The following is a 56,819-nucleotide window of genomic DNA, read 5'->3' as shown; positions in this document are numbered from 1 at the left end:
GTATGGTCGAGCTTCACCGCCTCGTCATGGTCGCCGATGGCGAGCGTGACCGGCACCGCGATCTTTCCAAGATCCGCTGCCGTCCAGGCCGGCTGGGTCTCCCACATGTGGGAAATCTGTTTGACGAAGGCGTCGTACTCGTTCGGCGTCGGCGACAGTTTCCGGTAATAGTCGCCGGCGACGTTGATGTAGTCGTTGAAGGTCTTGTTGTTCATCACGTCGGCCTTGACGCCGTCGGTCGTGACGTTGGCGGCCTGGGCAATGACGCGCGTCAGCTTCTCCGGATTTTTCATCGCCATGTCGATGCCGATGATGCCGCCGTCCGACCATCCCACAAGTGTCACCTTGTCGATCTTCAGATAGTCGAGAAGGGCGACGTAGTCAGACGTCATCAGATCGTAACCGAAGGGCTGCTGGCTGCGCGTCGAGCGCCCATGTCCGCGGCTGTCGGCAACGATGACCCGATGATCCCTCGCAAAATCGGCGACCTGGTGACCCCAGACCTCGGCATTTCCAAGACCGCCATGAATGAACAGGATGGGGTCGCCTTCGCCATATTCGGCGTAATACATCCTGATGTCGTTCACATCGGCCATGCCGCTCGTTTTTGCCGCCGGCATCGAAGGAAAGGCCGGAAGCTCGGCCCAGCGCTCGGCGGATCGAGCGCCGGCGGCGGCGAGAAACATCGAAAAGAACGTCAGGATTCCGATAGCAGTTCCGCGCATGATCTTTCCCTCTGTCAGGCCCCCATGGCCCAACAGGGAAGATATCGCATCGCGACCGGCTGACAATCGCTGTCGTTGTCAGAAACCCAGATAGGCTCAGGCGAAAACCCGCTTCGGGCGGAACTCGCCCTGGCCGATCTCGCCGATCGCGATCAGCTTGCCGCGGGCCGTCGCATAAGCTTCGCTTTCGGCAACCGGCGCATCGCGGCCACGCACCAGGATCGGGTTGCCCATCTTCAACCGGTGCGCCTGGTCATCGTTGATGACGAGACGGGGCAGGGAGGACAGCGCTTCGCAGGTGTTGATCAGCAGCGCGTCGAGGGCCGCCAGCCGCTCGTCCATATCCTCGATCGCTTCCAGTGCCACGAGATCCGCGAGCGGCACCATGGCCTCTTCCGCGAAAGGCGCGACGAAGGTGCGCCGCAGCCCGGACACATGGCCGTAGCAGCCGAGCTCGCGGCCGAAATCACGCGCCAGCGCCCTGACATAGGTGCCCTTGCCGCATTCCACTTCGAAATGCGCGCTATCGGCGTCCGGGCAGGCGAGCAAGGTCAGCCGGAAGATATCGACCTCACGCGAGGGGATTTCGACGGTTTCGCCTTCGCGCGCCAGATCATAGGCGCGTTCACCTGCGATCTTGATCGCGGAAAACTGCGGCGGCACCTGGCTGATCGTGCCGATATATCCAGACAGGATATCGCGGATCTGCTGTTCGCTCGGGCGTTTGTCCGAACTCTTGGTCACCGCGCCCTCAAGATCGTCGGTCGCGCGCTCCTCGCCCCAGCTCACCGTGAATTCATAGATCTTGCGGCCATCCATCACGTAGGGGACGGTCTTCGTCGCGTCACCGAGCGCGATCGGCAGCATGCCGGAGGCGAGCGGATCGAGCGTGCCGGCATGGCCGGCCTTCTCGGCCTTGTAGAGCCACTTGATCTTGGAGACGGCTTCCGTCGAGCCGAAATCCACCGGCTTGTCGAGGATCAGCCAGCCGGAAATCGGCCGGCCTTTGGGTTTGCGTGGTTTGGACATGCGTCTCTTCTGTTTATTGTTCGTCATTATCGCCGTCGAGGTCGCGGCTCACCTCGGGCGAACGCAGCAGCTCGTCGATCTTCTTGTAGTTGTCGAAGCTGGTATCGTCGCGGAAGCGCACCTCCGGCATGTATTTCATCTGCCGAAGCTGCGGCCCGAGCCGGCCACGGATGAACCTTGCATGACGGTTCAACGCCTCGATGACAATGCTGTGGTCGGAAACGCCGAGCGGCGTCACATAGGCGGTGGCGATCTTGAGGTCCGGCGACATGCGCACTTCCGAGATCGAGATCACGGTCGCTTCGATGACGTCGTCACGCACTTCGCCGCGCTGCAGCACCTGGGTGATCGCGGCGCGAACCTGTTCGCCAATGCGCAGCATGCGCTGCGAAGGCGCGGAAGAAGTTGGTCTGGTCATTGTTATCTCTATTTGCCGATGCGGCTGGGAATCGAACCCGTCAAAGGAGAGCGTCCATGACTCTTTTGGTCGAAAAGGTCAAGTCGCCAGATGCCCGAAAGCCATCCGCCGGCTGGCGGATGGCTTTCGGAAAAGTTCAGGCGCAGCAGCTTAGAGCGTGCGCGTGATATGCTCGACGCGGAAGCACTCGATGACGTCGCCGGCGCGCATGTCCTCGTAGTTTTCGAAGGCCATGCCGCATTCCTGACCCATCGGCACTTCGGACACTTCGTCCTTGAAGCGCTTGAGTGTCTTGAGTTTGCCTTCGTGAACGACGACGTCGTTGCGGATGAGGCGGACGCCGGCACCACGTTCGACCTTGCCTTCGACGACACGGCAACCCGCGACCTTGCCGACCTTGGTGATGTTGAACACCTCGAGGATTTCGGCATTGCCGATGAAGGTTTCGCGCCGCTCCGGAGACAAGAGGCCCGACATCGCTGCCTTCACGTCATCCACGAGATCGTAGATGATGTTGTAGTAGCGGATTTCGATGCCTTCGCGTTCGGCGAACTGGCGTGCCTGCGTATTCGCACGAACGTTGAAGCCGATGATGGCCGCGTTCGAGGCTTCGGCGAGCGAGATATCCGACTCGGTGATGCCGCCGGCGCCCGAATGGACGATGCGGGCGCGAACTTCGTCGGTGCCGAGCTTCTCCAGTGCGCCGGCAATCGCTTCGATCGAGCCCTGCACGTCACCCTTGATAACCAGCGGGAACTCCTTGATGCCGACGCTTTGGCGCTGCATCATCATCTGTTCCAGCGAACCGCGCTGTCCCGACTGGCGGGCAGCCGCCTTGTCGCGGGCCAGACGCTGACGATATTCCGAGATTTCGCGGGCGCGGCTTTCGCTTTCGACGACGGCGAACTTGTCGCCGGCCTGCGGCGTGCCGGAAAGACCGAGAACCTCGACCGGCGTTGCCGGACCTGCTTCTTTCACATGGTCGCCCTTGTCGGTGACGAGAGCGCGCACGCGGCCCCAGACATCGCCGGCGACGATGATCTGGCCTGGACGCAGCGTACCTTTCTGGACGAGCACGGTCGCGACGGAACCACGGCCACGATCGAGCTGGGCTTCGATGACAGTGCCTTCGGCGGTCCGGTTCGCATTCGCCTTGAGATCGAGAATTTCCGCCTGTAGCAGGATCGCCTCGAGCAGCTTGTCGAGGTTTTTGCCGGTCTTGGCCGAAACCTCGACGTCAAGCACTTCACCGCCCATGGATTCCACGAAGACTTCGTGCTGCAGCAGCTGGTTGCGGACCTTCTGCGGATCAGCCTCGTGCTTGTCGACCTTGTTGATCGCCACGATGATCGGAACACCGGCCGCCTTGGCGTGGTTGATCGATTCGATCGTCTGCGGCATCACGCTGTCGTCGGCTGCGACGACCAGGATCGCGATATCGGTCGCCTGCGCACCGCGGGCACGCATTGCCGTGAAGGCGGCGTGGCCGGGCGTATCGATGAAGGTGATCTTCTGACCGTTCTGCTCCACCTGATAGGCGCCGATATGCTGGGTGATGCCACCGGCTTCGCCGGAGACCACGTTGGCATGGCGGATGGCGTCGAGCAGCGAGGTCTTGCCGTGGTCGACATGGCCCATGATGGTAACGACGGGCGGACGGGAAACCAGTTCGCCATCGTCGTCGGACACGTTGAAGATCCCGAGTTCGACGTCGGATTCCGACACGCGCCTGACCGTATGGCCGAATTCGCCGGCGATGATTTCGGCGAGGTCGGCGTCGATTACGTCGCCCGGCTTCATCATCTGACCTTCCTTCATCAGGTACTTGATGACGTCGACGGCGCGTTCGGACATGCGCTGCGACAGTTCCTGAATGGTGATGGTCTCGGGCAGAACCACTTCGCGGGAGATCTTCTCGCGGGTTTCCTGCATCTGACCGCGGCGGAACTTCTCCTGCCGGCGACGCATCGCCGAGAGAGAACGACCGCGGGCATTGTCCTCGCCGTCGACGTTGGCAGTGGTGATCGTCAACTTGCCGCGACGGCGCTCTTCATCCGTCTTCGGACGAGTCGTGACCGGCTTTGCGGGTTCCGGGCGAACGACGCGGCCACGGACGGGACCGCCGCGCGCTGCGCCACGATCGTCTTCTTCCTTTTCGTCACGACGGCCGCGAACGGCGCCGGGGACGGCAGCGCCGGGTGCCGGACGGGCAGCAGGTGCTCCAGCCGCATCGGGACGGCGTGCGGCCGGTGCCGACGATGCAGGCTGCTGCGGCCGTGCCGCATCGGTGCGTGCTTCGGCCGGAGCCGGTTCTGCGGCTGCGGATTCAGCAACAGCGGGTGCCTCAGCCTGCCGGATAGCCTCTTCAGCGGCCCTGCGGGCAGCGTCTTCCGCTTCGGCTGCCTTGCGGACAACCTCTTCGGCGGCACGGCGCTTTTCTTCCTCGGCGCGGCGGATCGCATCCTGGGCGTCACGCGCCTGGGAGTCGGCAAGCGCGCGGCGGCGGGCATCCATCTCTTCCGGCGACAGATGGTTCAGCACCACCGGGCGCGGACGATCGTTCTGGCGCGGCGGCTGGTGAGACTGCTGCGGCGGACGCTGGTTCGTCTGGTTGTTGTTGCCCTGCTGGACCCGCGGAGCCGGCGTCGGCTGTTGCGGACGCGCCTGCACGGGTGCGGGCGCCGGTTCGGCTGCGCGCACGGGGGCCGCCGGAGCGACGGCCGTGATCGGCTTTTCGTCTTCCGGGCGCATCGGACGCCGCTTACGGGTCTCGACGACGACCGCCTTGGTGCGACCTCGACCCATATCCTGGCGAACGGTGCCCTGGCTCATCCCCGATGGTTTCAGGGTGAGTGTCTTTTTGCCCGCTACGCTGATTGTCTTGTCGTCGTTACTATCAGTCATTCGTTCCCGTTCCTTCGGACAGGGAGCGATAACTAGATCAGACCCTGTCGTTCAATACTGTCGATCAATGAGTATGGGACCGGCCGATGCCGGTGACCGCCTCATTGTTTTTGCCGGCCAGCGCCGCCCGCTGCCCGGGACTGACCGCCATTACGGTACTGTTCGAGCATCTTTGCGCGCTTCACTACACCTTCACCCGCCTGCCCTGCAAGCACTGCGGCATGGATAAAAGCATTCTGGCCCATCAGGCCTTCCATTTCGCTCTCCGAGAAGAGACGGAAGGAAGGTATCTCCTCCTCGGTCTCCATTCCGAGGTGCCAGGCCTTGCGGGCCTGGTCGATTTTCCGGACGCCGTCGTCCGCTGCGCCAGTCGAGTGGAACACCGCAAGGGCTGCTCCGCTTCTGACCGCGGCATCCACTTTCGAGGACCCGCTGACAAACTGGCCGGCTTTCCGCGCCATGTTCATCATCTGCATCAATTGCGCCGCGAGCAGCCGATCGACACTCGCGCCGAGATCGTCCGCCGCCTTCACATCCGTCTTCAGCGCGCGGGCGAAGAGCTTCTTCGCCACCGCCCTGTCGACCAGCGACCGGTCGATCTTCACCCAGCATCCGCGTCCCGGAAGCTCGCGCTTCAGATCGGCGACAACTGTTCCATCGGGAGCGGCGACGAAGCGGATCAGCTCTTCCGGCGATCCGCTTTCGCGCGTCACGATGCACATGCGTCCGTTCACGTCATAACCTGCAAGATCGTCGTCCTCGAGAGGAGCGTCCGGTTCATGCGCGGTCATCATGCTTCTTGTTCGGCTTCGGTGACCTCTTCTTCGGTCCCCTTCGCCAGGTCCTCTTGCGTGATCCAGCCGGCCGAAAGGCGGGCCTGGACGATCATCTGTTCTGCTTCGACGCGCGAGACGTCGAACTTCGAGAACAGGCCCTCGAACTTCTTCGTTTCGCCGTTCTTGCGTTCCGACCAGCCGACGAGATCGTCGGCGGCGCAGCCGGCAAAGTCCTCGATCGTCTTGATGCCGTCTTCGCCGAGCGCCACCATCATCTGGGCGGTCATGCCGTTGATTTCACGCAGTTCGTCCTGAACACCGAGCGCCTTGCGCTTCTCGTCCATCTCGGCTTCGAGACGCTCGAGGAATTCGCGGGCGCGCTGCTGGATTTCCTGCGCCGTCTCCTCGTCGAAACCGTCGATCGACGAGATTTCGTCGAGATCGACATAAGCCAGTTCTTCAACCGCGGCAAAACCTTCCGAAGCCAGAACCTGGCCGACCATCTCGTCGACATCAAGCGAATCCATGAACAGGTTGGTGCGCTCGTTGAATTCCTTCTGGCGGCGTTCCGATTCCTCGGCCTCCGTCATGATGTCGATATCCCAGCCGGTGAGCTGCGAAGCGAGGCGGACGTTCTGGCCGCGGCGGCCGATCGCAAGCGACAGCTGCTCGTCGGGAACAACGACTTCGATACGCTCGGCATCCTCGTCGAGAACGACCTTGGCGACCTCGGCCGGCTGCAGGGCGTTGACGACGAAGGTCGCAGGATCCTGCGACCACGGAATGATGTCGATCTTTTCGCCCTGAAGCTCGCCGACGACGGCCTGAACGCGTGAGCCGCGCATACCGACGCAGGCGCCGACCGGATCGATCGAACTGTCGTTCGAGATCACCGCGATCTTGGCGCGAGAACCCGGGTCGCGGGCGACCGACTTCACCTGGATGATGCCGTCGTAGATCTCCGGCACTTCCATGGTGAAGAGCTTCACCATGAATTGCGGATGCGTGCGCGACAGGAAGATCTGCGGGCCGCGCTGCTCGCGACGGACATCATAGACATAGGCACGGACGCGATCGCCATAGCGGACGTTTTCGCGCGGGATCATTTCGTCGCGGCGGATAATGCCTTCGCCACGGCCGAGATCGACGATGACGTTGCCGTATTCGACGCGCTTGACGGTACCGTTGACGATTTCGCCGACGCGATCCTTGAATTCGTCGAACTGGCGGTCGCGCTCGGCTTCACGCACCTTCTGCACGATCACCTGCTTGGCCGACTGTGCGGCGATGCGGCCGAAATCCATCGGCGGCAGCGGATCGGCGATGAAATCGCCGAGTGCGGCGTCCGGGTTGCGGTCGCGGGCCAGCTCCAGCGGGATCTGCGTCGAATAATCCTCGGCCTTCTCGACGACTTCGAGCAGGCGCTGCAGGCGGATTTCGCCGGTCTTCGGATTGATGTCGGCCCGGATGTTGGACTCGGTGCCGTAACGGGAGCGTGCCGCCTTCTGGATGGCATCGGCCATTGCGGCCAGCACGATCTCGCGGTCGATGACTTTTTCGCGCGCCACTGCATCTGCGATCTGCAGAAGTTCGAGCCGGTTCGCACTGACTGCCATTGTCTTGTTTCTCCGTCTTTACTCCAGGGTTCCCGTCCCTGGAGCGGTCTGTTGATCGGTTATTCTTCGTCGTCGGCTTCGTTCTGGTTGGCGGCCTGGGCTTTCGCCAGCTTGTCGGCGCGCAACGCGTCGCGGATCAGGTCGTCGGTCAGAATGAGCTTCGCATCGCTAAGCGCCGTGAAGGGTATAGTGACCTTCTGCTCTTCCCCATAGGCGACCTGGTCACGCTCGAGCGTGAAACCATCTGTGCCTGCTTCGACGATCTTGCCGCGGAAGCGCTTGCGATTGTCGATCAAGATCGACGTCTCGCATTTCACAAGGTGGCCCTGCCAGCGGACGAAATCGGATTTCCGTACCATCGGACGGTCGATGCCGGGCGAAGACACTTCCAGATGATACTCTTTATCGACCGGATCTTCCACATCGAGGACGGGAGAAATCGCCATCGAGACTTCTTCGCAATCCTGAACCGTCATCGTGCCGTCGTTGCGCTCGGCCATGACCTGCATCGTCGCACCGTTCTGGTTCATTATGCGGACGCGGATAAGGCGGAAGCCCAGATCGACGAGAACGGGTTCGATGATATCGGCAAGACGCTGGTCGAGCCCGGTTTCGGTAATCAGCCGCGGCTCACGTTCATTGTCTGCGTTTGTCAGATCCGACAAGCGGTGCGCTCCTCGCAATTTCATGCTTTTTCGGCGATCGCGCTAATAAAAAAGAGCGGGTCCTTGCGGCCCACTCTTCATCAAGCGATCAAGAATTTGAGAGGCATATAGTCGGGTTTTTCCGAAATTGCAAGGTCCCCGACCGATTCGGCCAATTCGCTTGCCGCGCGTGATGAGGCCTATGGCCGGCGCCGGTGTTGCGCATATATTGCCGTTGGCGCGCAATAACAAAAGCGGGAGAAATCGTGGCCTACACTTCGTCGACATTGGCGCCTTTGCGGCACGATACCTACCGCACCATCTGGTTCGCGAGCCTTTCTTCGAATTTCGGCGGCCTGATCCAGGCAGTCGGCGCCGCCTGGATGATGACGACGATCACCGCCTCGGAGGACATGGTGGCGCTGGTGCAGACCTCGACGGCGCTGCCGATCATGCTGTTTTCGCTGATATCGGGTGCGCTGGCCGACAATTATGACCGCCGCCGGGTCATGCTGACGGCGCAGTGCATGATGCTCACCGTCTCGGCGCTGCTGACGGCCTCAGCCCTGCTCGGCTGGATCACGCCTTGGCTGCTGCTCTTCTTCACCTTCCTAATCGGCTGCGGCACCGCGCTCAACAATCCCTCCTGGCAGGCCTCGGTCGGCGATATGGTGCCACGTGCCGATCTGCCGGCAGCGGTCACGCTGAACAGCATGGGTTTCAACATCACCCGCAGCGTCGGCCCGGCGATCGGCGGCGTCATCGTCGCGGCTGCCGGCGCGGCCGCGGCCTTCGCGGTGAACACGCTGAGTTACTTCGCCCTGATTTATGCCCTGCTGCGCTGGCGGCCAGCCGCGCCTGTCTCGACCCTGCCGCGAGAGGCACTCGGCAGCGCCATCTTTGCCGGCCTGCGTTATGTCTCGATGTCGCCCAATCTCGAAAAGGTCCTCGTCAGGGGGCTGCTCTTCGGCATCGGCGCCAGCTCGATCCTGGCGCTGCTGCCGGTCGTCGCCCTCGATCTCGTCGCCGGCGGCCCGCTGACCTATGGTTTCATGCTCGGCGCCTTCGGCATCGGCGCGATTGGCGGTGCGGTGCTGAATGCGAGGCTTCGCCAGGTGCTTTCCAGCGAGGTGATCATCCGCCTGTCCTTTGCCGGCTTCGCATTGAGCGCGGTTATTGCAGCCGTGAGCCCGAACGCCGTCTTGACCTCCGCCGGGCTGCTCGTTTCCGGCGCCTGCTGGGTCTCCGCACTTTCGCTGTTCAACACCATCGTCCAGCTTTCGACGCCGCGCTGGGTGGTCGGCCGGGCGCTGTCGCTTTATCAGACCGTCACCTTCGGCGGCATTGCCGGCGGCAGTTGGCTGTGGGGCGTTGCTGCGGATCGCTACGGCGTCGCCGATGCGCTGCTGATGTCATCCGTCGTCATGCTGCTCGGCATCGCGATCGGCCTGCGTTTTTCGATGCCGGCCTTCGCCTCGCTCAACCTCGATCCGCTGAACCGCTTCACCGAACCGGCCCTCAGTCTCGACATCACGCCGCGCAGCGGCCCGATCGTCATCCAGGTCGATTACGAGATTGCCGATGAGGACCTTGCGGAATTCATGGCGCTGATGGGCGAGCGCCGCCGCATTCGCATCCGCGACGGCGCCCGCAATTGGGCGCTGATGCGCGATCTTGAAAATCCGGGGCTGTGGACGGAGACCTATCATACGCCGACATGGGTCGAATATATAAGACACAACCAGCGGCGTACGCAGGCCGATGCCGAAAATATCGACAGGCTGCGCGCGCTCCATCGCGGCGAAGGTCCGCCTCATGTTCACCGCATGATCGAGCGCCAGGCCATTGCGCCAGGTGACGATGTCTTCCACAAAGCGCCGATCGACCTGCATCATTGAGAACAGTCAATGCATAATTTCAGGCTCGCCCGCCTATCCGATCTTGCCGCCATCGTCCAGCTTCTTGGCGATGACGATCTCGGCGGCGCCAGAGAAATCGTCTCCGATCCCGTCGATGCACGTTATCTCTCGGCCTTCGCCGCGATCGAGGCGGATGCCAACCAGTTGTTGGCTGTCGCGACCGATGCGGCCGACCAGGTCGTGGGCAGTCTGCAACTGAGCTTTCTTCCCGGCCTCTCGAGGACGGGCATGTGGCGCGGCCAGATCGAAAGCGTGCGTGTGGCAAGGGATCTTCGCGGCTCGGGCCTCGGCGCGCAATTCATCGAATGGGCGATTGCTCAGTGCGCCGAGCGCGGCTGCGGCTTGGTGCAGCTGACATCGGACAAGGCGCGACAGGATGCGATTCGCTTCTATGAGAGGCTCGGTTTCGTTGCAAGCCATGAAGGGCTGAAACGCACTCTCTAGAGCAATTCCAGGAAAGGTGCGAAGCGGTTTTCCGTCCGGAATTGCGTCAAAACAAAAGGTTAGAGCGGTTCGGCGTGTCCATGAAAAGCTGAACCGCTCTAAAGCCGATTACTTCAGCTTGCCCTTCATCGTCGCCTCGGGAAAACATGTCGGCTTCATGCCGTTCTTTGCCTGCCACTGGCCGATCGAGCGCCGGGTCTTGTAGCCCGGCAGACCGTCGGAACCGCCGACATCATAGCCCTGCCGTTCCAACGCCTTCTGCATGGCGGCGACGTCCGAGCGCAGCATCTTGCCGACATCGCCCCACCGGCCCTCAAAGGCGCCGCCATTATAGGCGATCCGGTCGGCAAGATTGCCGATATAGAGCGCGTAGAGATCGGAATTATTGTATTCCTTGATGATGTAGAAATTCGGCGTGACGATGAATTCCGGACCGTCTCGGCCGGCCGGAACCAGCATCATGCCCTCAGCCTTCATTTCGCCGGAGGGAAAGCCCTTGCCGGAGATGCGGTCGATGCCGAGCGAGGCCCAGTGCCACAGCGGCTTTGCCAGATCGGGTCCCTCCTGCGCGCAGGAGACCGCCTCCGGTATCGACACCTCGAAGCCCCAGTCGCGGTTGCGCTGCCAGCCTTTCTTGAGCAGGTAATTGGCGATCGAGGCGAGCGTATCGGGCACCGAGGTCCAGATATTGCGGTGACCGTCACCATCGAAATCCACCGCATATTTCAGATAGCTCGTCGGCATGAACTGCGGCTGGCCGAGCGCGCCCGCCCACGAACCCTTGAACTCGGCAGGTGTGACGTCGCCGCCGTCGAGAATATGGAGTGCGGCCACCAGCTCGGTGCGGAACATCTCCTTGCGCGTCGACATGAAGGCCTTGGTCGCCAGCACCTCGATCGCGGAATTCGGGATCTTCGCCGCACCGAAGCCGGTCTCACGGCCCCAAATGGCCAGCACGATCGAGCCCGGCACGCCATAGGTCTTTTCGATCCGCTTCAGCGTCGAGCCATATTGGGCGGCAAAGCCGCGTCCCGTTGCGGCAAGCTTCTTCAGCTGGTCCTCGTTGAAATAGGGAGCGGGCGAGGAAAATTCGGCCTGCGTCTGCTTCTGCTCCTTCGGTGGCGGGAAACCGGGCGGGGCGAGATCGGGCAGGTTCCAGTTCAGCGTGATGCCGGAGAAAGCGGCTTGAAAGACCTTCTCCGAAATGCCGTTCGCCTTCGCCTCCGGCCAGAGGTCGGCCTGCACCCATTTTTCGAACAGCACCTCGACATCGGCTTTCGAAGGGGCCGCGTAACAGGAGAGGGGCAGGAGAGCTGCCGTTAAAGCGAATGCGAATATCCGCAGCCGCCGTGGAACACCCCCCTCTGCCCTGCCGGGCATCTCCCCCACCGGTGGGGAGATTGGCTGGGCGCAGAAGTTTCCGCCGACAATCGACGTTTCTGCGCGGCAAACTGACAATGAAGCGGGAAACCAAAGCCGCTTGTGATCTCCCCCCTTGTGGGAGAGATGCCCGGCAGGGCAGAGGGGGGTGTGATGCAACATACGCAAGCCTCCCTATATCACCGTCCGCGCCCGAAGTGCCGCCGCAAGCGTGCCCTCGTCGAGATAGTCGAGCTCGCCGCCGACAGGCACGCCATGCGCCAGCCGCGTGATCTTCACGTCGAGCCCCTGCAATTGGTCGGTGATATAATGCGCCGTCGTCTGTCCCTCGACCGTGGCATTGACCGCGATGATCAGTTCCCGGATGCCGCCTTCGCCGACCCGGTCGATCAGGCCGCGAATGTTGAGATCGTCAGGACCGACCCCGTCGAGCGGCGACAGCGTGCCGCCGAGCACGTGATAGGCGGCGTTCATCGCGCCTGCCCGCTCCAGCGCCCAGAGATCCGATACGTCCTCGACGACAATGATGACGGATTGATCGCGTTGGACGTCGGTGCAGACAATGCAGGGGTCGACCGTATCGACATTGCCGCAGCGCGAGCAGATCTTCACCTTGTCATAGGCCTCGCCCATCGCATTCGACAGCGGGCCGAGCAGCTGGTCCTTCTTCTTGATCAGATGCAGTGCCGCCCGGCGCGCCGAGCGCGGCCCGAGGCCCGGCACCTTCGCCAGAAGCTGGATGAGTTTTTCGATTTCGGGTCCGGTGACTCGTTTTGCCATGCGCCGTTCTTAACTGATATGGAACGAAAACGGAATCGCGGAAGGATCGGCCATCCCATGAAAATCCTGGCCCTGTGCACCGGCAATCCGGAAAGACTACCGGGCAAGAGCTACAAGACCGGCATCTTCAAACACGCCGTCAATGGCCCGGTGATGATCGACGCCGAAGGTCTGGTCGGCGATGCGATCTGCAACCGCAAGCACCATGGCGGCGTCGACCAGGCGGTCTATGTGGAGGGATCGCTGACGCTCGACTGGTGGAGCAGCGAGCTCGGCAGGCCTTATGAGGCCGGTACTTTCGGCGAGAACATGGTTATATCAGATCTGGACAATCGCGACGTCGCCGTCGGCGATCGCTTCGCCGCTGGCGATCTCATTCTAGAGGTCACGGCATGCCGTATGCCCTGCGCCACCTTCGCCGCCAGGATGGCCGATCCGAAATTCGTCAAGCGTTACACCGCCGCCGCCCGTCCCGGCATCTATTGCCGCGTCATCCGGGGCGGCGTGGTCGAGCCCGGGATGCCGATGGAATACGCGTCTTTTTCGGGAGACAAGATTACGATGCCCGAGCTAATGGAGACCTTCGGCCGAAGGCTTAAGGGCGCAGATCGGGCGCGATATCTCGCGGCCCCAATTCACTACAAGCTTCGGGCCACGCTGGAATCCCAAGCCGACGAAGCGCGCTAGATCACACACCTTGATATGTGGGCCGCCTCAGAACGGCAGCTTGAAGCCTGGCGGGATCGGCAGGCCTGCCGTCAGCGCCTTGGTCTTTTCGGCGGCCAGCGCCTCGGCCTTGTCCTTTGCGTCCTTGTGGGCGGCGACGATCAGGTCCTCGAGGATCTCGACATCGTCTTCCTTGAACAGCGACGGATCGATCTTCAGGCTCTTCAGCTCGCCTTTGCCCGTGATGACCACGGCGACGAGACCGCCGCCCGCTTTGCCTTCGGCCGTGAGCTCGGCGATTTCCGCCTGCATCTGCTCCATCTTGGCCTGCATTTCCTTGACTTTGCCCATCATGCCCATGATGTCGCGCATCGTCTCGCTCCTTGTTGAAACCTCAGAATTCTATGTCGTCGCCCGGCAGGATATCACCTTCCTCGGATTCGGCGGCGGCCGGCGGTGTCGCCTCGCCTTCCTCCTCCGGTTCGGGCGCCCGTACGCGCACGTCGATGATCTTGGCACCGGGAAAATGTGCAAGGATTGCCGCCACGTCAGGGTCCTGGCGCGCGTCGATCACATGCTGTTCCCGGGTCCTGGCCTCCGCTTCGACAAGCGTCGGCTGGCCCTCGTCGCGGCTGAGGCTGACGATCCAATGGATGCCGGTCCATTCCTTCAGCTTGACGGCAAGCTCGTTGAGCAGCGTCGTCGGCGCACCGGGAGCCAGGCTGACGTCGAGCCGGCCGGCTTCGATACGGACCGGGCGCAGGAAGGTACGCACCATCGCCTTCAGCTTCGGATCGCGTTTCTCGGTGGCGAGGTTGACGATATCGTTGACCGAATTGACCGAGACGAGCGGCTTTAATGCTTCCGCCGGTTTTGGCTCGATCCGCCCGACAGGCATGGTCTCCGGCTGGCTGCTCGGCACGGCCCGCAGCATCGCCACCGGCGCCGAAGGCTGTGGCTGGCTCGGTGCGGTTTCCGCCGCGCGCGCCGTGACACTGTTCTGATAGGAAACCCGTGTCCCGTTGCCGCCGCTATTGCCGGACGGCGGAACCGCGGGTCGCGGGCCGGCATTGTCGCCGGAAAATTCGGCAAGCCGCCGCGCCGCGTCCTCGGGCGCCGGCAGATGCGCGGCATGCGCAAGCCGGATCAGCACCATCTCGGCGGCCCCTGCCGTCCGCGACGAGCCTTCCGTTTCCGGGATACCTTTGAGCAGCATCTGCCAGATGCGCGACAGCGTCGTCACTGCAACGCTCTTCCCAAATTCCGCCGCCTTGGTGCGCTCGACCTCGCTCAGCGAAGGGTCGTTTGCCGCATCCGGCACATATTTCAGCCGCGTCACCAGATGGGTAAAATCGGCAAGATCGGTCAGCACCACGACAGGATTGGCGCCGGCTTCGTACTGGTTCTGGAACTCGCCGAGGGCGGCGGCCACATCGCCTTTGACGATATGCTGGAAGAGATCGACGATCCGGGCACGATCGGCAAGGCCGAGCATGCCGCGCACGGCTTCCGCCTGCACGACGCCCGCGCCATGAGCGATCGCCTGGTCGAGCAGCGACAGGCCGTCGCGCGCCGAGCCTTCGGCCGCACGCGCGATCATCGCCAGCGCGTCGGCTTCAGCCTCGATGCCTTCCTTGGCCGCGATCGTCGTGAACAGCCCGACGAGATCGGAGGCGCTGATGCGGCGCAGGTCGAAGCGCTGGCAGCGCGACAGCACGGTGATCGGCACCTTGCGGATCTCGGTGGTGGCGAAGATGAACTTCACATGCTCCGGCGGCTCTTCCAATGTCTTCAACAGGCCGTTGAAAGCCTGTGTCGACAGCATGTGCACTTCGTCGATGATATAGACCTTGTAGCGCGCCGAAACCGGCCGGTAGCGCACCTGCTCGATAATCTCGCGGATATCGTCGATACCGGTATGGGAGGCGGCATCCATCTCGATCACGTCGACATGCCGGCCTTCCATGATCGCCTGGCAGTGCTCGCCCGGCGTGCGAAGGTCGATCGTCGGCTTGTCAATTTCCGATGTTTTGTAGTTCAGCGCCCGCGCCAGGATGCGCGCCGTCGTCGTCTTGCCGACGCCGCGCACGCCGGTCAGCATGTAGGCTTGCGCGATGCGGCCGGTCTCGAAGGCGTTGGTGAGGGTACGGACCATCGGCTCCTGGCCGACCATCAGGTCCGTGAAATCCTTGGGGCGGTATTTGCGAGCCAGCACTCGGTATCCGGTGCCCGTCGAGGCGGCATCTTTTGATTGTCGCTCGGTGTCGCTCATCGCCCTGCTTGTCGCCCGGATCGTCGGGCACTTCGTGGAGAGAAGGTGGGAGGCTGGCACGATGACCCGTGCCGGGCTCGTTAGGGCTGCTTCCTTCCGGACCTGACCCGGTTGGCGAGTGGCTCGTCCACCACCAACCTCCCGGATGCACATATCGGCAATATCGTCATCAAAAGCAAGCCAACATGCGAAAAAACTGCTAGTCGTAGGAAAAGACAGGAGGAATGCCCTTTGAACGGTTTCGTGCTCGACCCCAGGCTGGAAAATGACAGCGTCAGCATCATGGTCACCGGCCTCTGCGATCTGAGATTGTCGAAGGACGCCCGCTGGCCCTGGCTTATTCTCGTGCCGCGCCGGGCTGATATCACCGAAATCTTTGAGCTGACGCCGCTCGACCAGGTGCTGCTTGCCTTCGAGACGGAACTGGTCGCCAAGGCGCTGAAGAAGATCACCGGCGCGACAAAAATCAATATCGGGGCTCTTGGCAATATCGTCCGCCAGCTTCATGTTCATGTCATTGCCCGCTTCGAAGGCGATGCCAACTGGCCGGGTCCCGTCTGGGGCTTCGGGCGCGCGGAGCCCTACGAGGACGGAAAGAGAGACGAATTTACAGCGAAGCTGCGGGAAGCCCTGTCATCATGAGTCATTCGCTTTTCGATTCGAATGTGCCGCATCCGGAACCCAGCAATCTCACGGCCTTTGCCGCCAACGACCTCAACCGCGATTCCGAGCATCGCGACGAACAATCCGTCGAAAAGGCGCTGGCCAAGGAAGGCACCCATATCTTCGCCTTCACCAGGGATAAGCTGGTGCTGAAGCATGACGGCCAGGTGCTCGACCCGCTCTTTGCCCGCTACGAGCTGCAGGAATTGCAGCCGGATTGGGACGAGACCGTGCTTCTCGGTTACCGCAAGACCGGCGAGCCGCGCCTTGCCGTTCCCGTCGGCATCGACGTCGACGACCTCACCAGCCACTACAAGCCTGCCGACGGCCGCACGCTGTTTCGCGAAATGCTGATCGACGAGGTGTTGCTCGGCGAATTCGCCCAGGCCGCAAGCCTCATCCGCTGGAATGGCGACAATCGCTTCTGCGGCCGCTGCGGCTCGGCGATGGAGATCCACATCGGCGGCTACAAGCGTGTCTGCGCCGCCTGCGAACACGTGATCTTCCCCCGCACCGACCCCGTCGTCATCATGCTGACGGTCGACGAGCAGCGCGACCTCTGCCTGCTCGGCCGCAGCCCGCATTTCGCGCCGGGCATGTATTCCTGTCTCGCCGGCTTCCTCGAACCCGGCGAGACCATCGAGAACGCCGTGCGCCGCGAAACGCTGGAGGAATCGGGCATCCGCACCGGCCGTATCCGTTACCACGCCTCACAGCCCTGGCCGATGCCGCATTCGCTGATGATCGGCTGTTACGCCGAGGCGAAATCCACCGAAATCAGCCGCGACGAGACCGAGCTGGAGGATTGCCGCTGGTTCACCCGCGAGGAAACGATCGAGATGCTGGAACGCCCGAGCGCGACAGGCAAGGCCTCTCCGCCGAAAGGGGCGATCGCCCACCGCCTGATGCGCGACTGGGTGGAGTGGAAGCGCTAGCGTCATGCCCGTCGCCCGCTCCGAACGGCTGCTGACGCTGCTCCAGACGCTCCGGCGTTACCGGCGGCCGGTGACCGGCACGGTGCTGGCACAAGAGACCGGCGTCAGCCTGCGGACGCTCTATCGCGATATTGCCAGCCTCCAGGCCCAGGGCGCGATGATCGAAGGTGAAGCCGGCATCGGCTACGTGCTGAAGCCCGGCTTCATGCTGCCGCCGATGATGTTTTCCGAAGAAGAGCTGGAGGCTTTGGTACTCGGCTCGCGCTGGGTAGCCCGCGCCGCCGAGCCGCGCCTTGCCGGCGCCGGCGCCGATGCACTGGCCAAGATTGCCGCCGTGCTGCCGGCCGATATGCGCGAGATGATCGATTCGGCAGCGCTTTTCGTCGGTCCCAAACGCAGGGACGAGGACAAGGCTGACGTTTCGGCCATCCGCAGGGCGATCCGCCTGGAGCGTATTCTCGAACTGCATTATGGCGACGAGCAGGGCCGTATCTCGCGCCGCCGCGTCTGGCCTTTCGGGCTCGGCTATTACGAGCATGTGCGCGTCCTCATGGCCTGGTGCGAACTGCGCCAGGATTTTCGCCATTTCCGCACCGATCGCATCATCGATATGGCCTTGCACGAGGTGCGTTATCCGCGCCGCCGCACGGTGCTCCTCAAGGAATGGCGCGAGACGCAGGACGTGCAGATGGAGAACTGAACGCTGCTGCCATAAACTGTCAGCAGATGGAGTTATTATCAGTCTCAATCCACCAGGAAGGAGTACTGATCATGGTAATGCCTCCAGCCATTCATTTTACTAACGACCGTTTTGCGGCCGAGTCCTTTGCCGATGTCATTTCGGCCGAGACTTTTGCCGATGTCCACCAGTCAGCGCGCTCCGGCCTGCTGCACCTGGTCATGAACATTTTCCGATTTCGCAGAGGAGACCGCACCGGCCTCGACCTTGAAGCGACACCGGATTACCGGAAGCGCGACCTCGGCTTCATCGACGGACGCGATCCGCGCCGCGAGGACCGTTTTCCGCTCTAAAGCATACCGCACAAAAGTGTGCAGCGGTTTTGCGACAACGACATGCGCGACCACTTTAGGCCGCCCATCCTTATCAACATTCTGTCCGACGAATACGGGGCGTTGCGATCGCAACGCCCCGGTAGTCTGCTGCCATTCATTGTCAGCAGACGAGACCTCTCGCGGGGCAATTCGTAAACAACGGGAGAACCGAAATGACCAGCCCCAATCTCATCATTCTTTACGTCAAGGACCCGGCTGAAAGCGCCAGCTTCTACCGGAATCTGCTGAACCGCGAACCGGCCGTGGAAGCGCCGAATTTCGTCGCCTTTCCGCTTGAGGGCGGCTTCACGCTCGGCCTTTGGCGGCGCAGCAAGGTCGAGCCGCAGCCCTCCGCCATCGGCAATCGAGGCGAAGTGGCGTTCATGGTCGAAGGAGAAAATGCAGTCGCCAGGCATTATGAAGACTGGCGCCAGCGCGGTCTGCCGATCGCCCAGGAACTGACCGAACTGGATTTCGGCCCGACCTTCGTCGTGCTCGATCCCGATGGCCATCGGCTGCGTGTCTGTGAGCCGGATAAATGAATTTTGGCGCTCTGATTGTGGGGGCTTTGTCTCACAATCTCGTCGTGCCACATCCGCCCCCTCTGCCCTGCCGGGCATCTCCCCCACAGGTGGGGAGATTGGCTGGGCGCACCGGCTTCCCAAGCAATCAGCGTTGCAGCATGGCGAAACGGTAGATGAGCAGGAAGGCCAACCCACTTGTGATCTCCCTCCTTGTGGGGGAGATGCCCGGCAGGGCAGAGGGGGGTCTACTTGCACCCCTGGACCCGCTGTTTAAAGCAGGCCTCGCATCGCATGCCCCTTGTAGACGCCGAGGATGCGGACTTTCTCGGAAAAGAACCGCAGCTCCTCCAACGCCCGGCGCACGTTCGGATCGTTCGGATGGCCTTCGATATCGGCGTAAAACTGCGTCGCCACGAATTTTCCGCCGAGCTGGTAGCTTTCCAGCTTGGTCATGTTGATGTTGTTGGTGGCAAAGCCGCCGAGCGCCTTGTAGAGCGCGGCTGGAATGTTGCGGACGTTGAAGACGAAGGTGGTGACGACCTTTTCTTCCGCCGAATTCCGTTGCGCCCATTCCTCGTCGCGGGACAGGACGACGAAACGGGTCACATTGTTTTCCGTATCCTCGACATTTTCGGCGATGATCTCAAGCCCGTAGAGATCGGCGGCAAGGCGTGGCGCCAAGGCGGCCATCGAGCGGTCGCCGGTTTCCTGTACGAGTTTCGCCGCCCCCGCCGTATCGCCGGCGATCACCGGCTTCCAGCCATTGGCGCGAACGATCTTGCGGCACTGGCCGAGCGCGTGGATATGGCTGTGCACCGTGCGGATCTCGTCCTTGGTAACACCGGGCAGCACCATCAGCTGGAAGCGGATCGGCATGAAATATTCGCCGATGATGTGCAGCCGCGACTCCGGCAGCAAATGGTGGATATCGGCGACGCGCCCGGCAATCGTGTTCTCGATCGGGATCATCCCGATATCGGCGTCGCCGTTGTCGACTGCCGTAAAGGCATCTTCGAAGGTCTGGCAGGGCAACGGCTCCATGGTCGGAAACATGTCGCGGCTGGCCATATCGGAATTGGCGCCGAATTCGCCCTGGAAGGCGATCCTGTTGGTCTTGATGTTCATGATGGTTCCGTCAGTTCGACTTTGCGGAGAGGATGCGCCGCGCTTTTTCGAGGTCGGCGGGAGTATCGACACCGAGCGGAACCGTGTCAACGATCTCGGCGTCGATGCGCATGCCGGCTTCCAGCGCCCGCAGCTGCTCCAGCGATTCGCGCTTTTCGAGCGTCGAGGGGCCGAGCGAGACGAAGCGTTCGAGCGCCGCGCGCCGATAGGCATAAAGACCGATATGGTGGTAGAGCGGCCCCTGGCCGTAAGGCGCGGTCGCGCGGGTGAAGTAGAGCGCGTGCAGCCGGTTGCCGGAAATCGGCGAGCCGACGATCTTGACGATGTGCGGCGCCGCCTTGTCCTCCTCATTGTCGATTTCGGTCGTCAGCGTGCCGATATCGACCGCTTCGTTCTCGAGCGGGCGCAAGGCTGCGCGCACCGTTTCCGGATCGATCGTCGGCAGATCGCCCTGGACGTTGACGATGATTTTCGCCCTTCCCTCCGGATCGACTTTCGTCAGCGCCTCAAAGATCCGATCGGAACCCGATTGATGGTCTGCACGGGTCATGACGACTTCGAAGCCGGCGGCGGCCACGGCATCGAACACTCTTGTGTCGTCGACGGCGACGACGACGCGGCCGATGGCTGCCTCCCTGGCGCGCATCGCCACCTGCACGATCATCGGCAGACCGCAAATATCGGCCAGCGGCTTGCCCGGAAGCCGGGTGGAGGCCATGCGCGCCGGGATCAATACGAGCACGCCATCTAAATTTGAATCACTCATGGTTCAGGCCTTCTATTCCGGGCTGGAAAGTGTCAAAAAGTCTCATGCGCAAGACCATTTAGACAGTTGCAACGAACAGCCAAAAGACATAGGTTCCGCGCGATTTCAAGATGGTCCGGTTTATGATCTGCCGGCTGCAAGGGGAGCATTGCAGATGAATTCATACGTCAATACGGCCGTGGGGGCGCTGCTCGGAACGATTTTCGTTCTGATGTCTGTCTCCATCGCGTCCGAAGGGATCTTCCATTCCGAAGCACCGGAAAAGGAAGGTTTCGCGATCGTTGCCGAAGAGGCGCCTGCCGCCGGCGGTGAGGCTGCGCCTGCCGTTGCCGTTCCGATCGCGCAATTGCTCGCTTCTGCAGATGCCAAGGCCGGTGAAACTGTCTTCAAGAAGTGTCAGTCCTGTCATGACGCCACCAAAGGGGGACCGAATAAGGTCGGTCCCAACCTCTTTGGTGCCGTAGATCGCCCGATCGCCTCGCATGAAGGCTTTGCCTATTCCGCTGCCATGAAGGATTTCTCCAAGGGCGGCAGCGAGAAGTGGACCTTCGAAAACCTCAACAAGTTCCTGCTGGCGCCAAAGAAGGACATTCCAGGCACCGCGATGGGCTTCGCCGGTCTGGCGAAGGATCAGGAGCGCGCCAACGTTATCCTCTACCTGCACACGCTCGCCGATTCGCCGGTGCCGCTGCCGGATCCGAACGCCGCGACGCAGTAGCACGGCAGACAATCGCAGGACATTGAAGCCCCGGCCCGCAAGCCGGGCTTTTTCGTTGTGCGGTAACGACATGCGTAAAGCAAAGACCTCAGGCGCCGAGGAAATAGGCCCAGAGCGAGACCGTGATGGCGCCGAGCGCCGTCGTCACCGTGATCGTCGAGGCGGCGAGGCTGTGACCGACGCCGAAGCGGTTGGCGATCAGCCAGGCGTTGACGCCGGTTGGGACGGAGGAGGTCAGCACGATCGCTGCCGTCCATTCGGGGCTGAGACCGAGCAGATGGCTCGCCGCCCACACGCAGCCGGGCAGCAGCAGCAACTTCAGGCTCGAGGTGACGCTGGCGATGCCGAGATTGCCGGAGACGCCGTATCTCTCCAGCGCCATGCCGAGCGATATCAGCGCCGCCGGGCCGGCAATGCCGGCGATCTGCCCGACGACCGTTGCCAGCGTCGTCGGCATGGTGAGACCGGAAAGGTGCATGGCCATGCCGGCCGCAAGGCCGATCACCAGCGGGTTGCGCACGAGGTTGACTGCGATCTGGCGAAGCACGAGCACCATGCTGCGATCGCTTTTGCCGGCGATCTTGCGCTCTGCATGCTCCATCAGCACTGTGCCGGCGACCATCATCACGGGCAGATGCACCGCAAGCAGGATCGACAGCGCCACCAGCCCTTCGTCGCCGACGGTCCGCTCGACCAGCGGCAGACCGATGAAGATATTGTTGGCGAAGGCCGAGGAAACGCCGGCCAGCACGCCGATCCGTTCGTCGCGGCCGAAGAGGCGTGTGGCGGCGATATGGCCGGCCGTCCACGTGATGGCGACGCCCGAAAAATAGACGATCCAGAGCCGGAAGGGCGAGGCGCCATGAAAATCCGCCTCGGCGATGGTGCGGAAGAGCAGAAGCGGCACGGCGATCTTGAAGACGAATTCGCTGAGCGCTTCGCCAACATTCGACGCCATCAATCCGCTGCGCACGATCACCCAGCCGATGAGAATCAGAATGAAGACGGGAAGGACGTCGAAAATGATGGCTGACATAGGGGAGGCTGCTCTGCGCGGGGGAGTATTCGACGTCTAGCAGCAAACTGCTTGGTTTGAAAAGGCAATCGCCGTCCAATCAAGCACATCGGCAAAACAAAAAAAGCGGGCATAGCCCGCTTTTCCGCTCCGGTCTTGCCGGAAACCCGGATCACGAAGCTGCCAGTTCATCCGTGGTCAGCATCGCGCCGGTAAGATCGAAGGGGTCATCCCTCGTGCGCCCGGCTGCAACTGAAAGCTGCTCATGCCGGTCTTCTTGCGAGTATTTCTAGATATTGAAAATGACAGGGACATGACGAATAGGCGGCACTTTTGCGAAGAAATAGACAGGCCATCCACCATTTATCCTTCCAAACCGCGGAAATTTCGCTAAGACCAAACCCCGGCTATCACAAACTCCGGGACCCCTCATTTCATGACAAGATTCGATGTTCTGACAGTCGGCAACGCAATCGTGGATATCATTGCCCGTTGCGACGACCAGTTCCTCATTGACAACCAGATCACCAAAGCGGCGATGAACCTTATCGATGCCGAACGCGCCGAACTCTTGTATTCGCGCATGGGACCGGCGCTCGAAGCTTCCGGCGGCAGCGCCGGCAACACGGCGGCGGGCGTGGCGAGCCTTGGCGGCAAGGCTGCCTATTTCGGCAATGTCGCCCAAGATCAGCTCGGTGACATCTTCACACACGACATCCGCGCCCAGGGCGTCCACTACGAGACCCGGCCGAAGGGCACCTTCCCGCCGACGGCGCGTTCGATGATCTTCGTCACCGAGGACGGCGAGCGTTCGATGAACACCTATCTCGGCGCCTGCGTCGAGCTCGGCCCGGAAGACGTCGAGACCGACGTCGTGGCCGACGCCAAGGTTACCTATTTCGAAGGTTATCTCTGGGATCCGCCACGCGCCAAGGAAGCGATCCTCGATTGTGCCCGCATCGCCCATGAAAACGGCCGCGAAATGTCGATGACGCTGTCCGACAGCTTCTGTGTCGACCGTTATCGCGGCGAATTCCTCGATCTGATGCGCACCGGCAAGGTCGATATCGTCTTCGCCAATCGCCAGGAAGCGCTGTCGCTCTACGAGACCGACGATTTCGAGGAGGCGCTGAACAGGATCGCCGCCGATTGCAAGATCGCCGCCGTGACGATGAGCGAGGATGGCGCCGTCATCCTGAAGGGCCGCGAGCGTTTTTACGTCGATGCGATCAGGATCAGGGAAGTGGTCGATACGACCGGTGCCGGCGATCTTTTCGCCTCCGGCTTCCTCTATGGCTACACGCAGGGACGGTCTCTCGAGGATTGTGGCAAGCTCGGCTGCCTGGCTGCCGGCATCGTCATCCAGCAGATCGGCCCGCGCCCGATGACCTCGCTTTCCGAGGCCGCCAAACGGGCAGGGCTTATTTGAAGGCTTCGCCGGGATAGGCGCCCCAAATCTCCGACTGCGCCACCCAGCCCGAAGCGCCGTCGGATTCGGCACGGCACCAGTCGCCGTTGCATTCGCCGATCGTCAGCATCACGCCGGGTTCGAGCTTCGCGACGATCGAGGCGGAGGGCTGCGCCTCGCGGCGCAGATTGACATAAATGCCCTTGCCCTTGGTCTTCATCCACGGGGCGGCGATCGCTGCGCGCTGGCCTGACAGCAGCGACTGGTTGACCCAGCCTTCGGTGCCGTCGGCATCGCGGATGCGGCGCCAATTGTCGTATTCCTGGATGATCTCCACCGGCAGGCCGGATTTCAGGTACATCCAAGACACGGCGTAATCCGTTCCCGGACCGATGCGCAGGTTGACGCGCTTGGATTTCAGCGTGACGAAACGCGGCAATGGCAGTCCGCTTGGCCCCTTGGCCGCCTGCGCATGGGCGAACTCGACGCTTCCCATGGATGCAGCCAGAGCGATGGCAAGGGCGAGGCAGGACTTCAGGACTTTGCTGCGCATGGAAGTTTCCGTTTGCTCGAATTCGCGGGCAGGCCCGGCCTGCTCGCGCTCCGGGCTCTGACATTCCCCGGCTGCACCACGAGTTTTGTTTGTCTTCGCGTGCGGGTCTGGTAGAAAATGCCCGGAATGGGAAAATTATCACCCCTCTTGGTTAAAGACCTCTGAACAAGGCACCACAGGCAGCCATGACAGCGAAGAAAAAACCGAAGGTCTACATCACCCGCAAGCTGCCGGATGCCGTCGAAACCCGCATGCGCGAACTCTTCGACGCTGAGCTGAACATCGACGACGCGCCGCGCTCCGTTCCCGAGCTGATCGCCGCGGTCAAGACCGCCGATGTGCTGGTGCCGACCGTCACCGATCGCATCGACGCGGCGCTGATCGAACAGGCGGGACCGCAGATGAAGCTGATTGCGAGCTTCTCCAACGGCACCGATCACATCGACGTCGAGGCGGCGGCGCGCAAGGGCATCACCGTCACCAACACGCCGAACGTCCTGACCGAGGACACCGCCGATATGACCATGGCGCTGATTCTCGCTGTTCCGAGAAGGCTCGGCGAAGGTGCGCGCGTGCTGACCGACAAGCCGGGCGAATGGGCAGGCTGGTCTCCGACCTGGATGCTCGGCCGGCGCATTCACGGCAAGCGAATCGGCATCGTCGGCATGGGCCGCATCGGCACGGCGGTGGCCCGCCGCGCCAAGGCTTTCGGCCTGTCGATCCACTATCACAACCGCAAGCGCGTCAATCCGGCCGTCGAGGACGAGTTGGAGGCGACCTATTGGGAAAGTCTCGACCAGATGCTCGCCCGCGTCGACATCGTTTCGGTCAATTGTCCGTCGACGCCGGCGACCTTCCACCTGATCTCGGCCCGCCGTCTGGCGCTGCTGCAGCCGACGGCCTATCTCGTCAACACCGCGCGCGGCGACGTGGTCGATGAAGCTGCTCTGATCAAATGCCTGAGGGAGGGCCGGATTGCCGGCGCCGGCCTCGACGTCTTCGAGAACGAGCCCGCCGTCAACCCGAGGCTCATCAAGCTCGCCAATGAGGGCAAGGTCGTGCTGCTGCCGCATATGAGTTCGGCGACGATCGAAGGCCGCATCGACATGGGCGACAAGGTCATCATCAACATCCGTACTTTCATCGATGGCCATAGGCCGCCGAACCGCGTGCTGCCCGGCCGCTAAGCGCATTTAAGGATCGAATCACGCGTGGCGCATCAAGACGCAAGGACCTTGCGCATCTCGATGAACGTCGTCCTGTCAAAGCCGGGATGCGCCTTTTCGGCGGTTCTCGCAAATCCCCAGGCGGCAAAGACGGCGTGGTTGTCGGTGAGTTCGATCCGCGTTTCCAGCCGCAAAGCGGGAAGACCGAGCGCCGCAGCGGTCTCCTCGGCAATCCCCAGCAGCCGCTTGCCGAGGCCCTTGCCTTGTACCTCAGGCAGGACGGCGAGCTTGCCGACATAGAGACAATCGGCCTCTGGCCGCAGGAAGAGGCAGCCGACCAGCTTTTCGCCGTCGATGGCGACATGGCCGATCTCGGTCCCGGCCTTTTCGGCCAGTGATGCCGTCGTCAGCTTGAGCGCCGAAGATGGCGGGTCGATCCTGCCATTCATGGCGGCGAAGGCGGAAAGGATCAGCGCCAGCAGTTCATCCCAGCGCGTGAAAGTCTGATCAAGCGGAACAATCCTCATCCCACCTGTCTCTCTGTTGTACGGCGTCGTTTGTAGCGGATGGTGTCGAAGCGGGCCGAGAGCGCGTCGTAGAGCAGCAACCGTCCGACCAGTGGTTCGCCGGTGCCAGTGACGAGCTTGATCGCCTCCATCGCCATCATCGTGCCGATGACGCCGGTCAGCGCGCCGATGATGCCGGCCTCGGCGCAGGCGGGAATCAGCCCCGCTGGCGGCGCTTCCGGAAACAGGTCGCGATATCTGGGGTTGGACGTTCCATCCTCAGCCGTCTCATAGGGCTTGAGAACCGTCAGCGAGCCGTCGAACCGCCCGACGGCGCCGCTGACGAGCGGGATGCGCGCTTCTTCCGCCGCATCGGCGGCGGCATAACGCGTGTCGAAATTGTCGGAGCCGTCGATCAGCAGGTCGAAGCCGGAGAGCTGACGGCGGGCGGCCTCCGGGGAAAAGCGTTCCTCGAAGCGGATCAGTCGGACATGCGGATTGAGCCTGGCGATGGCGAAGGCGGCACTCTCCGTCTTCAATTCGCCGATCGTGCCGGAATCATGGATCACCTGGCGCTGCAGGTTCGACAACGACACCCGGTCGTCGTCGACGATACCGAGCGTGCCGATACCGGCTGCGGCCAGATATTGCAGGACCGGCGCACCGAGGCCACCGGCGCCGATCACCAGCACGCGGGCGGCTTTCAGTTTCTGCTGGCCGGCGCCGCCGATCTCGGGCAGCAGGATGTGGCGGTGATAGCGCGCGATTTCTTCCGGGCTGAGCGGTTCCATGGCGCCGATGTTATCATGACGCCCGACGCCGGGAAAAGCCGCCTCGGTCATTCGAACACCCTTCCGTCGGCCACCGTGAAAAACTGCGCCCTGTCGCCGAGTGCCGAAAACATCGCGCGATCCGTTCCGGTCATGAAGGCCTGGCCGCCGAGCCCGTCGATAAGGTCGAACAACGCGGCGCGGCGGCCCTCGTCGAGATGGGCTGCGATCTCGTCGAGCAGCAGGATTGGCGCATGGCCGGTGAGATTGCCGACGAGCCGGGCATGCGCAAGCACCAGACCGACAAGCAGCGCTTTCTGCTCGCCGGTGGAGCAACGCTCCGCCTCCATCGCCTTTTCGCGGTGATGCACGATGAGATCGGCCCGGTGCGGCCCCTCAAGCGTGCGCCCTGCGCCGGCATCGCGGTAGCGGCTCTCCGCCAGCATCGCCGCGTAGTCGTCCTCAAGGTCGACCGAGGGGCGCGAGAACTGACCGTCCATGAAGCCCGAAAGCTGCAGCGATGCCGAAGGGAAGGGCGAGCTTTCGCGGGTTTCCTCGATCAACCGGGTCAGCAGGCCGAGCATCTCCTGCCGGGCGAGCGCCATGGCGATGCCGAGGCTTGCCATCTGCTCCTCGATGCCGGCAAGCCAGGAGGGATCGAAGCGCCCTTCATCCAGCAATTTGTTGCGGCTGCGCATGGCGCGCTCGAAATCGCTGGCGCGGCGGCCATGAGCGGGATCGAGCGACAGCACCAGCCGGTCAAGAAAGCGCCGCCGGTCGGAAGAGGCGCCGGTAAAGAGGCCGTCCATCGCCGGTGTCAGCCAGAGAAGGCGCAGATGGTCGGTCAGTTCGTCGGCAGTCTTTGCCGTCGTGCCATTGATGCGCAGCCTGCGGGCGGTGGTCTCCTCGCCCGTTTCGATGCCGGTGCCGATCTCGACGTCGCCCTCCATGCCGTCGAGCGCGGCGAAGACCGAAAAGCCGCCGGCCGCGCCGACGCGGGTAATGTCGCCATAAGCCGCACGGCGCAGACCGCGGCCGGGCGATAGCAACGAGACGGCCTCCATGAGATTGGTCTTGCCGGCACCGTTGTCTCCCGTCAGCACGGCATGCCGACCATCAAGGGTAAGGGCCGCCGCCACATAGTTGCGGAAGTCTGTCAGTTTCAGACGGGAAAGAGAAACCTTGTGCGGCATAGAGTGTCCGGAATCGTAAAGCGTGACAGCTAAGCCGAAGCGGCGCTGATGGCAAGGCTGGCAGCTATTTGGCCGCGGATCGCGTACCGCCGCTGCCGCCACGCAGGACATATATTCCAGATGATCCCGTGACCGAAGTCCTTGTGTCCGACATCCTCCCCATGGCACCTTTGAAATTCTGTTAAAAATACAACCATCGGAGATGGCCTGACATCGCCAAACCCATCCGTCGACAGTCATTGCCAATGTCTTCCAGCGCCGGATATTCAAGGTTTGCTGCCATCCTCTAAGGCTACTGACGTAACGTAAAGCCCAAAAAAGTTGGTTGAATTTTGCAACTGTCGGGTTGAGTTATCCGGTGCAACCGATATGGTAAACGGACCGTTTATGTATAAGAGAGTGATGAAGTGCCAGATCCGGTTGATATTATCGTCGGTCGCAACGTCAGACAGTTTCGCGCCCTTCGCCGTGTTTCTCAGCTCGAGCTTGGCGAAGCACTCGGACTGACTTTCCAGCAGATCCAGAAATACGAAAAGGGGGCGAACCGCGTTTCCGCCAGCAAGCTGCATCAGATCGCGGTTTTTCTCGACGTCGAGATCTCTGCTCTCTTCGAGGGTGCCGGCATGTCGCCATTCGGCAGCCGCGTCGAACTCAGCCCCGACGCCTATGCGCTTGCGCTGAGCTACGACAAGCTGAACTCACCGGCAGGCAAGGAAGCGGTCAAGACCATCGTCACCCTCATGACGGGCGAAGCGGCCGAAACCGCCGCCTGATTCCACTGCAGCAGGGATCACGGTTCGCACGGAAAAGCACGACCTATTCAAGGTCTGGATGATTTCCGGACACATGCGGGTGTGCAGCAATATTGGGAGGATGACCTGCATCAGGACAAAGACCGGAAGCAGACCGCCTGATTGAGGTTCGATGCCGCGCGCTTTAGTGAATCTCGCATTCGTGCAGCGCCGTCAGCAGATCGTCCTGCGTCTGGTGGCCGGCATGATAGAGGTCGATCGCGATGCTGGCGATGGAAAGGCCTTGCTGGCTGCGAAGCTTGATGTTGCGCTCGGCGCACCATGTGTAGATGGCGCCGGCTAGAACGTCGACATCTTCGGACTGAGAGGAAAAGGCTGGCGCCATGGCTGATACCCTTGCTTTGTTTGTTCCCGCTAGCGCTAAGGACGCTCTATCACTTTGATTTGGTGAATGACCCCGAAATCGATTTCCGGCTCCCAGGGTCATGCACTGACGGCAGAGACTGAATTCATTTGGAAAACTTGCAAGCGGCATTATCTGGCTGCGTTAACGCAAGTCATCGTCCCGCCCGCCGCCGTATCGATCCGGGACAGATTCGCCGGCATGGACGGCGAATGTCGCAAATCGAGATTCCGGGAACAAAAAAACCGGAGACGTTTCCGTCCCCGGCTTCTGACATCAGCATGTCGATCGCGGCTCAGCCTTCGAAGAATTCCTTCATCCGGGCAAAGAAGCCCGTCGATTCGGGATTATTCTCCTTGGAGGAAAGCTGCTCGAATTCCTGAAGCAGTTCGCGCTGGCGCTTGGTGAGCTTTTGTGGCGTCTCGATCTGGATCTGGATGTAGAGATCGCCCGTCTGCACCGAACGCAGCACCGGCATGCCTTTGCCCTTGAGGCGGAACTGTTTGCCGACCTGGGTGCCTTCGGGCACGGTGACGCGCGACTTGGTGCCGTCGAGCGTCGCCACGTCGAAGGTGCCGCCGAGCGCGGCCGTCGTCATCGAGATCGGAACGGCGCAATAGAGATCGGCTCCGTCGCGCTGATAGAATTCATGCGGCTTCACCGACAGGAAGATATAGAGGTCGCCTGCCGGTCCACCGCGGGCCCCGGCCTCGCCTTCGCCCTGCAGCCGGATGCGGGTGCCGTCCTCGATGCCGGCGGGAATATTGACCGAGAGCGAACGCTCTTCCGTCACCCGGCCCTGGCCGTGGCACTTCGGGCACGGATCGGGAATGATCTGGCCGCGGCCGTGGCAGGTCGGGCAGGTCCGTTCGATCGAGAAGAAGCCCTGTGCCGCGCGCACGCGCCCCGTTCCCTGGCAGGTGCCGCAATTCTTCGGCTGCGTGCCGGGCTTGGCGCCCGAACCCGAACAGACGTCGCAGGTGATCGACGTCGGAACGCGGATCTGCGCCGTCTTGCCGGAGAAAGACTCCTCCAGCGTTATTTCCATGTTGTAGCGAAGATCGGCGCCGCGTTCGCGGCCGCCCGACGAGCGCTGGCGCGCGCGCCCTCCACCCATCATCTCGCCGAAGATATCCTCGAAAATGTCGGAGAAACCGCCGCCGGCAAATCCGCCGCCACCGCCGCCCATGCCGCCATGCTCGAAGGCCGCATGACCATACCGGTCATAGGCCGCCCGCTTCTGCGGGTCCTTGAGCATCTCGTAGGCTTCGTTGATTTCCTTGAACTTCCGTTCGGCGTCCTTGTCATCCGGGTTCTTGTCCGGATGGTATTTCATCGCCAGTTTGCGAAAGGCGCTCTTCAGCTCTTTCTCGTCCGCCGACTTGGCTACACCCAGAGTTTCGTAAAAGTCCGCTTTTGCCATTAAGGATTAAACCCCGGAAATGGATTTCCGGCTGCCATGGTGAGCAGCCGGATCAGATGTTGAAGCATAACCACGCCGTCGCGGATTACGCGGACTTCTTGCGGTCGTCGTCCTTGATTTCCTCGTAGTCGGCATCGACGACATTGTCGCCGCTTTCCGCGGAGGCATCGCCAGCAGCGCCGCTTTCGGCCTGCTGTGCTTCATAGATCGCCTGGCCGAGCTTCATCGACACTTCCATCAACGTCTGGGTCTTGGCCTTGATGTCGTCGGCATCGGGCTCGGACGCTTCCGACGCCGTCTTCAGCGCAGCGATCGCATCCGAGATCGCGGTGCGGTCGGCCTCGGAAACCTTGTCGCCGTAATCCTTCAGCGACTTTTCCGAGGAATGGATCAGGCTTTCGGCCTGGTTCCGGGCTTCGACGGCCTCGCGGCGTTTCTTGTCCTCGGTGGCATGGGCTTCGGCATCCTTCACCATCTTCTCGATGTCGGCGTCGGAAAGACCGCCGGACGCCTGGATGCGGATCTGCTGTTCCTTGCCGGTGCCCTTGTCCTTGGCCGAAACCTGGACGATGCCGTTGGCGTCGATGTCGAAGGTGACTTCGATCTGCGGCATGCCGCGCGGCGACGGCGGCAGACCGACGAGGTCGAACTGGCCGAGCAGCTTGTTGTCGGCAGCCATTTCACGCTCGCCCTGCGAGACGCGGATGGTCACGGCCTGCTGGTTGTCTTCGGCGGTCGAAAACGTCTGGCTCTTCTTCGTCGGGATCGTCGTGTTGCGTTCGATCAGGCGGGTGAAGACACCACCGAGCGTCTCGATGCCGAGCGACAGCGGCGTCACGTCGAGGAGCAGGACGTCCTTGACGTCGCCCTGCAGAACGCCGGCCTGGATGGCGGCGCCAAGCGCTACCACTTCATCAGGGTTGACGCCCTTGTGCGGCTCCTTGCCGAACAGCTGCTTGACGACTTCCTGTACCTTCGGCATGCGGCTCATGCCGCCGACGAGAACCACTTCGTCGATTTCGGCAGCAGTGACGCCGGCATCCTTGAGCGCTGCCTTGCACGGCGCGATCGTGCGCTGGACGAGATCGTCGACCAGGCTTTCGAGCTTGGCGCGAGTCAGCTTCAGCGTCAGATGCTTCGGGCCGGAGGCGTCGGCCGTGATGAACGGCAGGTTGATTTCGGTCTGCTGCGAGGACGAAAGCTCGATCTTTGCCTTTTCCGCAGCTTCCTTGAGGCGCTGCAGGGCAAGCTTGTCGTTCTTCAGGTCAATGCCGTTGTCTCTCTTGAACTCGGCAACGAGATATTCGACGAGACGCATGTCGAAGTCTTCACCGCCGAGGAAGGTATCGCCGTTGGTGGACTTCACTTCGAAGACGCCATCACCGATCTCGAGGATCGAAATATCGAAGGTGCCGCCGCCAAGGTCGTAGACGGCAATCGTCTTGCCTTCTTTCTTGTCGAGACCGTAGGCGAGGGCCGCAGCAGTCGGCTCGTTGATGATGCGCAGGACTTCAAGACCGGCTATGCGGCCGGCATCCTTGGTAGCCTGGCGCTGCGCGTCGTTGAAGTAGGCGGGAACGGTGATGACGGCCTTCTCGACCTTCTCGCCGAGATAGGATTCGGCAGTTTCCTTCATCTTCTGAAGGATCATCGCGGAAATCTGTGCGGGCGAGTAGCCCTTGCCATTGGCTTCGACCCAGGCGTCGCCATTGTCGCCCTTGACGATGGTGAAGGGAACGAGGTGCTTGTCCTTCTCGACGGTCGGATCTTCGTAGCGGCGGCCGATCAGGCGCTTGACAGCAAAGAGCGTATTCGTCGGGTTGGTGACTGCCTGGCGCTTGGCCGGCTGGCCGACGAGGCGTTCGCCATCATCGGAAAATGCCACCATGGAAGGGGTCGTACGCGCACCTTCTGCGTTCTCGATGACCTTCGCGTCCTTGCCGTCCATAACTGCGACGCAGGAATTCGTCGTTCCGAGGTCGATACCAATTACTTTTGCCATGTCATTCTCTCCTTGAAGCAAGCTGTGGGAACCCCGAGAAGGCATTTCCCTGACAGCCCCTTACGGGATGGGTCTACTTAAGATTACGCAATCGTGATTGCGGTGATGCGGCGTATATAAGGAGCGGTTTTCTGGACTGCAAGGCGAGAAATGGCCCGGAATCCAGCAAAACGAATGTGTTGCATTCAATTTTGACAGTAGCCGGGAAAGAGGTCGCCCTATGTCCGGAAACCGGCCGATGTCTGAAGCATGTCGCGCAAAACCGCGTAGCGTTTTTGCGACAACGACATGCGTAAAACAAGGACCTCAAGCGCGAGGCGCGAATCCGAAAAATTATGGCGCGCTTTAGAGCATCGGGCGTGCGCCGGGCATGTAGCAAAGATCTCACTGGCCCATGATCAGATCGAGCAGCGTCGTGCGCCGCGGCTGGACGGAAGAGGTCGTCTGCGCGCCCCCGACATCCCCAGGCGGAACCATGCCCTCATAGTTCGAACCCCCGCCTTCGGCAATGTCTGCAGGAGGAACCGGGCCATTGCCGGAGCTCGCCGCCTGCTGCCGGGCAGGCGCTTGCGGATAGCGGTTTGCATCGTCGTCACCGCCGAAGACGCCGGAAATGATGCCGCCGATCGTCGACGGCGGCGCCTCGGCCGTCATCGGTTGTCCGCTGCCCAGCTGCCCATCGGCCGGTGCCTGCGCCATCGGCTGACCATTGTTCGGATCGGCGATCAACTGGCCGTTGCCGAAGAGCGGGGCCGGCGAAAGACCCTTGTGGGCGGCGATCATGAATTCCTTCCAGGCCTTGGCCGGCAAGCCGCCGCCGGTCACTTTCTTCATCGGCTTGCCGTCGTCATTGCCGAACCAGACCCCGGTGGTGAGATTGCTGGTGAAGCCGACGAAGAGCGCGTCGCGCGAATTCTGGGTGGTGCCGGTCTTTCCCGCTGCCTGCCAGCCGGGGATCTTGGCGCTCTTGCCGGTGCCGTTGTCGATGACACCCATCATCATCGCATCCATCTGGGCGACGATCTGCTCGGACAGCACGCGCGGCGGGCTGTCATAGGTATTTTCGTAGAGAACCTTGCCCTCGGCGGTCGTCACCCGGCGAATGACGTGCGGCGTCGCCTTGTAGCCGCCGTTCATGAAGGCGGCATAGGAGGCGGTGAGTTCCATCAGCGACACCTCGGACGTGCCGAGGGCGATCGAGGCGTTCGGCTGCAGCTCGCTTTCGATGCCGAGCCGGTGGGCAAGCTTGATCACCTGATCCGGCCCGTCATACATCACCAGCTGGGCGGCCACCGTGTTCAGCGACTTGGCAAGCGCGGTCGCCAGCGTCACTTCGCCATTGTATTTTTTCTCGTAATTTTCGGGCGTCCAGTCGCCGATCCGGATTGGCGCGTCGTTAAACACCGAATAGGGTGTCAGCCCCTTCTCGAGTGCTGCGGCATAGACGAAGGGCTTGAACGAGGAACCCGGCTGGCGTTTGGCCTTGACGGCGCGGTTGAACTGGCTCGTCGCATAGTCCCTGCCGCCGACCAGCGCCCGGATCGCACCGGTGCCGTCGATCGAGACCAGGGCCGCCTGCGAGGCGTCGAGCTTGCCGCCCTCCTTGTCGAGTACGTCGACCAGCGATTGCTCGGCCTTCTTTTCCAGCGACTTGTCGATGGTCGTATCGACGATGACGTCTTCCTTGACGTCGCCGATCAGACCCGGCAGCGCGTCCATCACCATGTCGGCGACATAGTGCCCGGCGCCCGACCAGTAGCTCTTGGCCGAAGCCGGGGTCTGCGACATCGCCGTCTTGACCTCGGAATCGGTGAGGAAGCCCTGTTCGCGCATCGCCGCGAGCACGAGTTGGGCGCGTGCATTCGCAGCTTCCGCATCGCGGGCCGGCGAAAGCCGCGACGGCGCCTTGAGCAGGCCGGCGAGCACCGCGGCCTCGCCGAGGTTTACGTCACGCGCCGATTTGTTGAAGTAGCGGCGCGAGGCTGCCTCGACGCCATAGGCGTTCGATCCAAAGAATACCCGGTTGAGATACATCGCCAGGATCTGGTCCTTGGTGTATTTCTGTTCCAGCCAGAGCGAGAGCAGCACCTCCTGCACCTTGCGTTCCAGCGTTCTTTCAGGCGAGAGGAAGAGGTTCTTGGCAAGCTGCTGGGTCAGCGTCGAGCCACCCTGGACCATGTGGCCAGCGGTGAGGTTGGTCACGATCGCCCGGCCGAGGCCGAGCGGGTCAACGCCGAAATGCGAATAGAAACGCCGATCCTCGATGGCGATGACGGCTTCCGGAACATAGGGCGACATGTTTTCGAGCGACAGCGCCTCGCCGCCGGTGGCACCGCGATTGGCGATGACGCTGCCGTCGACAGCGGTGATCTTGACGTTCGGCGGCCGCTCCGGGATCGCCCATGTGCTGGCGCTCGGCATGCGCGAGCCATAATAGACCACGAGCCCGGCAACGCCGATGCCGGCCCAGATGAAAAGCACGACGCACCAGTAGATCATGCGGCGCATGAAGCCGAACAACCCGCCGCCTTCACGCTCCCGCGGCTCGCGCCGCCGCCGTGGGGCGGGACGCTGCGGCGGGGGTTTCGAGTTGCCGCGGCGCGGAGATCGGCCTCCGGCGATGCGATCGTCGGCATCCAGCGAGAATTCGTCATCGTCGCGTGCCGGGCGGCCGCTGAAGGAGGGTTCTATTCTGTCGCCTGATCTGCCTCTGCCTGCCATCGGACCGGTCACACCCCATGTTCGATCGCGAAGCCAACTTCGCATAACGGCGCTCTTCTCCAGCGCCGCGCGTCTTTTCAGGCGCGCAAAGGACGCTGGAGCACTTTGAGTGCCGCCGTGATCATCCGACTGAACTGTAAATGCGGCGATTTAACGGGGTGTTAATAATGGAAAGCAAAGGAGATCGCGCCGCTTGTCAAAACTGGCGGGCTTCGTAGTCGTCGAGCGTTTCCGGGTCCTGCTTATATTCCCACTCGCCCAGGTGAAAGCGGCGCCAGATCTGGCCGGAAGGGTTGAGGTTAGCCCCATCGGTGAGGCGCACAGGTAGGATAGGGTTGTGTTTATGCCAAACGGTAACATCTGTGGCGGCCGCCCGAGGGGCGAAAAGCCCGAAGAAAGCCAGGTAGTCTTGCGTCATTAGGGTCCAGCCTCGAACGGATCAAGATTGATCCGCAACTTCACAAAAATGCAATAAACAATCCCGCAAAACAAGAGCATCGCGGTGGCCTCACATCAAATTGTCGGTGACCGCATTCTAGGGTCGATGCTTCCCCTGTCTAGCGCTCGCCGGCGAAGCAGCATGCGTCATGAAAACAAAAACCTGAGGTGCGTCACGTGAATCACGTGCGATACGACGCCATTACCAAGCCATGCGCCTTTTCGAGAGGCGTAAATGACGCTGTAACACTTTGAATTACTGCACAATTCTTTCCTTAAGTCGATTCCGATTCAAGGAATTATGCAGAAGGTGGAACCAATAGGCTTCGCGATTGTTTATGAAGAAGCGGGACAACCCCTCACGTCCCGCGAATGATCGGCCGTCTCCCCTCAACGCGTGCCGATCGACATCAGGCCCGGTGCATCCCCCCAAGGGAGCGCCGGGCTTTTTCTTGGGTGTTTGCCCTTGGCAAACCTCGGAAGAGGACGGCGCTGCCGTCCCCCTTCTCATTCGTCGCAGGAGGGATCGCCGGGGCGGCAATCAAAATCCCTACGGTCTGGCCTGCGGTCATCGCCCCTGCGGTCGTCCCCTTGCCGGTCACCTCTTTGGAGATCGCCCCTTTGCAGATCGCCCCGTTGCCGATCGCCCCGTTGATTGTCGTCGCGCCAGTCACGATCTCGGTCGCGCCCATCTCGGTCGCGATCCCGCTCACGCCAGCTCCGGTCGCGATCCCGGTTATCCCGATCGCGGTCGCGATCTCGATTGTCGCGGTCGCGGTAGTAATAGTCCGGGCCGCGGCTCCAGCGGTCACGTTCGCGATAGAAATCGCGGTTGCGGTAGTAGCGGTCCCAATAATTGTCGACGCTGAAGCGAATCATCGGAATGCCGAGCGGGCGGTAATATTGCGGGCCGACATAGACGCGGCGCTGCTGATAGAGGGCCTGCACGTACTGGCCGGAAACCCAGCCGCGGCCGCCGTAGAACTCGACGTCGCACCAGTTGACGTCGGAAAGGCATCCGCGAATCTCGATGGAAGAACCGGCCGGGATGACCGCGACGGCAGGATAACGGGTACTTGGACCCGCACGCATGTTGACGTTCGCCGTCGAGTAGCCCTCGGCAGCCTCCGCTATGGCAGGCGCCAGCATAAGCAGGCCGGCGGCTGCGATTTTAACAAAGAGATTTTTCACGCTTCTCAGTCCTTGTTGGCACGTTTTTCAGGCAGCGTTTGGCGGCGTTTCAATGGCATATGCCACTGAAACAAAAGATAGAGCGATCGCCCGCAGGTGTTTAGGGCGGTGTCATTCATCTTATCTTTCAATGGCTTATATGTTGCTCGCGATGAACGCAGCTTGAACGGCGAAATGTCAGTCAGCGCTCGGAGCCGCGAGTGGTGCTTCCGACAAGGGCGGCACTGTTAACGGCCCGTTAACCTTTCGGCGGCAGTCTCATTGCAATACCTGCTTGCTCCTTGACCACGGATGAACTGGCACTGAGGTGAGCGGATGACGAAAGGCCGGGTCGAACCGGCCTTTTTGTTTTTTGCGATTTTGCTTGGCACGCCGGCATGGCAGGCCGTTCAGGCAGCGAGCGCCTGAAGGATCCGCACCCAGGAGCGGATGCCCTTGTGGTAGGAGATAAGCTCGTATTTCTCGTTCGGCGAGTGGATGCGATCGTCGCTGAGGCCGAAGCCGACGAGCAGCGATTCCATGCCGAGCATCTTCTGGAAATCGCCGACGATGGGGATCGACCCACCCATGCCGATGACGATGGCGGGTTTCGGCCACTCGTCGGAAAGCGCGTTCTTCGCCTTGGTGAGAACAGGCGAATCATAGGAAAGATGAATCGCCGGCGAGCCGCCATGCGGATGGAACTCGACCGAGCAATCGGCGGGAATCTTCGCGCTGATATAGCTGCGGAAAGCCTCGCGGATGGCGGCCGGATCCTGCGTGCCGACGAGGCGGAACGAAACCTTCGCCGAAGCCTTGGCGGCGATCACCGTCTTGAAGCCTTCGCCGGTATAGCCACCCCAGATACCGTTGATTTCGGCGGTCGGCCGTGCCCAGGTGAGTTCCAGCACCGAGCGGCCTTTTTCACCCGATGGAATGGAAAGGCCGACTTCGCCGAGGAAGCTCTCCGCGGTCTTGCCGAGCGTCTCCCATGACGCCTTGATGTTGTCGGGCGTTTCCTCGACGCCGTCATAAAAGCCGTCAAGCGTGATGCGCCCCGTCTCGTCGTGCAGTCCGGCAAGAGCCTCGACGAGAATATGGATCGGATTGGCGGCCGCGCCGCCGAAAAGACCGGAATGCAGGTCGCGGTCGGCGGCCGTCACGACCACTTCCTCGCCGACGAGGCCGCGCAGCGCTGCGGCGATTGCCGGCGTGTCGCGGTCCCACATGCCGGTATCGCAGACCAGCGCATAATCGGCCTTGAGCTCGGCGGCATTGGCTTCGAGGAAGGGCTTCAGGGAGGGCGAGCCGGACTCCTCCTCGCCCTCGAAGAGGATGGTGACGCGGCAGGGAAGCGCGCCGTTGATCTCCTTATAGGCGCGGCAAGCCTCGACAAAGGTCATCAACTGGCCTTTGTCGTCGGAGGTGCCGCGGCCGGTCAGGATCTTGCGGCCCTCGCCGACATCCTTGATCGATGGCTCGAAGGGGTCGTTTTCCCAGAGCTCGATCGGGTCGACCGGCTGAACGTCGTAATGGCCGTAGAAGAGAACATGCGGCGCATCGGCGGAAGCGCCGGCATGGTGGGCGACCACCATCGGATGGCCAGGCGTATCGCGCACGGAGGCCGCAAAGCCGAGCGTCCCGAGATAGCTGACGAGCCATTCGGCGGCCTTTCGGCATTCGGCTTTATAGGCGGGGTCGGTGGAAATCGACTGGATGCGCAGAAGCTCGAACAGGCTTTCGAGACTCGTGGAAAGGTTCTGATCCGCGCGCGCAAGCACCTGTTGTACATCCGTCATTTTCGACTCCTTTTTGAAATTCGGCCGGACGATAGACCAAACCCGAAAGGCAGGCGAGGCGGAAAAAACGAAAATCGGCGGTGCGAAAGACGCCCAGGTCAGTATCGGGGTCAAGAATATCGCCGAACATTATAGAAGAAGTTTCTAATTCAATTTACGGTTATTTAGTACAACCTCGATAGCCTGATCGAATTCAGCTGTTCGGGGGGACGGATGTTTTCGGTCATCACATGTATTCGGGACGATCACGATTGGCGCCTGGTGCTTGTGGCGGCCGCGGTTTGCCTGATCGGCGCTATGGCAGCGATGCTGCCGCTTTCCCGCGCCCAAGGATGCGATGCCGGGCGGTGCAAGCTCTGGATCGGGGCCTCGGCCTTCGCCTTCGGCACCGGCGTTTGGGCAACCCACTTCATCGCGATGCTGGCCTATGACGGCGGCATGCCGATCAGTTATCAGTTGGGCCTGACGGCGCTATCCTTCCTCCTGTCGGTTGTCGGCTCGTGGGCCGCGATCCTCGTCGCTTCGCAAAGCCGCGGCAGATTTTCGCGCTTACGCGGCGGCGTCCTGATGGCGCTCGGCATCGCCGCGACGCATCTGACCGGCATGCAGGCGATCGAGACCCAGGCGGTAATCGTCTACGAACCCTATATGACGCTGAGTGCGGTTCTCGCCGGAGCGCTGTTGTCAAGCGCCGCCTTCCACGCCTTTTTCGAATTGAAGGGACCGAGGCGGCTCGTCGCTTCGTCGATCACTTTCGTCCTCGCGATCTGCGCGCTCCATTTTATCTCGATGGCTAGCATCACGCTCGTGCCGGATCCCGGCAAAGAGCTTCCGGCAGCGGTGCTCGACGCCAGCCTGCTTGCTGCGATCGTCGTGGTGGCGGCGACGACGCTCATTCTGATGGCGCTCGCGGTGGTCTATATCGACAGCCACTTGACGGATCTGAGGGGGCTCGCAAATGCCTCGCAGGAAGGGCTGCTGATTCTGCGGGAAGGCAGGATCATCGACGCCAACGAACGTTTCCAGGAACTCTCCGGCTGGAAGCTTGCCGATCTTGCCGGCAAGGCGCCCTCTGCTGTTTTTGGCGCCGTCCAGGGACAGAACAGGCTCGGCGAGACGCTGCTCAACACCAGGAACGGCAAGGAGACCGCCGTCGAAGTGAACACAAGCAGGATCGTCTATCGCGGGCACAATTGCGACGTTCTGGCGGTGCGCGATCTCAGCGAGCGCAGACGGGCCGAGGAAATGATCGAACATCTCGCCCACCACGATGTTCTCACCGATCTTCCGAACCGATCATTGTTCGACACGCGCATCCGCCAAGCGCTGCAGATGGCCGAACGAAAGAACGGCGAGGTTGCCCTCCTCTATATCGATCTCGATCGCTTCAAGACCGTCAACGACGTTTTCGGCCACGCCGAGGGTGACCGAATTCTCTGCAAGGTCGCCTCTATCCTGCGTCGCGTGACTGATGAAAGCGATACGATCGCCCGCCTCGGCGGCGATGAATTTGCCATCATCCAGCCCGCCGGACAGCAACCGGCGGCCGCGCAGAAGCTCGCGGCCGCGATCCTCGACGAATTCGCCGTCGAGATGGATACGGCACGCGACCCTACCGCCGTCGGCGTCAGCCTTGGCATCGCACTTTATCCGGCCGACGGCAGCGATGCAGACGAGATCTGCAACAACGCCGATATTGCGCTCTACCGGGTCAAGCACGGTGGCCGCGGCAAGGCCTGTTTTTTCGATGCGGAAATGGACGAGGCCACACGAGCCCGCCGCCAGATCGAAAGCGAACTGCGCCACGCCATCACTCGCCATCAGATCCATGTCAGCTATCAGCCAATTCTCGATGCACAGAGCGGCGTGATCAGCGGTTACGAGGCCTTGATGCGCTGGAACCGGCCGGGCCACGGCATATGCGAGCCGGATGTCTTCATTCCGATCGCCGAGGAAAGCGGGTCGATAGTCCAACTTGGGGAATGGGTGCTGCAGCAGGCTTGCACGGAGGCCGCGCGCTGGCCGCATCCGCTGACGATTGCCGTCAACGTCTCGCCGGTGCAGTTCATGCTGCCGAACCTGGCCGAGCGAATCGAATCAATCCTCGAGGAAACGCGGCTCGCGCCAGATCGGCTGGAAATTGAGATCACCGAGGCAGCTCTTATCCGTGATCGCGATCGTGTGATGACCACGCTGCAGCGACTGCGCGGTCTGGGAGTCCACATCGTCATGGACGACTTCGGCACCGGTTATTCCTCGCTTTCCAACCTGCGAACCTTCCCTTTCGACAAGATCAAGGTCGACCGCAGCTTCACCGGCATGCTGGAGCATGACGTGGCGGCGCGTTCGATCGTGCGCGCGATCATCGGCCTCGGTCACAGTCTCGGCATGCCTGTTGTGACGGAGGGCGTCGAAACCGAGACGCAGCGCCAGATCGTCCTCGAAGAAGGCTGCGCGCAGGTACAAGGCTTTTTGCTCGGCAAGCCGGATATCGAGCCGAGCATCAAGTTCGCCGCCCGCAAAAGCTTCCTGGCTCCGACGGCCGACGCCGACGCGCTGCAGATACCGCGGTGGCGACCTACGCGTCTTGCCTGCGAGTAATCCGGGTCAGAGCGCCTTGGCGTTTTCCAGAAGCCGGCGGATATATTCGAGTGTCAGCTCGCGCTCGAAGACCCGAAACCCTTTGAACAGCGCAAGGTCGGCCTCCCGCGCGGTCTCGATCGCCTCGGCCTCCATGGCGCGCGCTCTCGGCGTCAGGAAGAGCAGTTGCGCCCGCTTGTCGGACGGATGCGGCCGGCGCTCGATCAGCCCGTCGCGGACCATGCGCGAAAGCGTGTTGGCCATGGTCGCCTGCTCGATATCGACCCGCTCGAGAAGCTGCTTCTGGGTCAGCCCGTCCTCGGCCCAGAGTTCCAGCAGAATGGGGAACTGGCCCGGAGAAAAGCCGAGCCCGACCGCGCGCTGGTGCAGCGAGCGGGCAAAACCCTTCGCCAGCTGGCTGGCAAGGTAGGCTCCCGAATCCATGCGGTTAAATCCCATGATTGCAAGTTAGGCTCAAAACCATGCCGGAGACAATGCAGCAAATCGCATACGATGCTCCTAAACATGCAAGCGGCGAGCAGAATTTCGAGTGCCTGGAAAAAACAAAAGTCGCCATGGCCTGGAGGTTGGCCATGGCGACTTTAAAGTGGGGACAAAGGCCCGGAGAGGGGGATAAGGCCTTTGTCCAAGCCTGACGCGGCGGGGGACAAGCCGGTAATCAGACCCGCGACGCAATCAAGCGCCGGTGACATGGATTTGTGGCTCAGAATGTGGTTTTTCAAGGGAGAGCGAACGTTACAAATCGGTAACAGTTTGGTGAGCCGGAATCGCTGCCGCACAATTCCTGAGATCGGAATCGATGGAAGGATAAAATTATGCAGCAACGCCAAGTGCTCAGCCTCCTTTGCGCGTCCAAAAATAAGCGCGGGCGCCGTAGCGCTCCGAACGCCATAATCCTTTTCGCGCGCTGAATTTTATGCCGAACTCTATATGGACCTCGTCCCATGCCCGCGCTATCCATGCACGCATGAAAAAAGGCGATCACCTCTTCCTAGTCGATGGTTCCGGATTCATCTTCCGGGCGTTTCATGCACTGCCGCCGCTGACCCGCAAGTCCGACGGCTTGCCGATCGGCGCCGTGTCCGGTTTCTGCAACATGCTGTGGAAGCTGCTGAGGGATGCGCGCAATACCGATGTCGGCGTGACGCCGACGCATCTTGCCGTCATCTTCGATTATTCCGCCAAGACGTTTCGCAAGGATCTCTACGACGCCTATAAGGCGAACCGCTCCGCTCCGCCGGAAGAGCTCATCCCGCAATTCGGCCTTATAAGAGAGGCGACCCGCGCCTTCAATTTGCCCTGCATCGAGACAGAAGGCTTCGAGGCCGACGACATCATCGCCACCTATGCCCGCCAGGCAGAGGCGACCGGCGCCGATGTCACCATCGTCTCCTCCGACAAGGATCTGATGCAGCTCGTCAGCCCCAATGTCCATATGTATGACAGCATGAAGGACAAGCAGATCGGCATTCCCGATGTCATCGAGAAATGGGGCGTGCCGCCGGAAAAGATGATCGACCTGCAGGCGATGACCGGCGATTCGGTCGACAATGTTCCCGGCATTCCCGGCATCGGCCCGAAAACCGCCGCCCAACTTCTCGAGGAATACGGCGATCTCGATACGCTGCTCGAACGCGCCACCGAGATCAAGCAGGTCAAGCGCCGCGAGACGATCCTCGCCAATATCGACATGGCCAGGCTCTCGCGCGATCTCGTGCGGCTGCGCACCGATGTGCCGCTCGATCTCGATCTCGACGGGCTGGTGCTTGAACCGCAGAACGGTCCGAAGCTGATCGGCTTCCTGAAGACGATGGAATTCACCACGCTGACGCGCCGCGTCGCCGAAGCCTGCGATTGCGATGCGAGCGCCATCGAACCGGCGATCGTCCGCATCGAATGGGGTGAGACGGCCCGCGGCCCGGATCTCGATGCGGCCGAGCCCGAGCCCGTTGCCGGCGGCATCCCCGATGTTTCCGGCGAATCCGTGCCGGTGCCGCCGCGTGCAAAGGCGAAGACCGCGGTCGAAGGCGCCTTTTCGCCCGCCGATCTTGCCAAGGCGCGGGCCGAGGCCTTCGCGACGCTGCCCTTCGATCATTCGACCTATGTCACGATCCGCGATCTGCCGACGCTCGACCGCTGGATTGCCGATGCGCGCGCCACCGGCCTCGTTGCTTTCGATACCGAGACCACGTCGCTGGATGCGATGCAGGCCGAGCTTGTCGGCATTTCGCTGGCGATCGCGGACAATACGGCCGATCCCACCGGCACGAAGATCCGTGCCGCCTATGTGCCGCTCGTCCATAAGAACGGCGTTGGCGATCTACTCGGCGGCGGCCTTGCCGAAAACCAGATCCCGATGGGCGATGCCCTGCCACGGCTGAAGGCATTGCTGGAAGACGAATCGGTTCTCAAGGTCGCCCAGAACCTGAAATACGATTACCTGCTGATGAAGCGCTACGGCATCGAGACCAGGAGTTTCGACGACACGATGCTGATCTCCTACGTGCTCGATGCCGGCACCGGCGCGCATGGCATGGACCCGCTCTCGGAAAAATTCCTCGGCCATACGCCGATCCCCTACAAGAACGTGGCGGGCAGCGGTAAGGCGAACGTCACCTTCGATCTGGTCGATATCGACCGCGCCACCCACTATGCCGCCGAAGATGCCGAGGTGACGCTGCGCCTCTGGCTGGTGCTGAAGCCGCGGCTGGCGGCGGCGGGATTGACCAGCGTCTATGAACGGCTGGAGCGGCCGCTATTGCCTGTACTGGCGCGCATGGAAGCGCGCGGCATCACCGTCGACCGGCAGATCCTGTCGCGGCTCTCCGGCGAGCTGGCCCAGAGTGCTGCAAGGCTGGAGGACGAGATCTACGTGCTGGCCGGCGAACGGTTCAACATCGGCTCGCCGAAGCAGCTGGGCGATATCCTGTTCGGCAAGATGGGCCTTGCCGGCGGCAACAAGACGAAGACAGGCCAATGGTCCACCTCCGCGCAGGTGCTCGAGGATCTGGCCGCCGCCGGTTTCGAATTGCCGCGCAAGATCGTCGACTGGCGCCAGGTCACCAAGCTGAAATCCACCTATACCGACGCGCTTCCGGGTTACGTTCACCCCGAGACAAAGCGGGTCCACACCTCCTACTCGCTGGCGTCGACGACCACGGGGCGCCTGTCCTCGTCCGAGCCGAACCTGCAGAACATTCCGGTGCGCACCGCAGAAGGCCGCAAGATCCGCACCGCCTTCATCTCGACGCCTGGCCACAAGCTGATCTCCGCCGACTACAGCCAGATCGAACTGCGCGTGCTTGCCCATGTGGCCGAGATCCCGCAACTGACCAAGGCCTTCGAAGATGGCGTCGACATCCACGCCATGACGGCGTCGGAAATGTTCGGCGTGCCGGTGGAAGGCATGCCGGGCGAGGTGCGCCGCCGCGCCAAGGCGATCAATTTCGGCATCATCTACGGCATCTCGGCCTTCGGGCTTGCCAATCAGCTTTCGATCGAGCGTTCGGAAGCCGGCGACTACATCAAGAAGTATTTCGAGCGTTTCCCCGGCATCCGCGACTATATGGAAAGCCGAAAGGCCATGGCGCGCGACAAGGGTTACGTCGAAACGATCTTCAGCCGCCGCATCAACTATCCCGAAATCCGCTCGTCCAATCCATCCGTGCGCGCCTTCAACGAGCGTGCGGCGATCAACGCGCCGATCCAGGGCTCGGCTGCCGACGTCATCCGCCGGGCAATGATCAAGATAGAGCCGGCGCTTGTTGAAGTCGGCCTTGCCGATCGCGTCCGCATGCTGCTGCAGGTGCATGACGAACTCGTCTTCGAGGTCGAGGACGAGGATGTCGAAAAGGCGATGCCGGTCATCGTCTCTGTCATGGAAAACGCCACCATGCCGGCGCTGGAAATGCGTGTGCCGCTGAGGGTCGATGCACGCGCCGCCACTAATTGGGACGAGGCGCACTAACGGCTTCCCCAAAAATCGCAAAGATTTTTCTCGCCACCAGAACTCATTGAAAGTGCAGCGTTTTACCCAAAGGGGTCGGACCGGGACGATACAGCAGGAAGGAACTTATTAACCTTCCTTTTCTATCCCGGTAGGGTCGTAATTTGCAAAGCATGAGTGAGTAGCGGACGCATGCGTTTTCCCAGAACCAATTTGACGGATGCCGGAGATTTTTCCAGCGAGATTGAAACGGACCTTCCGGAGGAAAACCCACGGGAGAAGCCGGCGGCGCCCATCTGGCAGAGCAACTTTTCCCTCGCGCCGAATGTCCGTTTCACCCGCACGCCGGAAACGCTGATCAGCAGGCGGCGCGCGCCGAATGAGCCGGTTCGCGATGATTCGCAGTTTGGACAGCAGGCGATACGGATAGAGCCGGTTGCCGTCGACGTGCCGTTCGATATCTATCTGCCGGAGCCGGACGACATTTCCGCAGCACCGCATAGTATCGAACTGCAGCAAGCACCTTTGCTTGACGAGCCCGGCGCGCCCGCCTTCCGCGCCAGCGCCGAGCTTTCCTCCATTTCGGATTTCGCATTCTGGGAAGTCATGGCCTTCGAAGAGGCCGAGCCAGTTCGCGCGCCGCCGTTGATATCGTTCCCGAAGACCGAGACTTCGCCCGAATCGATCACGTCGCTGTTCCGGATCATGGAATGGCGCCCCGGCCGGCCGGCCCCCGCTCCCGTCGTCTCCCGCCCTGCCCCGCAGCCGGCCGCGGTCTCCGCGAAGGTCGCCGTGCGCCCTGCGGCCGCCATATCCCTCGAAAAGCCCAGGCGCATTCCTGTCGAGGCACCGGTCATGCTCGCACCTCAGGTGGCGGCGACCTCTCAGCTCGCGCCAGCCCCTCAGGTCGCGCCGGCACCACAGCGCACGCCGCCCGTCGCCGCGGTCCTGCCGTCGCCACGCCGGGCCGTGAGGCCCGAAAAGATCGACGCATCCGGCTATGAATTCCCGCCGCGTGCCCTTCTGCAGGAGCCTCCGGAACGCCTCGGCGAGATCATGTCGCAGGAGACGCTGGAGCAGAATGCCGGGCTTCTGGAAAGCGTGCTGGAAGATTTCGGCATCAAGGGCGAGATCATCCATGTCCGTCCCGGCCCCGTCGTCACCCTCTATGAATTCGAGCCGGCGCCGGGTGTGAAATCGTCGCGCGTCATCGGCCTTGCCGATGATATCGCCCGCTCTATGTCGGCGCTCTCGGCCCGCGTTGCCGTGGTCCCTGGCCGCAACGTCATCGGCATCGAATTGCCGAATGTCACACGCGAAACCGTTTACTTCCGCGAGATGATCGAGAGCCAGGATTTCGAGAAGAGTGGCTACAAGCTGGCGCTCGGCCTCGGCAAGACCATCGGCGGCGAACCTGTCATTGCTGAGCTCGCCAAGATGCCGCATCTGCTCGTCGCCGGCACCACCGGCTCCGGCAAATCGGTCGCCATCAATACGATGATCCTGTCGCTGCTCTACCGCATGACGCCGGAACAGTGCCGGCTGATTATGGTCGACCCGAAGATGCTCGAACTCTCCGTTTATGACGGCATCCCGCATCTGCTGACGCCCGTCGTCACCGATCCGAAGAAGGCGGTCATGGCGCTGAAATGGGCCGTGCGCGAAATGGAGGAGCGCTATCGCAAGATGTCGCGCCTTGGTGTCCGCAACATCGACGGTTACAACGACCGCGTCGCCCAGGCCCGCGAAAAGGGCGAGACCATCCATGTCATGGTCCAGGTCGGCTTCGACAAGGGCACCGGCACTCCGATCGAGGAAAGCCAGGCGCTGGACCTGACGCCGATGCCTTATATCGTCGTCATCGTCGACGAGATGGCCGACTTGATGATGGTCGCCGGCAAGGACATCGAAGGGGCAATTCAACGCCTCGCCCAGATGGCGCGAGCCGCCGGCATCCATCTGATCATGGCGACACAGCGTCCGTCGGTCGACGTCATCACCGGCACGATCAAGGCAAATTTCCCGACCCGCATCTCCTTCCAGGTGACCTCGAAGATCGACAGCCGCACCATTCTCGGCGAACAGGGCGCCGAGCAATTGCTCGGTCAGGGAGATATGCTGCATATGCAGGGCGGCGGGCGGATTTCCCGTGTCCACGGTCCCTTCGTCTCGGATGTCGAAGTGGAAAAGGTCGTTGCCCATCTGAAGACCCAGGGCCGCCCGGAATATCTCGACACCGTCACCGCCGATGAGGAGGAAGAGGCGGACGAAGAAGAAACCGGCGCCGTTTTCGATAAGAGCGCGATGGCCTCGGAAGATGGCAACGAGCTTTACGAACAGGCGGTCAAGGTCGTCTTGCGCGACAAGAAATGCTCGACCTCCTATATCCAGCGCCGCCTCGGCATCGGCTACAACCGCGCCGCCTCATTGGTGGAACGCATGGAAAAGGAAGGCCTCGTCGGCCCCGCCAACCATGTCGGCAAGCGCGAGATCGTATCGGGACGGGGCGACGGCGAGTAATTCTGGCGAAGGCGCGGATGGGATGCCTCTTGCTCAACATCCCCTCTCCTCGGGGAGCGGGCAGGGTGAGGGGGCTCTTGGCACCTCGTGAATATCTGTAGCCGCTCGTCAGTGCGTCTTGGTCAGCAACCCGTCCAGGATCTCGATCATCTTCTGCTCGGCCTCTTCGAGCGAGCCGCTATTGTCGAGCTCCACCACGTCGTATTCGCCGCGCACCGTCAGCGGTCCGCGAGCAAGCCGGGCCATGATATCCTCATGCGTCTCGCGTCCGCGCGCCTCCAGCCGGCCGGCGAGCACTTCGGGGCGGGCGGTGACGTTGATGACCTTCAGCCGCGGGAATGCGGCCTGGAAACGATGAAGCGCCGAGCGTGAACCGTTGGCGACGACGACATGACCTCGCGACAGCGCTACCGAAACTTCGGCCGGAATGCCGTATTTCAGGCCGTGCGCTTCCCACCAGACAGCGAAGGAGCCTGATTGCTCCATGGCGGCAAAACCTTGGAGGGAGACGGAAAGATGATCCTCGCCGCCCGCGTCACGGTGACGGGTGATGACGCGGCGGACGAAATGCACATCGTCGCGGCCCTTGAAACGCCGGGCCGCGAGGTTCATCAGCGTGTCCTTGCCGGCCCCGCTTGGTCCGACGACGACGACCATGATGCCGCGCTCGGCTCCGGCTCCTGCGTGGGGTTCGTGCGACATCATGCGACACGCCGTCCCTGGCGCCAGACGGAGCGTGTCACCGGCACGCCGTGCGAACGGTGGACGCGGACAAGATCGGCGCGCAGCCCCGTCGCGATCCGTCCGCGATCATCGAGGCTGACGGTGCGGGCGGGCGTCGACGTGACCATGGCGATCGCTTTCGGCAGGCTGATGCTTTCGACCTCGTCGGCGAGGATGAACGGCGCATGCAGCAGGCTGAGCGGCACGTAGTCGGAGGAAAGCACGTCGAGCACCCCCATCTCGGCAAGGTCGCGGGCGGCGATATTGCCGGAATGCGACTTGCCGCGCACGATGTTCGGCGCGCCCATCAGCACGCTCATGCCATGTCCGTGCGATGCCCGGGCGGCATCGAAACTGGTCGGGAATTCGGCCAGGCGCACGCCGTTGTCGATCGCCTCGTCGACATGCGAGAGCGTCGCATCGTCATGGCTTGCCACGGTGATGCCGCGCTCGGCGCAGACCTTGGCGATGGCGTTGCGGTGCGGCGTCGAATTGCGCGCGGATTCTGCTTGGCGCTTGGCGACGAAACGCGCGAAGGCTTCGTCGCTGAGCCCCCGCTTCTTCTGGTAGTAGAAAATATACTGATCCATCGTCTGAAACTGACGCTGGCCGGGCGCATGATCCATCAGCGAGACGAGCCGCACATGCCGGTCGTTTTCGAAATCGGCGAAATGTTCGAGCACATTGTCGGCCGAGACCTCGCAGCGCAAATGAAGCAGGTGCTCGGCACGCAGCCTGCCTTCCGTCTCTGCCGACTGAATGGCATCGGCCATCTCGCGCATCTCGCCATGTTCGAAGCCGCCGTCCTCGTCCGCCCCCATACGCAGGCAGTCGAACACCGTGGTGATGCCTGATGTGACGATCTGGGCGTCATGCGCCTGGATGGCGGCGGTCTTGTTCCAGCGAATGCCGGGGCGCGGCTGATAATGCCCTTCGAGATGGTCGGTGTGCAGCTCCACAAGGCCGGGAATGATGTAGTCGCCTTCAAAATCTTCGCCGGCTATCGAGTTGCCCTCGGTGATATCGGCGATCTTCCCGTCGCGAATGAGGATCGAGCCCGAGAGGATGTCGTCCTCGAGAACGATGCGGGCGTTGGAAAACACGGTCTCTTTGCTCATGGCGTCAGGTCTTTCAGCGTTTGGCGCCGGCAAGCGGCAGCCAGGAATGAACTTTGAATGGGGCACCGCGCGTCTCCTCGATGAAGACGGCAAGGCCGGAAATCGAAAGCGGCCGGCCGGTGAAATCGGCAAAACGCTCGGTCAGGATCGCTTTCATCACCTCGGCGCGTGTTTCGGGCACCTGGCCGCTCAGCGTCATGTGAAAGCCGAAATCCTCCATGACGTAGGGATAACCCCAGCGCTGCAGATGGGCACGTTGGCTGCCGCTGAGCTTCTCCGGGTTGCGCCGCGCCATATCGGCCTCGGAAAGCGCTGCGCGGAACGGTTCGAATGACCTTACCACCTTCGCGGCGAAATCCTGAAGCGGTTGATGATGAGAACCGGGAACGAGGGCAAAAAAACGGCCGAGCTGGCCAAGCACGAGTTCAGGAATCTCGAAGGCTTGCGTGCGCTGGGCAAAATCCTCGGCAACGGTCATGAGATCCTTCTCGGTGACGGAGGAGGCGAGCGAAAACGGCGCCTTGATCGTGGCGTGAAAGCCGTAGCGGCGGGGGTCGGCGGTCAGCTCGAACTGTTCTGCAGCACCCAGCTGCTCATGTTCCGGTGCAGGATAGGTCTCGCCGGTGAAGGCATTGCGGCCGAGCCAGAGCGAGGCCGCGCCGGTCAGGGGATCATCCTTCGGCGGCGAGAAATAGAGAGCGTAGCGCAAGGCTTTTATCCTGGGGATCGTCCAAATGGGGGTCGCACTGTGCAGTGATTTGGCGGCGAACCGCAAGCAGGCTCCCGGCTAAAAGATTTCCGTGACAGAATGATGATGGCGTCAGTTCGTCAGTGGCCCTTTTTTCCCATCACGCGCGAACGCAGCGCATTCGAGAGGTTGTCGAAGGCGAAGACCACGAGGAGGATCAGCAGGACCATATAGGCGACTTTGTCCCAGTCCGAATTGGTCTTCATGGATTCGAGCAGCTTGAGGCCGATGCCGCCCGCACCGACGGCGCCGATGACGGTCGCCGAGCGGGTATTCGATTCCCAGAAATAGAGCGATTGCGAGATGAACACCGGCAGGACCTGGGGGATGACGCCGTAGCGTTGGACGGCCACCGGTGTCGCACCGACCGATCTCACGCCCTCACGCTGTTTGTCGTCAATGTTCTCGAGCGCTTCGGCATATACCTTTCCGAGCGCGCCCGTATCGGTGAAGAAGATCGCCGCGATGCCCGGAAGCGGCCCTGGGCCGAAGGCACGGGTGAAGAACAACGCCCAGATCAGCATGTCGATCGAGCGCAGGAAATCGAAGAGCCGCTTCGTGCCCCAGTTCGCAGCGCGGCTCCGCGTGATGTTGCGCGCGGCGATGAAGGCAAGCGGGAAAGCGACCAGCGTGCCGAACAGCGTACCGACAAAGGCCATGACCAGCGTCTGCATCAACTTCGACAGGATGTCGCCATGCTGCCAGCTTGCGTTGTTCAGGAAGTTGTCCAACGCCAGCGAGGCATTGGACTGGTTGGGATCGAGCCGTTCGCCGGAGAACATCAGGCCGACCACCTCAGGCAGGTTCCGGCCCCAGAAGGGCGACTGCGTATCGAAGAAGAAGTTCGCCCAGCCGAGAAAGCGGCGCTGGACATAGACCTGGCTGGTACGGATTTCCGCCTGTCCCGCGAAGCCGTAATAGACGATCACCTTGTTGTCGTCCTGCTCCATCTGGGAAGGCGCATCGGCCGGCAGGGAGGCACGATCGCGGGTGACGGTCACGGGATAGAGCTTGCCGCCGATATAGACGTCGACGCGGCTCGGCGTCACTTCCATGCGGTCGTCGCCGCTGCCGAAGGTGACGGTGTATTGGCTGCCATCGGCATTGGGCTTCAGCCAGTTGATATCGGCGCCCTCGGGATACTGGCGGCGGCTCGTCCATTGGGGGACGACCTGATCGTTCTGGAAACGCAGGCGCGGCTGGGCGCGCCAGGAATACCAGTCCTGGACATAAATCGCCGCACGGTCCCAGTTGCCGTTCATGAAGGTGGGGATGACGTTGAAGAAGGCGAAGCAGAAGGCAAGGTAAACGAAGACCGCAGCTGAAATGAGGAGCAGACCCCAGCGCTGCATGAAGCTGCGATGGAAGACGTCCGGATAGGCGGAAAGCAGTCGTTCACGCTCGGCGGCGTTGATCGTCGGAACAGAAGACATCAGGCTGCTCCCTGGCCGAATTCGAAGGACTGCTTGCCGATCAGCCGGCGGCGCAGCCAGGCGGAGAACTGGTCGACGCAAATGACGGTGATCAGCAGCAGGATGATGATCGCGTAGGTCTTGGCAGCATGGTCGCGTCCGATCGACAGACTGAAGACCTCACCTATGCCGCCGCCGCCGACGGCGCCGATAATAGTCGAGGCGCGCACGTTGATCTCGGTCCGCAGCAGCGTGTAGGAGACGAAGTTCGGCAGCACCTGCGGCAGGATCGCGAAGCGCACGCGCTCCAGCCAGCTGGCGCCGGCGGCGCGCAGGCCTTCATCCGGCTTCATGTCGGCATTCTCGACGACTTCGAAGAACAGCTTCCCAAGCGCGCCGACAGTATGGACCCATACCGCGATGATCGCCGAAATCGGACCGATCGACAGGATCGCGGCGAGAAGACCGGCGACGACGATTTCCGGGAAGGCGCGCATGATTTCCATGATGCGCCGCACGACCCAGCGCGTCACGCCTGCACCGACCAGATTGGTGGAAGCGAAAAAGCAGAGCAAGAACGCGCCGCTCGCACCGAGAATGGTGGAGACGATGGCGATGTTGAGCGTGATCGCGAGCTGGTAGAAGAAATTCGGGATGTAGAAACTATCGGTGATCCAGACGCGGTCGCTTGTATAGTCGTATTTGATCGAACCGTCAGAGAAGGGCGACGGTAGGTCGAACATGGCGCGGAAGATCTCCAGCGGACTGTCCGGCACGAAGCTCTTCATGAAGTCGAAGAAATAGGGAAGGCGCTCGAAGAACTTGCCCGAGTTCGCGCCGTTGGCGAAGTCGAGCGAGGCGCAGAGGATGATCAGGAAGACCACGATTGAAACGACGGTATAGATCCGTCGCGTTCGAACCTGGCTCTGATAATGATCGAGGATGGTGCGGGAGCCCTCCTGCAATCCGCTCAGAGAGTCCGCGCCGGCCGAGTGCGCCATATATGGCTTCCTTCTTGGAAAACGGCGGCATCATCATGATGCCGCCGCAAGACTGTTCAGACTTGAGGATCAGCCGCCGATAACGGCCTTACGGGCATCGATGATCGTCTGGTAGAAGCTCTGGTCGACCGGCGCCCAGTCAACGTAGCCGCCGCCCGTGAACGATTCGAAGCAGCTCTTGTCTGTCTTCGGCAGTTCGGCGAAGTAGGCGGTAACCTTCTTCTGGAGGTCGGCAGGCAGCTTCTGGGAAACCATCAGCGGACCGTTCGGGATGAGCGGCGACTTCCAGACTTCGACGATATCGTCCATGTCGAGCAGGCCCTTGGTGACCATCTGGTGCAGGTTGCCGGAGGTGTAGCCCTGCGCCCAGTCGCCCTGACCGGAACCGAAGGTGGTACCGACATCGAACTTTTTGTCGAGAACGCCGAGAACGAGATTCTCGTGGCCGCCGCCGAAGCCGGTTTCAGCGAAGTACTGCTTGACTGGTGCGCCGGTGGCCTTCGGAAGGGCAACGTTAGGAACAAGGTAGCCGGAGGTAGAGTCCGGATCGGCGAAGCCGAGCTTCTTGCCCTTGGCGTCGGCAAGCGTCTTGATGCCGGAGTCCTTGCGGGCAACCATGATCGAGTAGTAGCCGGTCGAACCGTCTGCCTGCTTGGTAGTCAGAACCGGGGTGACGGCGTTCGGATCCTTGATATAGACCGCGGCGTAAGAGGCGGCGCCCATGACGGCGAGGTCAATCGTGCCACCAAGGAGACCCTGGATGACGCCGTTGTAGTTCGGCGACGGGAAGAGCTGAACTTCAGAAACGCCAGTGGCAGCGATCAGGCCGGGCTTGACGCATTCGGTGCGGCGAACCTGGTCGGCTTCGTTTTCACCGCCATCGAGACCGATGCGGAGGACCTTGACGTCCTGGGCAGCGGCATTGCCGGCGAGGGCGGCGACGGCGATGGTTGCCATCATGATCTTGCGGAATGCAGACATGGAAGTCTCCTTTTGTGACATGGTTTGTTTGTCAGTTATTTTTCCGACCGTTGTCCCGTCGGCCGGAAACGGTCAGTGCACGGCAGCGGCTTTGGCCACCCTGCCGGATGAGAGATCCGCGGCGCGCCGCTTGGATTCGAGGCTGGTCGAGGTCAGCGTTTCGTCGATGCCGGCGCCATCCTTGTCGGTCCCGTAGATTTCCTTCACCGCTTCGGCGGTCAGCTCCGAGGGCTGGCCGTCGAAGACGACGCGGCCGCCGGCCATGCCGACGATGCGCTCACAATAGTTGCGGGCGGTATCGAGCGTGTGAAGGTTGGTGATGACGGTGATGCCCTCGCGCTCGTTGATATCGCGTAGCGCATCCATGACGATCTTGGCATTCAGCGGATCGAGCGAGGCGATCGGCTCGTCGGCGAGAACCATTTTCGGGTTCTGCATCAGCGCGCGGGCGATTGCCACGCGCTGCTGCTGGCCACCGGAAAGCGTGCCGGCTGCCTGCAGCGCCGTCTGCTCGATGCCGAGGCGTTCGAGTGCCGCGATGGCATGCACGCGTTCCTCGCGGGTGAAGATGTTGAGCAGGCTCAGAAGCGTCGAGCGGTGGTTGAGGCGGCCGAGCATAACATTGGTGAGAACGTCGAGGCGCGGCACCAGGTTGAACTGCTGGAAGATCATCGCGCAGTCGCGCTGCCAGTTGCGCAACGCCTGGCCGCGAAGCCCGGAGACCTCGACGCCGGCGAAATGAACGGAGCCGGAGCTCGGCTCCTGAAGGCGGTTGATCATGCGCAGCAGCGTCGACTTGCCGGCGCCGGAGCGGCCGATGATGCCGACCATCTGGCCTTGGGGAATGGCGAGCGTGACGGAATCGACAGCGAGCTTTTTTCCGAAACGACGTGTGACATTCTTCAGCTCGAACATCATGCTCTTCCCTTGCAATCCATGCCTTGATCAGCATCGCATTAGTCCCGCTTGATGAACCTCGCATGTCATATTTGTGTAAGTCCTGTCACAATTCTTCGCCCCCTATATCGGGGGTTTTAACCGCCGTAGCGGGATAGGAAATCTTCCGCGTTCAGGTTGCGAAAATCCTCGAGCGCCTGGTGCAGTCGGGCATGCTCCCAATCCCACCAGGAAAGCCTGTCCATCCGTTCGCCGACCTCTCTTGGAAAGCGCTCTCGGATGAGCTTTGCCGGCACGCCGCCGACGATCGTATAGGGCGCGACGTCCTTCGAGACGACGGCGCCGGCTCCGATCACCGCGCCATTGCCGATGTTGACGCCCGGCAGAATGGTCGCCCCGTGGCCGATCCAGACATCGTTGCCGATCGTCACGCGGTTTGCGCGACGCCAGGCGAAGAAGTCCGTCTCCATGTCGCCGTCCGGCCAGTAGTCGGCGGCGCGATAGGTGAAATGATGCAGCGTCGCGCGCCAGGTCGGATGGTTGGTGGCGTTGATGCGCACAGCAGCGGCGATATTGACGAACTTGCCGATCGTCGCACACCAGACGGAGCCGTCCTGCATGATGTAGGAATAGTCGCCGAAGGTGGCCTCGCTGATGCGGCAGCGTTCGGAAACCTCGGTATAGCGCCCGAAGGTGGAATCGCTGACGGATGCCGTTTCGTGAAAGTAGGGCTCGATGCCCAGCTTGCGGCTCATGCAACGATCTTTCTGGGTGAAAACTGCTGGACGTCGAGAATGCGGTCGGCGACGGCTTCGCGCACTTCTTCGTCGTGGAAGATGCTGAGAAGGGCCACACCCGCCTTCTTCTTTTCCGCGATCATGCCGACGACGACGGCACGGTTCCTGGCATCGAGCGAGGCTGTGGGCTCGTCGAGAAGCAGGATCGTGTGCTCGGTGATGAAGCCGCGCGCGATATTGACGCGTTGCTGCTCGCCGCCGGAGAAGGTGGCGGGCGGAAGCTGCCAGAGCGTTTCCGGCAGGTTGAGTCTGGCAAGCAGGGCGCCCGCCTTTTCCCGTGCCGTGACGGCGTCCTCGCCGCGTGCCACCAGCGGTTCGGCAACCACGTCGATCGCCGCGACGCGCGGCACGGTGCGCAGGAACTGGCTGACATAACCGAGTGTATTGCGGCGGACGTTGAGCACGGTGCGCGGATCGGTGGAGGCGAGATCGACGATACGTCCGTCGTGGCGGATGAGGATCTGGCCGGTGTCGACGGCGTAATTGCCGTAGATCATCTTGAGCAGCGAGCTCTTGCCGATGCCCGATGGGCCACCGAGCACGACGCATTCGCCCGATGCGACGGAGAAGGCGACATCGGAGACGACAGGTAGCTCGATGCCGTCGCGCAGATGCATGGTGAAGCTCTTCGAGACTTCGGAAACGACGAGGGGCGTTGCCATTTTTTTCTTCCTTGGTTTCGAGCCGTGCGTTCAGACCTGCAGGATCGAGGAGACGAGCAGCTGCGTATAGGGTTCGCGCGGGTCGTCGAGCACGCGGTCGGTGAGCCCGTGTTCAATGACGTAGCCGTCCTTCATCACCATCATCCGGTGCGAGAGCAGGCGGGCGACGGCGAGATCGTGGGTGACGATGATGGCCGAGAGACCGAGATCGTTGACGAGGCCGCGCACGAGATCGAGCAGGCGCGCCTGCACCGAGACGTCGAGGCCGCCGGTCGGCTCGTCCATGAAGACGAGCCGCGGGCCGGTGACGAGGTTGCGGGCGATCTGCAGGCGCTGACGCATGCCGCCGGAAAAGGCCCGCGGCTGGTCGTCGATGCGGTCGGCGTCGATCTCGACGCGTTCGAGCCAGTCAATCGCTGAGGCGCGGATCTTGCCATAGTGCCGGTCGCCGATCGCCATCAGCCGTTCGCCGACATTGGCGCCGGCAGAGACGGTCATGCGCAGGCCGTCGGCCGGGTTCTGGTGCACGAAGCCCCAGTCGGTGCGCATTAGGAAACGCCGCTCGGCCTCGTTCATGCGATAGAGGTCGCGGTAGCTGCCGTCGCGCATGTGATATTCGACGCTGCCGGTGCTCGGCAGCAGCCGGGTGGAGAGGCAGTTGAGCAGCGTCGTCTTGCCGGAGCCGGATTCACCGACGATGGCGAGCACTTCGCCGGGCCAGAGTTCGAAGGAGACGT

General features: G+C 62.0%; 51 protein-coding genes and 1 other RNA gene (2 of these 52 only partly in view). 15 read left to right on the top strand and 37 right to left on the bottom strand.

The window, feature by feature from the left end; all coding sequences use genetic code 11:
* The 7 genes from HFO71_RS20445 to rimP form a co-directional block, all read right to left on the bottom strand.
* On the bottom strand, nt 1–725 hold the 5' portion of the coding sequence (locus tag HFO71_RS20445; protein WP_077977143.1) for an alpha/beta fold hydrolase. Its footprint begins 127 nt before the window's first position; only the first 725 of its 852 coding nucleotides appear in the window; its start codon is at nt 723–725; its stop codon lies off the left edge, out of view.
* Nucleotides 726–821: 96 nt separating this feature from the next.
* The gene (truB, locus tag HFO71_RS20440) at nt 822–1,754 is read right to left on the bottom strand and encodes a tRNA pseudouridine(55) synthase TruB (protein WP_168259119.1); all 933 of its coding nucleotides are present in this window, start codon (nt 1,752–1,754) and stop codon (nt 822–824) included.
* A 13-nt stretch (nt 1,755–1,767) separates the two neighbouring features.
* Complete coding sequence (gene rbfA / locus HFO71_RS20435; protein WP_027669097.1) at nt 1,768–2,172, bottom strand: 30S ribosome-binding factor RbfA; 405 nt, start codon at nt 2,170–2,172, stop codon at nt 1,768–1,770.
* 150 nt (nt 2,173–2,322) lie between these two features.
* Nucleotides 2,323–5,076, bottom strand: a complete 2,754-nt coding sequence (gene infB, locus HFO71_RS20430; protein ID WP_131640078.1) for a translation initiation factor IF-2 — start codon at nt 5,074–5,076, stop codon at nt 2,323–2,325.
* 101 nt (nt 5,077–5,177) lie between these two features.
* A complete protein-coding gene (locus HFO71_RS20425) occupies nt 5,178–5,870 on the bottom strand; it encodes an RNA-binding protein (protein ID WP_170269392.1) in 693 nt (230 codons plus the stop codon).
* Nucleotides 5,867–7,468 (bottom strand): transcription termination factor NusA, encoded by a 1,602-nt coding sequence (nusA, locus tag HFO71_RS20420; RefSeq protein ID WP_003555785.1) that lies wholly within the window; start codon nt 7,466–7,468, stop codon nt 5,867–5,869. The genes HFO71_RS20425 and nusA overlap by 4 nt, the downstream gene beginning before the upstream one ends.
* 59 nt (nt 7,469–7,527) lie before the next feature.
* The gene (gene rimP / locus HFO71_RS20415) at nt 7,528–8,133 is read right to left on the bottom strand and encodes a ribosome maturation factor RimP (RefSeq protein ID WP_131640077.1); all 606 of its coding nucleotides are present in this window, start codon (nt 8,131–8,133) and stop codon (nt 7,528–7,530) included.
* A 197-nt stretch (nt 8,134–8,330) separates the two neighbouring features.
* On the opposite strand from rimP, the gene HFO71_RS20410 reads away from it, so the two are divergent.
* Entirely contained in the window at nt 8,331–10,010 is a 1,680-nt protein-coding gene (locus HFO71_RS20410) for an MFS transporter (protein ID WP_170269428.1), read from the top strand.
* A gap of 9 nt (nt 10,011–10,019) precedes the next feature.
* Nucleotides 10,020–10,475, top strand: a complete 456-nt coding sequence (locus HFO71_RS20405; protein WP_131640075.1) for a GNAT family N-acetyltransferase — start codon at nt 10,020–10,022, stop codon at nt 10,473–10,475.
* A 108-nt stretch (nt 10,476–10,583) separates the two neighbouring features.
* Here the strand turns inward: HFO71_RS20405 and HFO71_RS20400 are convergent, their stop codons facing one another.
* Both HFO71_RS20400 and recR read right to left on the bottom strand, forming a co-directional pair.
* Nucleotides 10,584–11,855, bottom strand: coding sequence for a lytic murein transglycosylase (locus tag HFO71_RS20400; protein WP_131640074.1), 1,272 nt, complete (start codon nt 11,853–11,855; stop codon nt 10,584–10,586).
* Nucleotides 11,856–12,029: 174 nt separating this feature from the next.
* Nucleotides 12,030–12,635, bottom strand: a complete 606-nt coding sequence (gene recR / locus HFO71_RS20395) for a recombination mediator RecR (RefSeq protein WP_003544338.1) — start codon at nt 12,633–12,635, stop codon at nt 12,030–12,032.
* A gap of 57 nt (nt 12,636–12,692) precedes the next feature.
* Here recR and HFO71_RS20390 point away from each other — a divergent pair, with 57 nt between their 5' ends.
* Entirely contained in the window at nt 12,693–13,322 is a 630-nt protein-coding gene (locus tag HFO71_RS20390) for an MOSC domain-containing protein (protein ID WP_131640073.1), read from the top strand.
* Nucleotides 13,323–13,349: 27 nt separating this feature from the next.
* On the opposite strand, the gene HFO71_RS20385 is transcribed toward HFO71_RS20390, so the two are convergent.
* The 3 genes from HFO71_RS20385 to ffs form a co-directional block, all read right to left on the bottom strand.
* On the bottom strand, nt 13,350–13,673 hold the full coding sequence (locus tag HFO71_RS20385) for a YbaB/EbfC family nucleoid-associated protein (protein ID WP_003544342.1): 324 nt from the start codon (nt 13,671–13,673) through the stop codon (nt 13,350–13,352).
* 22 nt (nt 13,674–13,695) lie between these two features.
* A complete protein-coding gene (locus HFO71_RS20380; protein ID WP_131640072.1) occupies nt 13,696–15,573 on the bottom strand; it encodes a DNA polymerase III subunit gamma/tau in 1,878 nt (625 codons plus the stop codon).
* Between the two features lie 45 nt (nt 15,574–15,618).
* An RNA gene (ffs, locus tag HFO71_RS20375) (signal recognition particle sRNA small type) lies at nt 15,619–15,715 on the bottom strand.
* An 89-nt stretch (nt 15,716–15,804) separates the two neighbouring features.
* Between ffs and HFO71_RS20370 the strand changes: the two genes are divergently transcribed.
* The 5 genes from HFO71_RS20370 to HFO71_RS20350 all read left to right on the top strand — a co-directional run bounded on the left by HFO71_RS20370 (nt 15,805) and on the right by HFO71_RS20350 (nt 18,766).
* Nucleotides 15,805–16,215, top strand: coding sequence for an HIT domain-containing protein (locus HFO71_RS20370; protein WP_131640071.1), 411 nt, complete (start codon nt 15,805–15,807; stop codon nt 16,213–16,215).
* On the top strand, nt 16,212–17,171 hold the full coding sequence (gene nudC, locus HFO71_RS20365) for an NAD(+) diphosphatase (RefSeq protein ID WP_131640070.1): 960 nt from the start codon (nt 16,212–16,214) through the stop codon (nt 17,169–17,171). Before HFO71_RS20370 ends, nudC begins: the two co-directional genes overlap by 4 nt.
* A gap of 4 nt (nt 17,172–17,175) precedes the next feature.
* On the top strand, nt 17,176–17,871 hold the full coding sequence (locus HFO71_RS20360; protein ID WP_077977152.1) for a helix-turn-helix transcriptional regulator: 696 nt from the start codon (nt 17,176–17,178) through the stop codon (nt 17,869–17,871).
* Nucleotides 17,872–17,942: 71 nt separating this feature from the next.
* Nucleotides 17,943–18,203 (top strand): hypothetical protein, encoded by a 261-nt coding sequence (locus HFO71_RS20355; RefSeq protein WP_131640069.1) that lies wholly within the window; start codon nt 17,943–17,945, stop codon nt 18,201–18,203.
* Nucleotides 18,204–18,397: 194 nt separating this feature from the next.
* Nucleotides 18,398–18,766 (top strand): VOC family protein, encoded by a 369-nt coding sequence (locus HFO71_RS20350; protein WP_017962745.1) that lies wholly within the window; start codon nt 18,398–18,400, stop codon nt 18,764–18,766.
* Between the two features lie 252 nt (nt 18,767–19,018).
* Here the strand turns inward: HFO71_RS20350 and HFO71_RS20345 are convergent, their stop codons facing one another.
* Both HFO71_RS20345 and HFO71_RS20340 read right to left on the bottom strand, forming a co-directional pair.
* A complete protein-coding gene (locus tag HFO71_RS20345) occupies nt 19,019–19,873 on the bottom strand; it encodes a prephenate dehydratase (RefSeq protein WP_003544355.1) in 855 nt (284 codons plus the stop codon).
* A 10-nt stretch (nt 19,874–19,883) separates the two neighbouring features.
* Nucleotides 19,884–20,639 (bottom strand): 3-deoxy-manno-octulosonate cytidylyltransferase, encoded by a 756-nt coding sequence (locus tag HFO71_RS20340; RefSeq protein ID WP_131640068.1) that lies wholly within the window; start codon nt 20,637–20,639, stop codon nt 19,884–19,886.
* A 154-nt stretch (nt 20,640–20,793) separates the two neighbouring features.
* Between HFO71_RS20340 and HFO71_RS20335 the strand changes: the two genes are divergently transcribed.
* Entirely contained in the window at nt 20,794–21,357 is a 564-nt protein-coding gene (locus HFO71_RS20335) for a c-type cytochrome (RefSeq protein ID WP_077977700.1), read from the top strand.
* 88 nt (nt 21,358–21,445) lie between these two features.
* On the opposite strand, the gene HFO71_RS20330 is transcribed toward HFO71_RS20335, so the two are convergent.
* Nucleotides 21,446–22,393 carry an AEC family transporter gene (locus HFO71_RS20330; protein ID WP_062944866.1) on the bottom strand — a complete coding sequence of 316 codons (948 nt, stop codon included), beginning with the start codon at nt 22,391–22,393 and terminating at the stop codon, nt 21,446–21,448.
* A 415-nt stretch (nt 22,394–22,808) separates the two neighbouring features.
* Here HFO71_RS20330 and HFO71_RS20325 point away from each other — a divergent pair, with 415 nt between their 5' ends.
* The gene (locus HFO71_RS20325; RefSeq protein ID WP_131621031.1) at nt 22,809–23,801 is read left to right on the top strand and encodes an adenosine kinase; all 993 of its coding nucleotides are present in this window, start codon (nt 22,809–22,811) and stop codon (nt 23,799–23,801) included.
* Here the strand turns inward: HFO71_RS20325 and HFO71_RS20320 are convergent.
* The gene (locus HFO71_RS20320) at nt 23,794–24,333 is read right to left on the bottom strand and encodes an SH3 domain-containing protein (protein WP_011649962.1); all 540 of its coding nucleotides are present in this window, start codon (nt 24,331–24,333) and stop codon (nt 23,794–23,796) included. The genes HFO71_RS20325 and HFO71_RS20320 overlap by 8 nt on opposite strands.
* 185 nt (nt 24,334–24,518) lie before the next feature.
* On the opposite strand from HFO71_RS20320, the gene HFO71_RS20315 reads away from it, so the two are divergent.
* A complete protein-coding gene (locus tag HFO71_RS20315) occupies nt 24,519–25,520 on the top strand; it encodes a 2-hydroxyacid dehydrogenase (RefSeq protein WP_011649963.1) in 1,002 nt (333 codons plus the stop codon).
* A 32-nt stretch (nt 25,521–25,552) separates the two neighbouring features.
* Here HFO71_RS20315 and HFO71_RS20310 read toward each other — a convergent pair whose 3' ends face one another.
* Genes HFO71_RS20310 through recF form a run of 3 tightly spaced genes read right to left on the bottom strand, consistent with a single transcriptional unit; the run spans nt 25,553 to nt 27,968 of the window.
* The gene (locus tag HFO71_RS20310; RefSeq protein ID WP_131640067.1) at nt 25,553–26,026 is read right to left on the bottom strand and encodes a GNAT family N-acetyltransferase; all 474 of its coding nucleotides are present in this window, start codon (nt 26,024–26,026) and stop codon (nt 25,553–25,555) included.
* Nucleotides 26,023–26,847, bottom strand: coding sequence for a molybdopterin-synthase adenylyltransferase MoeB (locus HFO71_RS20305; protein WP_131640066.1), 825 nt, complete (start codon nt 26,845–26,847; stop codon nt 26,023–26,025). Before HFO71_RS20305 ends, HFO71_RS20310 begins: the two co-directional genes overlap by 4 nt.
* Nucleotides 26,844–27,968, bottom strand: a complete 1,125-nt coding sequence (gene recF / locus HFO71_RS20300; protein ID WP_131640065.1) for a DNA replication/repair protein RecF — start codon at nt 27,966–27,968, stop codon at nt 26,844–26,846. The genes HFO71_RS20305 and recF overlap by 4 nt, the downstream gene beginning before the upstream one ends.
* Before the next feature lie 407 nt (nt 27,969–28,375).
* Between recF and HFO71_RS20295 the strand changes: the two genes are divergently transcribed.
* Nucleotides 28,376–28,741, top strand: a complete 366-nt coding sequence (locus HFO71_RS20295; RefSeq protein WP_003544369.1) for a helix-turn-helix domain-containing protein — start codon at nt 28,376–28,378, stop codon at nt 28,739–28,741.
* Nucleotides 28,742–28,904: 163 nt separating this feature from the next.
* Here HFO71_RS20295 and HFO71_RS20290 read toward each other — a convergent pair whose 3' ends face one another.
* The 7 genes from HFO71_RS20290 to HFO71_RS20260 form a co-directional block, all read right to left on the bottom strand.
* The gene (locus tag HFO71_RS20290; RefSeq protein ID WP_072640061.1) at nt 28,905–29,105 is read right to left on the bottom strand and encodes a hypothetical protein; all 201 of its coding nucleotides are present in this window, start codon (nt 29,103–29,105) and stop codon (nt 28,905–28,907) included.
* Nucleotides 29,106–29,418: 313 nt separating this feature from the next.
* Entirely contained in the window at nt 29,419–30,546 is a 1,128-nt protein-coding gene (gene dnaJ, locus HFO71_RS20285; protein ID WP_011649969.1) for a molecular chaperone DnaJ, read from the bottom strand.
* A gap of 85 nt (nt 30,547–30,631) precedes the next feature.
* Nucleotides 30,632–32,548 carry a molecular chaperone DnaK gene (dnaK, locus tag HFO71_RS20280; protein ID WP_072640060.1) on the bottom strand — a complete coding sequence of 639 codons (1,917 nt, stop codon included), beginning with the start codon at nt 32,546–32,548 and terminating at the stop codon, nt 30,632–30,634.
* 384 nt (nt 32,549–32,932) lie between these two features.
* Entirely contained in the window at nt 32,933–35,269 is a 2,337-nt protein-coding gene (locus tag HFO71_RS20275) for a transglycosylase domain-containing protein (protein WP_131661779.1), read from the bottom strand.
* A gap of 196 nt (nt 35,270–35,465) precedes the next feature.
* Nucleotides 35,466–35,687: a hypothetical protein gene (locus tag HFO71_RS20270; protein WP_027682216.1), complete on the bottom strand. Its 222-nt coding sequence runs from the start codon at nt 35,685–35,687 to the stop codon at nt 35,466–35,468.
* A gap of 527 nt (nt 35,688–36,214) precedes the next feature.
* Complete coding sequence (locus HFO71_RS20265) at nt 36,215–36,898, bottom strand: SH3 domain-containing protein (protein ID WP_077977161.1); 684 nt, start codon at nt 36,896–36,898, stop codon at nt 36,215–36,217.
* A 389-nt stretch (nt 36,899–37,287) separates the two neighbouring features.
* Nucleotides 37,288–38,676: a dipeptidase gene (locus tag HFO71_RS20260; RefSeq protein ID WP_131661776.1), complete on the bottom strand. Its 1,389-nt coding sequence runs from the start codon at nt 38,674–38,676 to the stop codon at nt 37,288–37,290.
* Between the two features lie 213 nt (nt 38,677–38,889).
* On the opposite strand from HFO71_RS20260, the gene HFO71_RS20255 reads away from it, so the two are divergent.
* A complete protein-coding gene (locus tag HFO71_RS20255; RefSeq protein ID WP_131661777.1) occupies nt 38,890–41,277 on the top strand; it encodes a bifunctional diguanylate cyclase/phosphodiesterase in 2,388 nt (795 codons plus the stop codon).
* 6 nt (nt 41,278–41,283) lie between these two features.
* Here the strand turns inward: HFO71_RS20255 and HFO71_RS20250 are convergent, their stop codons facing one another.
* Nucleotides 41,284–41,700, bottom strand: coding sequence for a MarR family winged helix-turn-helix transcriptional regulator (locus HFO71_RS20250; protein ID WP_003544385.1), 417 nt, complete (start codon nt 41,698–41,700; stop codon nt 41,284–41,286).
* Nucleotides 41,701–42,244: 544 nt separating this feature from the next.
* Between HFO71_RS20250 and polA the strand changes: the two genes are divergently transcribed.
* Both polA and HFO71_RS20240 read left to right on the top strand, forming a co-directional pair.
* Nucleotides 42,245–45,244 carry a DNA polymerase I gene (gene polA, locus HFO71_RS20245; RefSeq protein WP_221988378.1) on the top strand — a complete coding sequence of 1,000 codons (3,000 nt, stop codon included), beginning with the start codon at nt 42,245–42,247 and terminating at the stop codon, nt 45,242–45,244.
* Between the two features lie 171 nt (nt 45,245–45,415).
* Nucleotides 45,416–47,743, top strand: a complete 2,328-nt coding sequence (locus tag HFO71_RS20240; RefSeq protein WP_206987525.1) for a DNA translocase FtsK — start codon at nt 45,416–45,418, stop codon at nt 47,741–47,743.
* A 108-nt stretch (nt 47,744–47,851) separates the two neighbouring features.
* Here HFO71_RS20240 and phnN read toward each other — a convergent pair whose 3' ends face one another.
* From phnN to phnK, 10 genes are all read right to left on the bottom strand, one after another.
* Entirely contained in the window at nt 47,852–48,448 is a 597-nt protein-coding gene (gene phnN, locus HFO71_RS20235; RefSeq protein WP_131662144.1) for a phosphonate metabolism protein/1,5-bisphosphokinase (PRPP-forming) PhnN, read from the bottom strand.
* Nucleotides 48,445–49,584, bottom strand: coding sequence for an alpha-D-ribose 1-methylphosphonate 5-triphosphate diphosphatase (locus tag HFO71_RS20230; RefSeq protein ID WP_065281784.1), 1,140 nt, complete (start codon nt 49,582–49,584; stop codon nt 48,445–48,447). The genes phnN and HFO71_RS20230 overlap by 4 nt, the downstream gene beginning before the upstream one ends.
* Before the next feature lie 13 nt (nt 49,585–49,597).
* Nucleotides 49,598–50,293: a DUF1045 domain-containing protein gene (locus HFO71_RS20225; RefSeq protein ID WP_131662145.1), complete on the bottom strand. Its 696-nt coding sequence runs from the start codon at nt 50,291–50,293 to the stop codon at nt 49,598–49,600.
* A 119-nt stretch (nt 50,294–50,412) separates the two neighbouring features.
* Nucleotides 50,413–51,765, bottom strand: coding sequence for a phosphonate ABC transporter, permease protein PhnE (gene phnE / locus HFO71_RS20220; RefSeq protein WP_131662146.1), 1,353 nt, complete (start codon nt 51,763–51,765; stop codon nt 50,413–50,415).
* Nucleotides 51,765–52,745, bottom strand: coding sequence for a phosphonate ABC transporter, permease protein PhnE (gene phnE / locus HFO71_RS20215; RefSeq protein WP_168257797.1), 981 nt, complete (start codon nt 52,743–52,745; stop codon nt 51,765–51,767). Before phnE (HFO71_RS20215) ends, phnE (HFO71_RS20220) begins: the two co-directional genes overlap by 1 nt.
* A 69-nt stretch (nt 52,746–52,814) precedes the next feature.
* Complete coding sequence (phnD, locus tag HFO71_RS20210) at nt 52,815–53,726, bottom strand: phosphonate ABC transporter substrate-binding protein (protein ID WP_131662148.1); 912 nt, start codon at nt 53,724–53,726, stop codon at nt 52,815–52,817.
* Between the two features lie 72 nt (nt 53,727–53,798).
* Nucleotides 53,799–54,641: a phosphonate ABC transporter ATP-binding protein gene (phnC, locus tag HFO71_RS20205; protein WP_131640053.1), complete on the bottom strand. Its 843-nt coding sequence runs from the start codon at nt 54,639–54,641 to the stop codon at nt 53,799–53,801.
* Nucleotides 54,642–54,760: 119 nt separating this feature from the next.
* Nucleotides 54,761–55,378: a DapH/DapD/GlmU-related protein gene (locus HFO71_RS20200; RefSeq protein WP_221988375.1), complete on the bottom strand. Its 618-nt coding sequence runs from the start codon at nt 55,376–55,378 to the stop codon at nt 54,761–54,763.
* Entirely contained in the window at nt 55,375–56,082 is a 708-nt protein-coding gene (gene phnL / locus HFO71_RS20195; RefSeq protein ID WP_221988373.1) for a phosphonate C-P lyase system protein PhnL, read from the bottom strand. Before phnL ends, HFO71_RS20200 begins: the two co-directional genes overlap by 4 nt.
* Before the next feature lie 30 nt (nt 56,083–56,112).
* Nucleotides 56,113–56,819: the 3' portion of a phosphonate C-P lyase system protein PhnK gene (gene phnK, locus HFO71_RS20190; RefSeq protein ID WP_221988371.1), read on the bottom strand. 70 nt of this gene lie beyond the right edge of the window; 707 of the gene's 777 nt are visible here — the last part of the coding sequence; its start codon lies beyond the right edge, outside the window; its stop codon occupies nt 56,113–56,115.

The sequence above is a fragment of the Rhizobium laguerreae genome (genome assembly GCF_019778565.1).
GTDB classification, from domain to species: domain Bacteria; phylum Pseudomonadota; class Alphaproteobacteria; order Rhizobiales; family Rhizobiaceae; genus Rhizobium; species Rhizobium laguerreae.
This window is presented reverse-complemented; position numbering and strand designations above follow the sequence as displayed.

Excerpts from the sequence above, each read along its gene's own strand:
- phnE (WP_168257797.1), bottom strand. The coding sequence starts at position 52,745 with ATGGCGCACTCGGCCGGCGCGGACTCTCTGAGCGGATTGCAGGAGGGC.
- HFO71_RS20335 (WP_077977700.1), top strand. The coding sequence starts at position 20,794 with ATGAATTCATACGTCAATACGGCCGTGGGGGCGCTGCTCGGAACGATT.
- polA (WP_221988378.1), top strand. The coding sequence starts at position 42,245 with ATGAAAAAAGGCGATCACCTCTTCCTAGTCGATGGTTCCGGATTCATC.
- HFO71_RS20380 (WP_131640072.1), bottom strand. The coding sequence starts at position 15,573 with ATGAGCGACACCGAGCGACAATCAAAAGATGCCGCCTCGACGGGCACC.
- HFO71_RS20345 (WP_003544355.1), bottom strand. The coding sequence starts at position 19,873 with ATGAACATCAAGACCAACAGGATCGCCTTCCAGGGCGAATTCGGCGCC.
- nusA (WP_003555785.1), bottom strand. The coding sequence starts at position 7,468 with ATGGCAGTCAGTGCGAACCGGCTCGAACTTCTGCAGATCGCAGATGCA.
- HFO71_RS20425 (WP_170269392.1), bottom strand. The coding sequence starts at position 5,870 with ATGATGACCGCGCATGAACCGGACGCTCCTCTCGAGGACGACGATCTT.
- HFO71_RS20390 (WP_131640073.1), top strand. The coding sequence starts at position 12,693 with ATGAAAATCCTGGCCCTGTGCACCGGCAATCCGGAAAGACTACCGGGC.
- HFO71_RS20360 (WP_077977152.1), top strand. The coding sequence starts at position 17,176 with ATGCCCGTCGCCCGCTCCGAACGGCTGCTGACGCTGCTCCAGACGCTC.
- phnE (WP_131662146.1), bottom strand. The coding sequence starts at position 51,765 with ATGTCTTCTGTTCCGACGATCAACGCCGCCGAGCGTGAACGACTGCTT.
- HFO71_RS20330 (WP_062944866.1), bottom strand. The coding sequence starts at position 22,393 with ATGTCAGCCATCATTTTCGACGTCCTTCCCGTCTTCATTCTGATTCTC.
- HFO71_RS20200 (WP_221988375.1), bottom strand. The coding sequence starts at position 55,378 with ATGAGCCGCAAGCTGGGCATCGAGCCCTACTTTCACGAAACGGCATCC.
- dnaJ (WP_011649969.1), bottom strand. The coding sequence starts at position 30,546 with ATGGCAAAAGCGGACTTTTACGAAACTCTGGGTGTAGCCAAGTCGGCG.
- truB (WP_168259119.1), bottom strand. The coding sequence starts at position 1,754 with ATGTCCAAACCACGCAAACCCAAAGGCCGGCCGATTTCCGGCTGGCTG.
- HFO71_RS20240 (WP_206987525.1), top strand. The coding sequence starts at position 45,416 with ATGCGTTTTCCCAGAACCAATTTGACGGATGCCGGAGATTTTTCCAGC.
- HFO71_RS20310 (WP_131640067.1), bottom strand. The coding sequence starts at position 26,026 with ATGAGGATTGTTCCGCTTGATCAGACTTTCACGCGCTGGGATGAACTG.
- dnaK (WP_072640060.1), bottom strand. The coding sequence starts at position 32,548 with ATGGCAAAAGTAATTGGTATCGACCTCGGAACGACGAATTCCTGCGTC.
- HFO71_RS20255 (WP_131661777.1), top strand. The coding sequence starts at position 38,890 with ATGTTTTCGGTCATCACATGTATTCGGGACGATCACGATTGGCGCCTG.
- HFO71_RS20250 (WP_003544385.1), bottom strand. The coding sequence starts at position 41,700 with ATGGATTCGGGAGCCTACCTTGCCAGCCAGCTGGCGAAGGGTTTTGCC.
- phnL (WP_221988373.1), bottom strand. The coding sequence starts at position 56,082 with ATGGCAACGCCCCTCGTCGTTTCCGAAGTCTCGAAGAGCTTCACCATG.
- HFO71_RS20275 (WP_131661779.1), bottom strand. The coding sequence starts at position 35,269 with ATGGCAGGCAGAGGCAGATCAGGCGACAGAATAGAACCCTCCTTCAGC.
- HFO71_RS20385 (WP_003544342.1), bottom strand. The coding sequence starts at position 13,673 with ATGCGCGACATCATGGGCATGATGGGCAAAGTCAAGGAAATGCAGGCC.
- HFO71_RS20290 (WP_072640061.1), bottom strand. The coding sequence starts at position 29,105 with ATGGCGCCAGCCTTTTCCTCTCAGTCCGAAGATGTCGACGTTCTAGCC.
- HFO71_RS20405 (WP_131640075.1), top strand. The coding sequence starts at position 10,020 with ATGCATAATTTCAGGCTCGCCCGCCTATCCGATCTTGCCGCCATCGTC.
- phnN (WP_131662144.1), bottom strand. The coding sequence starts at position 48,448 with ATGATGTCGCACGAACCCCACGCAGGAGCCGGAGCCGAGCGCGGCATC.
- HFO71_RS20350 (WP_017962745.1), top strand. The coding sequence starts at position 18,398 with ATGACCAGCCCCAATCTCATCATTCTTTACGTCAAGGACCCGGCTGAA.
- rbfA (WP_027669097.1), bottom strand. The coding sequence starts at position 2,172 with ATGACCAGACCAACTTCTTCCGCGCCTTCGCAGCGCATGCTGCGCATT.
- HFO71_RS20340 (WP_131640068.1), bottom strand. The coding sequence starts at position 20,639 with ATGAGTGATTCAAATTTAGATGGCGTGCTCGTATTGATCCCGGCGCGC.
- HFO71_RS20305 (WP_131640066.1), bottom strand. The coding sequence starts at position 26,847 with ATGACCGAGGCGGCTTTTCCCGGCGTCGGGCGTCATGATAACATCGGC.
- HFO71_RS20260 (WP_131661776.1), bottom strand. The coding sequence starts at position 38,676 with ATGACGGATGTACAACAGGTGCTTGCGCGCGCGGATCAGAACCTTTCC.
- infB (WP_131640078.1), bottom strand. The coding sequence starts at position 5,076 with ATGACTGATAGTAACGACGACAAGACAATCAGCGTAGCGGGCAAAAAG.
- phnC (WP_131640053.1), bottom strand. The coding sequence starts at position 54,641 with ATGTTCGAGCTGAAGAATGTCACACGTCGTTTCGGAAAAAAGCTCGCT.
- HFO71_RS20320 (WP_011649962.1), bottom strand. The coding sequence starts at position 24,333 with ATGCGCAGCAAAGTCCTGAAGTCCTGCCTCGCCCTTGCCATCGCTCTG.
- phnD (WP_131662148.1), bottom strand. The coding sequence starts at position 53,726 with ATGTCTGCATTCCGCAAGATCATGATGGCAACCATCGCCGTCGCCGCC.
- HFO71_RS20270 (WP_027682216.1), bottom strand. The coding sequence starts at position 35,687 with ATGACGCAAGACTACCTGGCTTTCTTCGGGCTTTTCGCCCCTCGGGCG.
- HFO71_RS20315 (WP_011649963.1), top strand. The coding sequence starts at position 24,519 with ATGACAGCGAAGAAAAAACCGAAGGTCTACATCACCCGCAAGCTGCCG.
- recF (WP_131640065.1), bottom strand. The coding sequence starts at position 27,968 with ATGCCGCACAAGGTTTCTCTTTCCCGTCTGAAACTGACAGACTTCCGC.
- nudC (WP_131640070.1), top strand. The coding sequence starts at position 16,212 with ATGAGTCATTCGCTTTTCGATTCGAATGTGCCGCATCCGGAACCCAGC.
- HFO71_RS20230 (WP_065281784.1), bottom strand. The coding sequence starts at position 49,584 with ATGAGCAAAGAGACCGTGTTTTCCAACGCCCGCATCGTTCTCGAGGAC.
- HFO71_RS20355 (WP_131640069.1), top strand. The coding sequence starts at position 17,943 with ATGGTAATGCCTCCAGCCATTCATTTTACTAACGACCGTTTTGCGGCC.
- HFO71_RS20400 (WP_131640074.1), bottom strand. The coding sequence starts at position 11,855 with ATGCCCGGCAGGGCAGAGGGGGGTGTTCCACGGCGGCTGCGGATATTC.
- recR (WP_003544338.1), bottom strand. The coding sequence starts at position 12,635 with ATGGCAAAACGAGTCACCGGACCCGAAATCGAAAAACTCATCCAGCTT.
- HFO71_RS20325 (WP_131621031.1), top strand. The coding sequence starts at position 22,809 with ATGACAAGATTCGATGTTCTGACAGTCGGCAACGCAATCGTGGATATC.